The sequence below is a fragment of the Nocardia miyunensis NBRC 108239 genome (assembly GCF_001613065.1).
Classification (GTDB): domain Bacteria; phylum Actinomycetota; class Actinomycetes; order Mycobacteriales; family Mycobacteriaceae; genus Nocardia; species Nocardia miyunensis.
The window spans coordinates 1-45,827 of record NZ_BDBQ01000112.1; the positions used below are offsets into that span (position 1 = coordinate 1).

Annotated in this window: 34 protein-coding genes and 2 pseudogenes; 14 read left to right on the forward strand and 22 right to left on the reverse strand. The window is 69.1% G+C overall.

The window, feature by feature from the left end; all coding sequences use genetic code 11:
- Positions 1 to 191: pseudogene (locus NM2_RS50490) on the forward strand (PPA1309 family protein); the annotation flags it as partial.
- Positions 192 to 530: 339 nt separating this feature from the next.
- Here the strand turns inward: NM2_RS50490 and NM2_RS40890 are convergent.
- Positions 531 to 1,556 (reverse strand): YlbL family protein, encoded by a 1,026-nt coding sequence (locus NM2_RS40890; RefSeq protein ID WP_218026092.1) that lies wholly within the window; start codon positions 1,554 to 1,556, stop codon positions 531 to 533.
- A 50-nt stretch (positions 1,557 to 1,606) separates the two neighbouring features.
- On the opposite strand from NM2_RS40890, the gene NM2_RS40895 reads away from it, so the two are divergent.
- Positions 1,607 to 3,016 carry a zinc-dependent metalloprotease gene (locus tag NM2_RS40895; protein WP_067681441.1) on the forward strand — a complete coding sequence of 470 codons (1,410 nt, stop codon included), beginning with the start codon at positions 1,607 to 1,609 and terminating at the stop codon, positions 3,014 to 3,016.
- A gap of 203 nt (positions 3,017 to 3,219) precedes the next feature.
- Here NM2_RS40895 and NM2_RS40900 read toward each other — a convergent pair whose 3' ends face one another.
- The gene (locus NM2_RS40900; RefSeq protein WP_067681517.1) at positions 3,220 to 4,665 is read right to left on the reverse strand and encodes a carboxylesterase/lipase family protein; all 1,446 of its coding nucleotides are present in this window, start codon (positions 4,663 to 4,665) and stop codon (positions 3,220 to 3,222) included.
- 802 nt (positions 4,666 to 5,467) lie between these two features.
- On the opposite strand from NM2_RS40900, the gene NM2_RS40905 reads away from it, so the two are divergent.
- Positions 5,468 to 6,634 (forward strand): hypothetical protein, encoded by a 1,167-nt coding sequence (locus tag NM2_RS40905; RefSeq protein ID WP_245718477.1) that lies wholly within the window; start codon positions 5,468 to 5,470, stop codon positions 6,632 to 6,634.
- A gap of 11 nt (positions 6,635 to 6,645) precedes the next feature.
- Here the strand turns inward: NM2_RS40905 and NM2_RS40910 are convergent, their stop codons facing one another.
- The gene (locus tag NM2_RS40910; protein ID WP_067681453.1) at positions 6,646 to 7,218 is read right to left on the reverse strand and encodes a TetR/AcrR family transcriptional regulator; all 573 of its coding nucleotides are present in this window, start codon (positions 7,216 to 7,218) and stop codon (positions 6,646 to 6,648) included.
- 73 nt (positions 7,219 to 7,291) lie between these two features.
- On the opposite strand from NM2_RS40910, the gene NM2_RS40915 reads away from it, so the two are divergent.
- Both NM2_RS40915 and NM2_RS40920 read left to right on the forward strand, forming a co-directional pair.
- Positions 7,292 to 7,978 carry an SDR family oxidoreductase gene (locus tag NM2_RS40915; RefSeq protein ID WP_067681456.1) on the forward strand — a complete coding sequence of 229 codons (687 nt, stop codon included), beginning with the start codon at positions 7,292 to 7,294 and terminating at the stop codon, positions 7,976 to 7,978.
- A gap of 177 nt (positions 7,979 to 8,155) precedes the next feature.
- Positions 8,156 to 9,499, forward strand: a complete 1,344-nt coding sequence (locus NM2_RS40920; protein WP_067681459.1) for an ABC1 kinase family protein — start codon at positions 8,156 to 8,158, stop codon at positions 9,497 to 9,499.
- 87 nt (positions 9,500 to 9,586) lie between these two features.
- Here NM2_RS40920 and NM2_RS40925 read toward each other — a convergent pair whose 3' ends face one another.
- The 3 genes from NM2_RS40925 to NM2_RS40935 all read right to left on the reverse strand — a co-directional run bounded on the left by NM2_RS40925 (position 9,587) and on the right by NM2_RS40935 (position 12,680).
- Positions 9,587 to 9,871 (reverse strand): WhiB family transcriptional regulator, encoded by a 285-nt coding sequence (locus NM2_RS40925; RefSeq protein ID WP_084532065.1) that lies wholly within the window; start codon positions 9,869 to 9,871, stop codon positions 9,587 to 9,589.
- A gap of 176 nt (positions 9,872 to 10,047) precedes the next feature.
- Positions 10,048 to 10,368 carry a hypothetical protein gene (locus tag NM2_RS40930; RefSeq protein ID WP_067681464.1) on the reverse strand — a complete coding sequence of 107 codons (321 nt, stop codon included), beginning with the start codon at positions 10,366 to 10,368 and terminating at the stop codon, positions 10,048 to 10,050.
- A 173-nt stretch (positions 10,369 to 10,541) separates the two neighbouring features.
- The gene (locus tag NM2_RS40935) at positions 10,542 to 12,680 is read right to left on the reverse strand and encodes an ATP-dependent DNA helicase UvrD2 (protein WP_169816335.1); all 2,139 of its coding nucleotides are present in this window, start codon (positions 12,678 to 12,680) and stop codon (positions 10,542 to 10,544) included.
- A gap of 238 nt (positions 12,681 to 12,918) precedes the next feature.
- On the opposite strand from NM2_RS40935, the gene NM2_RS40940 reads away from it, so the two are divergent.
- Both NM2_RS40940 and NM2_RS40945 read left to right on the forward strand, forming a co-directional pair.
- On the forward strand, positions 12,919 to 13,941 hold the full coding sequence (locus NM2_RS40940) for a DUF4189 domain-containing protein (RefSeq protein ID WP_067681470.1): 1,023 nt from the start codon (positions 12,919 to 12,921) through the stop codon (positions 13,939 to 13,941).
- A 111-nt stretch (positions 13,942 to 14,052) separates the two neighbouring features.
- Positions 14,053 to 14,304, forward strand: coding sequence for a mycoredoxin (locus NM2_RS40945; RefSeq protein WP_067681473.1), 252 nt, complete (start codon positions 14,053 to 14,055; stop codon positions 14,302 to 14,304).
- A gap of 97 nt (positions 14,305 to 14,401) precedes the next feature.
- Here NM2_RS40945 and nudC read toward each other — a convergent pair whose 3' ends face one another.
- Positions 14,402 to 15,325 carry an NAD(+) diphosphatase gene (gene nudC / locus NM2_RS40950; protein WP_067681476.1) on the reverse strand — a complete coding sequence of 308 codons (924 nt, stop codon included), beginning with the start codon at positions 15,323 to 15,325 and terminating at the stop codon, positions 14,402 to 14,404.
- Positions 15,326 to 15,441: 116 nt separating this feature from the next.
- On the reverse strand, positions 15,442 to 16,503 hold the full coding sequence (locus NM2_RS40955; protein ID WP_067681479.1) for a potassium channel family protein: 1,062 nt from the start codon (positions 16,501 to 16,503) through the stop codon (positions 15,442 to 15,444).
- Between the two features lie 97 nt (positions 16,504 to 16,600).
- Between NM2_RS40955 and NM2_RS40960 the strand changes: the two genes are divergently transcribed.
- Entirely contained in the window at positions 16,601 to 16,990 is a 390-nt protein-coding gene (locus tag NM2_RS40960) for a DoxX family protein (RefSeq protein ID WP_067681482.1), read from the forward strand.
- Positions 16,991 to 17,152: 162 nt separating this feature from the next.
- On the opposite strand, the gene NM2_RS40965 is transcribed toward NM2_RS40960, so the two are convergent.
- Both NM2_RS40965 and NM2_RS48305 read right to left on the reverse strand, forming a co-directional pair.
- The gene (locus NM2_RS40965) at positions 17,153 to 20,947 is read right to left on the reverse strand and encodes an ATP-dependent helicase (protein WP_084532063.1); all 3,795 of its coding nucleotides are present in this window, start codon (positions 20,945 to 20,947) and stop codon (positions 17,153 to 17,155) included.
- On the reverse strand, positions 20,944 to 24,984 hold the full coding sequence (locus tag NM2_RS48305) for a PD-(D/E)XK nuclease family protein (RefSeq protein ID WP_245718481.1): 4,041 nt from the start codon (positions 24,982 to 24,984) through the stop codon (positions 20,944 to 20,946). Before NM2_RS48305 ends, NM2_RS40965 begins: the two co-directional genes overlap by 4 nt.
- 697 nt (positions 24,985 to 25,681) lie before the next feature.
- On the opposite strand from NM2_RS48305, the gene NM2_RS40975 reads away from it, so the two are divergent.
- From NM2_RS40975 to NM2_RS40995, 5 genes are all read left to right on the forward strand, one after another.
- Entirely contained in the window at positions 25,682 to 25,981 is a 300-nt protein-coding gene (locus NM2_RS40975) for an MGMT family protein (RefSeq protein ID WP_067681485.1), read from the forward strand.
- 73 nt (positions 25,982 to 26,054) lie between these two features.
- Positions 26,055 to 26,783, forward strand: coding sequence for a VOC family protein (locus NM2_RS40980; RefSeq protein ID WP_067681488.1), 729 nt, complete (start codon positions 26,055 to 26,057; stop codon positions 26,781 to 26,783).
- Positions 26,784 to 27,281: 498 nt separating this feature from the next.
- Complete coding sequence (locus tag NM2_RS40985; protein ID WP_169816334.1) at positions 27,282 to 29,015, forward strand: NTP transferase domain-containing protein; 1,734 nt, start codon at positions 27,282 to 27,284, stop codon at positions 29,013 to 29,015.
- A gap of 66 nt (positions 29,016 to 29,081) precedes the next feature.
- Positions 29,082 to 29,453, forward strand: a complete 372-nt coding sequence (locus NM2_RS40990; protein ID WP_067681491.1) for a limonene-1,2-epoxide hydrolase family protein — start codon at positions 29,082 to 29,084, stop codon at positions 29,451 to 29,453.
- A 116-nt stretch (positions 29,454 to 29,569) separates the two neighbouring features.
- Positions 29,570 to 30,451 (forward strand): TIGR03854 family LLM class F420-dependent oxidoreductase, encoded by an 882-nt coding sequence (locus NM2_RS40995; protein WP_067681523.1) that lies wholly within the window; start codon positions 29,570 to 29,572, stop codon positions 30,449 to 30,451.
- Between the two features lie 11 nt (positions 30,452 to 30,462).
- Here the strand turns inward: NM2_RS40995 and casG are convergent, their stop codons facing one another.
- From casG to NM2_RS41035, 8 genes are all read right to left on the reverse strand, one after another.
- Positions 30,463 to 32,112 (reverse strand): steroid-24-oyl-CoA synthetase, encoded by a 1,650-nt coding sequence (gene casG, locus NM2_RS41000; RefSeq protein ID WP_067681494.1) that lies wholly within the window; start codon positions 32,110 to 32,112, stop codon positions 30,463 to 30,465.
- 34 nt (positions 32,113 to 32,146) lie between these two features.
- Positions 32,147 to 33,190: an NAD(P)-dependent alcohol dehydrogenase gene (locus tag NM2_RS41005; protein ID WP_067681526.1), complete on the reverse strand. Its 1,044-nt coding sequence runs from the start codon at positions 33,188 to 33,190 to the stop codon at positions 32,147 to 32,149.
- 198 nt (positions 33,191 to 33,388) lie between these two features.
- A complete protein-coding gene (locus NM2_RS41010) occupies positions 33,389 to 33,724 on the reverse strand; it encodes a TfoX/Sxy family protein (RefSeq protein WP_067681497.1) in 336 nt (111 codons plus the stop codon).
- A gap of 336 nt (positions 33,725 to 34,060) precedes the next feature.
- Positions 34,061 to 35,038 (reverse strand): alpha/beta hydrolase, encoded by a 978-nt coding sequence (locus tag NM2_RS41015; RefSeq protein ID WP_067681500.1) that lies wholly within the window; start codon positions 35,036 to 35,038, stop codon positions 34,061 to 34,063.
- A 40-nt stretch (positions 35,039 to 35,078) separates the two neighbouring features.
- Positions 35,079 to 35,831 (reverse strand): DUF6875 domain-containing protein, encoded by a 753-nt coding sequence (locus NM2_RS41020; protein WP_245718479.1) that lies wholly within the window; start codon positions 35,829 to 35,831, stop codon positions 35,079 to 35,081.
- Complete coding sequence (locus tag NM2_RS41025) at positions 35,828 to 39,718, reverse strand: non-ribosomal peptide synthetase (protein WP_245718480.1); 3,891 nt, start codon at positions 39,716 to 39,718, stop codon at positions 35,828 to 35,830. The genes NM2_RS41020 and NM2_RS41025 overlap by 4 nt, the downstream gene beginning before the upstream one ends.
- A 116-nt stretch (positions 39,719 to 39,834) precedes the next feature.
- A complete protein-coding gene (locus tag NM2_RS41030) occupies positions 39,835 to 40,281 on the reverse strand; it encodes a VOC family protein (protein WP_067681532.1) in 447 nt (148 codons plus the stop codon).
- A gap of 315 nt (positions 40,282 to 40,596) precedes the next feature.
- Positions 40,597 to 41,430 carry a helix-turn-helix transcriptional regulator gene (locus tag NM2_RS41035; RefSeq protein ID WP_218026093.1) on the reverse strand — a complete coding sequence of 278 codons (834 nt, stop codon included), beginning with the start codon at positions 41,428 to 41,430 and terminating at the stop codon, positions 40,597 to 40,599.
- A 119-nt stretch (positions 41,431 to 41,549) separates the two neighbouring features.
- On the opposite strand from NM2_RS41035, the gene NM2_RS41040 reads away from it, so the two are divergent.
- The gene (locus NM2_RS41040; RefSeq protein ID WP_067681508.1) at positions 41,550 to 42,614 is read left to right on the forward strand and encodes an aldo/keto reductase; all 1,065 of its coding nucleotides are present in this window, start codon (positions 41,550 to 41,552) and stop codon (positions 42,612 to 42,614) included.
- A 506-nt stretch (positions 42,615 to 43,120) separates the two neighbouring features.
- Here NM2_RS41040 and NM2_RS41045 read toward each other — a convergent pair.
- From NM2_RS41045 to NM2_RS41060, 4 genes and pseudogenes are all read right to left on the reverse strand, one after another.
- Positions 43,121 to 43,852, reverse strand: coding sequence for a sirohydrochlorin chelatase (locus NM2_RS41045; RefSeq protein WP_067681535.1), 732 nt, complete (start codon positions 43,850 to 43,852; stop codon positions 43,121 to 43,123).
- The gene (locus NM2_RS41050; protein ID WP_067681511.1) at positions 43,849 to 45,063 is read right to left on the reverse strand and encodes a uroporphyrinogen-III synthase; all 1,215 of its coding nucleotides are present in this window, start codon (positions 45,061 to 45,063) and stop codon (positions 43,849 to 43,851) included. The genes NM2_RS41045 and NM2_RS41050 overlap by 4 nt, the downstream gene beginning before the upstream one ends.
- Positions 45,060 to 45,443: a nitrite reductase small subunit NirD gene (gene nirD / locus NM2_RS41055; RefSeq protein ID WP_067681514.1), complete on the reverse strand. Its 384-nt coding sequence runs from the start codon at positions 45,441 to 45,443 to the stop codon at positions 45,060 to 45,062. The genes NM2_RS41050 and nirD overlap by 4 nt, the downstream gene beginning before the upstream one ends.
- Before the next feature lie 101 nt (positions 45,444 to 45,544).
- A pseudogene (locus NM2_RS41060) lies at positions 45,545 to 45,827 on the reverse strand (nitrite reductase (NAD(P)H)); the annotation flags it as partial.

Consider the following 45,827-nt stretch of genomic DNA (forward strand, 5'->3'; position numbering starts at 1 on the left):
GCCGCGACGCGCGCCTGTTCGCCGGTGTCCTGCGCGACGGCGTCTCGCTGTGCCTGCTGCAGGTCCGTCCCGACGAGGAGGACGAGGAAGACCCCTTCGGCAACGACATCAACCTGCGCACCGCCCCCAACCTCGCCCCCAACCTGATCGAAGCTCTCGCCCACACCCTCGAGAACGAGAGCGAGAACTAACTGTATTTTCGGCCTCCGTCTGTATTTTCGGCCTCCGTATTTCGGCCTCCGCTTCGCTCCGGCGGGTTTTTCGGCGCCCGAATGGCTCGTCGTTCAGCCCTCGAGACTCGGGCTCCGCCCATGCGCTTCGAGGGCTGAACGACGAGCCGCGCCGAAAAACATCGGAGTTGGCGTTGCCGGCCTGACAGTTCCAGCCGCACAGGGACGCTTCGCCGCTGGGCACGTCCGAAGTGGGTGCGTCGGGATTCGCGTCGCCCCGCTCGCCTGCGCCTGGAAGCGCCGATTTCGGGGTAGCGGCCCGGGGTGATTCCGGCTGACGGAGCGGGGCCGAAGATACAGCTAACCGCAGCTGGGGGTGGGCTTACCGGCGTTGAGGTCGTTCAAGGCGGTGACGGCCGTGGTGAGGGTGTCGACCTTGATCAGTTGCAGCCCCTTCGGGGTGCGCTGACGGGCCTCGTTGCAGTTGTCGGCGGGAACCAGGAAGGTCTGCGCGCCGGCGTCGTGGGCGGCGATCATCTTGTACTGGATGCCGCCGATCGCGCCGACCTTGCCGTCCGGATCGATGGTGCCGGTGCCCGCGATGAACTTGCCGCCGTTGAGTTTTCCGGTGCTGAGCTTGTCCACCAGGCCGAGACTGAACATCAGCCCGGCCGACGGGCCGCCGATATCGGCCAGATTGAAGTCGACCTGGATCGGGCCCTGGGCGACCTCGGTCGGTGTCACGCCGAGGTAGCCCTTGACCGAATCATCCGGGCGCGCGGCGAGTTTCACCTCGACGGTCTGCTCGACGCCGCCGCGGCGCAGCACGATCGGCACCACCGCGCCCGGCTTCGCAGCCTGAATCGCGCTGACCACATCCGCGGAGCCGGCGACGGGTTTGCCGCTGATGCTGACGATCTGATCGCCCTTGTTCAGCAGCCCCTTGGCCGGGCCGTTGTCCGCGATGCCGCCGACCTGCACATCGGTCGGATATTTCAGGAAGTGCAGCGCGGCCAGCTCCGCGTTGTCCTCGGAATTCTTGAAGTCCTGTTGATTGGACTTGTCGACTTGGTCACGCGGCACGCCCGGCGGGTAGACCTCCGCACGCGGCACCAGACCGTAGTTCCCGTCGGCCCACAGCCCGAACGCCTCGAAGATATTCAGCCCGTCGCGAACGGACACGGTGGTCATATTGAGATTTCCGGAGGTCGGATTCACCGTCGCGCCACGCACGTCGACGACCTGTTTGCCCTCCACCACCCCCAGCGTGTTGAAGGTGGGACCAGGGCCGAGTGCGACGAAGGGCACCGTCACGGCGCTGCCGACGATACCGAGCACCAGAACGGGTATCAGGGCGGCCAACAGGGTGAGGATCCGACGATTCACCCGGCCCACAGTAGCGGCTCCCGTTCTCGCACCCGCGTAGCCTTGGGGGCATGAGCGACGTGCCCTTCGGATTCTCGAACCGCGATGACGACGACGACCGCAAACGCGGCGACGAGCGCGGCGGCGCCGGGGCCAACAACCCGTTCGAATTCGCCATGGGCGGTTCGGGCGCGGCCTTCGATCCGTCGCAGCTCGGACAGATGCTGACCTCGCTTGGGCAGATGTTCTCCAATATGGGTCAGCCCGGTTCGGCTCAGGACGGCCCGGTGAACTACGACATCGCCAAACGCCTGGCGCGCCAGCAACTCGGCGCGAGTGTGCCGCCGGTGTCCGCGGGCTCGCAGAGCGCGGTGACCGATGCGGCGCATCTGGCCGAACTATGGCTCGACGCGGCCACCACGTTCCCGGCCGGCGCGACCCGGACCGTGGCCTGGACGGCCAACGACTGGATCGAGCAGACGCTGCCGACCTGGAAGCGGCTGTGCGACCCGGTGGCCGAACAGGTCTCGGGCATGTGGACCACGACGATGCCGCAGGAGGCACGGGAGTTCGCCGGTCCGATGCTCGGCATGCTCGGGCAGATGGGCGGGCTGGCGTTCGGCTCGCAGCTCGGTCAGGCCCTCGGCCAGCTCGCCGGAGAGGTGCTGACCTCCACCGATATCGGCCTGCCGCTGGGCCCGGACGGCACCGCGGCGCTGCTGCCCGCGGCGATCACCGAGTTCAGCAAGGGGCTCGAGCGCCCCGAGAGCGAGATCCTGGTCTACCTGGCCGCCCGCGAGGCCGCCCACCAGCGGTTGTTCGCCCATGTGCCGTGGCTGCGCCAGCAGGTGCTCGGCGCGGTCGAGGACTACGCGCGGGGTATCCGGATGGATTTCTCGGCCATCGAGGAGGCCGCGCAGGGCATCGACCCGATGATGCTGGCCGATCCGGCCAAACTCGAGGAGTTGCTCTCGCAGGGCACGTTCGAGCCGCAGACCACGCCGGAGCAGAAGGCCGCGCTCGAACGTCTGGAGACGATGCTCGCGCTGATCGAGGGCTGGGTTCAGGTCGTCGTCGGCGAAGCGGTCGGTGATCGGCTGCCCGGTGCGGGCGCCCTGGCCGAGACCCTGCGCCGTCGTCGCGCGACCGGTGGCCCGGCCGAGCAGACCTTCGCGACGCTGGTCGGTCTGGAGCTGCGCCCCCGCAAGCTGCGCGAGGCGGCCGAACTGTGGCGGCGGCTGACCAGCGACGCCGGGACGCAGGCCCGCGACGCGGTCTGGGCACATCCGGACCTGCTGCCCAGCTCGACGGACCTGGACAATCCGGCCGGTTTCATCGACGGCGTGATCGGCGGCGGCACAGGCGAATTCGATGATCCGCTCGCCCAGCTACTGGCCGAGACCGAGGCGCAGGAGCGTCAGGAGCGCGAAGGTAAGGCCGACAAGCCCGAGGGCGACGACGAGGACGGCACCGCACAGTAGCCGACCGCTCACGGCCCCGTAGTGGATCGCAGCGCCCGGCGGCTCTGCGGTCCACCAGTTCGTCGGATCACGCGGGCGACCTCGGTCGTACACCACGAATCGGGCGGGCCGCCGTAGGACGCTGAGTCATCAATGCCTCGCCCGCTCGGGCGATGGTCGAATCAAGTTGGCGCACGGCCGAATCGACGTGCTCGGAAGCTGTTTCAGCGCAACCAGAGCGGGCGTTGGGCGGCGAAGGGGTCGGTCGCGACGTAGGACGCGTCGTTCCAGGTCATCACCTGCCGTGTGGCCGGGGTGTAGCGCGGCCACTCCGGCCCCGGATCGCCGTCGCGCACGAATGACACCCAGGCCGAATGCATTTCGCTGGCCAGGGCTTGCGGCGGATTGTCGCCTTCGACCGCGGTGACGCCTTTCGCGTCCAGTAGGTCGAAGGCGAACGGGATGTCGAGGCAATGCGCGGCGACGCCGTGGTAGCCGCCGGAAGCCGTTGACGTACGGTCGAATTCGTACAGCCAGGTCGGCCGACCGCGCCGGGCGTGATCCTCGGCGAGCTTGTAGGACGGGCCCCGAATGATCAGATCGCTGACGATCTGGCCGACCAGCTGCGCGGCGGTGGCGCTGGGATATGCCGCGCGATAACCCTTCTCGGTGATCGCATCGATCCTCATCCGAGCCAGTGCGGCGGGGGCGGTCGCATCGGTCACCTTCGCCGAACCCATGGTGAACTCGTGTCGGGTGAATCCGAGGAGCAGCGGAATTTCGGCACTGTGTCCCGAAACCAGTGTCTGCGTTGCGGATTCGGGGATGAGTGCGCCGTCGGCGATCGGAGCCAGTTGCAGCACAGCGGGATCGGTACCGCCCGGGCCCGGCTTGGGCACCATGTTCTGCAGCTTGTGCAGACGTTCCCGGGACAGATCCCGCAGTGCCGCAACGGTTGTGGGCACGCCGGTCCGCTTCGTGAACGCCGCGGCGCCCGCAACGGCGCTCGCGTGATCGTTCGGCTGGGCGACCACGCCGGATTGGCATATTCCGGCGCGGAACAGCGAACGCGCGGACGGTGTCGCCATGAGCGCCCACACCGCGCCGCCGCCCGCGGACTGGCCGGCCACGGTCACCTTCGCCGGATCACCGCCGAACGCGGCGATATTGTCCCGGACCCAGGTCAGTCCAGCGATCCAGTCCAGGACCGCACGGTTGTCCGGCGCGCCGTCCACGTGCAGGAAGCCCTCGATGCCGAGCCGGTAGCCGAGCGATACCAGCACCACGCCGTCGCGGTTGAACGCCGAACCGTCGTACCAGGGGCTGGCCGGAGAGCCGCCGACGAAGCCGCCGCCGTGAATCCACACCAGCACAGGCAGTTTCGCGTCCGGTGACGGATCGGGGGTGAAGACGTTCAGGTTCAGGTAGTCCACGCCCGCGATACTCGGCTCGGGAATCGTGGTCACCGCAGCGACCGGGTGCAGCTGCGCGGTGGGCCCGTACGCGGTGCAGTCCCGGACCTCGGTCCACGGCGCGGGCGGTATCGGCGCGGCGAACCGCAGATCCCCGACCGGCGGCTGCGCGTACGGAATGCCCAGGAAGGCGAATCCGGTCGATCGGCGGACCCCGCGCACCGGCCCGAGCGCGGTACGGACGGTATCGTGCGGCATCGAATCAGAATGCCGGTTCGAACAGGCCGCCGCCAACACCAGGGCGCCCGCCCCGAATATCAGGGATCGGCGAGTGAGTCGGTCCGCGGGCACGGCGACCGAGCCTAGCGCGAACCTCGCACCGAGTGGCCGACCGGCACCGCCCCGGCGGCCGATCCCACCCGGCAACTCGCATGTGACGCGATTCACTTAGCGTCGAGGATGGGCTCACCACCATGCGGACCCTGGCCAGCGACAACCGGCCGGGCGATCGCGTCCGGAGGCGGCAGCACCACCATGGGCCAGATCCGATACCACCACCTGCGCGAACACACCGAAACACACGGCGCACGGCCACGGTGCACCAGGCTCTGCGCGAAACCATGAGATGTGACCACCGCGGACCGGGGACAACCGCCATGGGCGAGGTCCGACCTGGCCCCCTGCTCGAAGTACACCACGTGACATGCACGGGGTGCGGTTGTGCCGAACGGGGCGAATACGCCGCGGCGCGTGGCGCTTTCCGGACCGGTGCGTCCGTCGACGCTTGGGGGCGAATCGAATCGGTCGAAGCCGTCATTTCGGGATGTGCAAGGGGGTGGTGAAAAACTTTGGGTTCCTGGGGATATCGCGTGGGGCCGCGGCGATGCGGGACAGGGGTGAGCGGGGTGGGGACACGGGGTCGTCCTGGGTGAATGTCCTGTGGATCAGTGGTCGATTCTGTGGATAACCAGGGGTTTTCGTGGTCTCGACGCGAGCCTGCGTCGCGACACTGGTGCGCATGAACGTCTTTCGCCCACGTGGACCGATGTTGCATCCGCGAGTGACAGTGCTGCGGCGTCCGTCGGGAACGGTGCAGCTGGGCTGGGATCCCGAGCACGCCGTGGTGCTCGAGCCGCCGGGGGTCGCCGCCGATACCGTGGCGGAATTCCTGCGGATGCTGGACGGGCTGCGCAGTCATCCGCACATCGTCTGGCAGGCCGACGGTTTGGGAATCGCCGTCGACGAAACGTTGCGGATGCTGGCCGAACTCGATGCCGCCGGACTGCTCGTCCACCCGAGATCCCGGCCCGCGCAGGTGCACCGGATCCACGTGCACGGACGCGGGCCGCTGTCCGAGGCCGTCGCCACGGGCGTGCGGCGCCTCGGCCTGCGCCCGTCCCGTTCGCGCGAATATCCCATGACCACCGCGGCATCGAGCTGGTCCGCGGACGTCGTGGTCCTGGCCGACACCCTCGTCCCGGACCCGATCCTGGTGAACGACCTTGTGCTGTACCGGATTCCACACCTACAGGTGCGCATGCGCGACGGACGCGGCATAGTCGGCCCCCTGGTGCTGCCCGGCGGCACGAGCTGCCTGCGCTGCGCGGATCTGACCAGGGGCGATCTCGATCCGGAGTGGCCGCATCTGGCCGCGCAGCTGCTGGGCCGGATCGGGCACGGTTCCGCCGCCGCGATCACCGCGACCACCGCACTGGTCCTGCGCGATCTCGAGGCCGTGGTCGAGTGCGCGCCCGAACGCCCGCCCCGAACCCTCGACACCACACTGGAATTGGATCCCGACACCCACCGCATCGCCCGACGCCACTGGCCGATCCACCCCGCCTGCGGCTGCCGCCTACTCCACGCCCCGACCTCGCCGGACCGAACTACCAGGGACGATGCCCTTGACCGCACTCTCGGCTCCACTTCCACTCCCACTCCCACTCCCACTCCCACTCCCGCCCTCGGCACTGGCACTGGCACTGGCACTGGCACTGGCACTGGCACTGGCACTGGCACTGGCACTGGCACTGGCACTGGCACTGGCACTGGCACTGGCACTGGCACTGGCACTGGCACTGAGGACCGTGCCACCGCAGACGACCACACTGCCCCGGAACAGCCGCCCGCCGGTAGCCCCGCAGTCCGGCAGGGTCCCGCAGTCCACCCTCCGCGCATCGGCACCTGTTCGGCACGCACCCGCGACAGCCGAGTCGGAACGCCGTGAGCGCATCGGATTCAGCGCACGGCCCGCACCACGAGTTCGGCCAGGCGGCGTCCGGCCTCGTCGTCCAGCGGTGCGTGGTCCAGCAGCAACCGGTACCAGAGCACGCCGTAGACGACGTCGATCAGCAACTCCGGATCGATACCGGACGCGATCTCCCCGCGCGCCACCGCACGATCCAGGATCTGCCGCAGCGCCGCCCGGCGGCCGAACAGGAACCGATCCCGGAACGCCTGCGCGAACACCGGATCCAGCAGCGCCTGGGCCATCAGCCCGACCAGCACCGGTCGCTGTCCGCGCTGCCGGAACGTCGCGGACAGGAAGGCCAGCAGATCCTCGGGCAGCGACCCTTCATCGGGTATCGCGATGGCGTCGGATGCCTCCTCGAGCAATGCGTCGAGCACCACATCGGCCTTGGACGGCCACCAGCGATAGATCGTCTGCTTGCCGGCGCCCGCGCGGGCCGCGATGCCCTCGACCGTCAGCGCCGCGTACCCGTTCTCGCGCAGTTCGGCGGTGGCCGCCGCCAGGATCGCGCGACGCCGGTCCTCACTGCGTGGCCGCCCCAGCGGCTTGTCACTCACCATTCCCACACTTTACAAGACGCTGCGGTTCGAAATACTATCGAGACGCCACGTATTGGAAAGAAGGAGACGCGCAATGCGCATCGTGATCATGGGCGGGACCTCCGGTATCGGACTCGCCGCCGCGAACCGGCTCACCGCCGCCGGGCACGAGGTGACCGTGACCGGCCGCGACCCGGAAAAGTTGGCCCGAGTCAAGGAGCTGGTGCACGCCGCGGAATCGGTGGACGGCACCGACGAGGAGCAGGTCCGAGCATTCTTCGACCGGATCGGCGACATCGACCACCTGGTGCTGGCCTTCAGCCCGGGGGCCAGAGGTATCGGCCCGATCCGCGATATCGACCTCGCGGACCTGCGCGCCGGATTCGACGGCAAACTGTTCGCCTACCTGCACGCGATCCAGCGCGCCCGAGTGAGCGGATCGATCACCATGGTGTCGGCCTCCTCGGCCCGCGCGGCCCTGCCGGGGACGGTCACCTTCGCCGCGGTCAACGGCGCGATCGAGCGCGTCGTGTCCCCGCTCGCGGCCGAACTCGCTCCGATCCGGGTCAACGCGGTGTCCCCCGGCGTGGTGGATACACCGTGGTGGGCGTTCCTGCCGCCCGATCAGCGTGCGGCCCAGTTCACCTCGGCCGGACAGCAGATACCCGCCGGCCGCGTCGGCACCGGAGCCGATGTCGCCGCCGCCATCGCCTACCTCGTCGACGCCGACTACGTGACCGGCTCGATCCTGCCCGTCGACGGCGGATTCACCGTCGCGTGAGAAGCGTCACCCCGCCCGCGACGGCCGCCGCGCAGGATTTCGGCGGTGGGCGGGCGAGGACAGAGCAGTCGACCGGGCGAAAGACAGCGCCCCGAAGCGACTGTGACACAGGCCACGTGCAGGTCTTTTAGCCAATTCTCATGGCACTGCGCGCGGTTGGTCGGGAATGATGGGGATGTGTCTGAGATTGTGAGCCGCCGCTCCTCCCGCAATGCCAAGCTGGCCAAGATTCCGCTGGGTATCGCGGGTCGCGCGGCCGTGGGATTCGGTCGCAAGCTCGCCGGGGGCGACAGGCAGGAGATCAATGCGGAGCTGAATCAGAAGGCCGCCGAACAGCTGTTCTCCGTTCTGGGGGAACTCAAGGGCGGGGCAATGAAATTCGGACAGGCGCTGTCGGTGATGGAGGCCGCGGTGCCGGAGGAGTTCGGCGAGCACTACCGCGACGCGCTGACCCGGCTACAGGCCGCCGCGCCCCCGATGCCCGCGAATGCCGTGCACCGCATGCTCGATCAGCAGCTCGGCACCGCATGGCGGCAGCGCTTCAAGGAGTTCGACGACGTACCGGCCGCCTCGGCGAGTATCGGCCAGGTGCATCGGGCGGTGTGGTCCGACGGCCGGGTCGTCGCGGTGAAGGTGCAGTATCCCGGCGCGGACGAAGCGCTCCGAGCGGATCTGAAAACCCTCAACCGGATGGCCGGAATGATGGGTTCGGTCATTCCCGGCGCGGATGTGAAACCGATCCTCGCCGAGATCACCGAGCGCACCGAGGAAGAACTCGACTACCGGCGCGAGGCGGCGAATCAACGTCAGTTCGCCAAGGCCTTCGACGGCCATCCGCGATTCGCGGTGCCCAAGGTTGTGGCGAGCGCGCCGAAGGTGATCGTCACCGAATGGCTCGATGCCACACCGGTTTCCAAGATCATCAAGCGCGGGGCCGAGGACCCCGCGGGCACCGTCGAGCTGCGCAACACCGTGGGCGCGCTGATGGGCGAATTCCACTTCTCCTCCCCCGCGATCGTCGGTCTGCTGCACGCCGATCCGCATCCGGGCAATTTCATGATGCTGCCGGACGGCCGGTTGTCCGTGATCGACTACGGCGCCTGCGCACCGCTGCCGGACGGATTTTCGCCGCTGCTGGGGCAGATGGTCGCCATGGCGGTGGACGATCGATTCGACGAGCTGACCACCCTGATGTACGACAACGGCTGGGTCATCCCGGGCCGCACGGTCACTCATCAGGAGATCGCGGATTATCTGCGGCCGTTCACCGATCCGATCCGGACCGAGTCCTTCCATTTCACGCGCAAGTGGATGCAGCGCGTCGCGGGCAAGGCCACCGATATCAACCGGCCGGAGATGAAAACCGGTATGGCACTGCAACTTCCGGCCGAACATCTGATGGTGTTCCGGGTGCTGGCCGGATCCATCGGGATCTGCGCACAACTCGACGCCGAGATCCCGTTCATGAAGCTGATGCAGGACTGGGTGCCCGGTTACATCGAACACCGTTCCGCCAGTTGATAATTCACCCCGCATACAGATAAGGGCGAGCCCCGCATCTCCGGTCGAGATGCGGGGCTCGGTGCCGTCCCCCGTGAGTCGTCCGGCTCACGCCAGAGCGACCTTGCGCGGGCGGCCACGGGGCCGCTTGCGGGCGATCACAACTCCCTGGTCGAAGATCTCGCCGCCCCAGACGCCCCAGGGCTCAGCACGATCCAGGGCGGCACTCAGGCAGCCCTTGCGGATCGGGCAGGAAGCGCACAGTGCCTTCGCCTCCTCCAGTTGCGCCGGGCTCTCGGCGAACCACAGGTCGGGGTTGCCGACCCGGCAGGGCAGGGTCAGCGAGACTCCCCGGGTCCGGGAAGCCGGGGCCACGGGTGTACGGCATGTCACGCGAAATGCGGTCGCGGTGGACACGTCTTGCTCCTTCAGCTCGTGCAGCGGTCATATGTTGTGGAAGCAACTGCGTTGTCTTCCGCGAAACCGGGGCCGGTGGCTGAGAGCCGGTAAAACAATGGCCACGGTTTCGCTTCGCGCGATCCGTGGCCAGAGGCTGTGGGAAGTTTTCCCTACCTGAGTCGACTTCGGTGTCGACTCCTGATCACGGTCGCTGGGTGGGCCTGGCGGAGGTGGAATGCCTGCAGCAGATATGCCGCCATGGGTGCGGCATCGGCTGCGTCGGCTCCGGCATCGGTGAATGCCGGGCGCCAACCCCGCTCGAGCTTGTCCGTTTCGATTTCACGCTGCGGCGCTTGCAATTCGGCACCGAAAACGCTTGCAACGGAATGCCCGGTCCCCTGCATGGCGAGGACCCCCCGGGAGACGGACGCACCCGGAATCACCGACACGGCAATGCCGTTCGGGGCGATGTCGTTCGCGATTCCGTTCATTTCGTCTGCCTCCCTCCATAACTCGTTGTCCGTCGGATGTACTGTGCGCGCGGGGAGTATCCTCCCGTTGCTCGCAATCCACCCTACGGGCGTCTTACATAGCCGCACAACCCATTTTTCACCTGCAGTTTCAGGGGCTTGCCGCCGCGCGCGGGACGTGGTTTCGTTGGCGGTTACCGCGCTGCCATCCGGGAGCGCACGATCGCCAGCAACTCCGGGCCGAACTGATCCCGGCGCTGCTGTCCCATCCCGGGAACCGAGGCCAGCGCATCGTCCGTTGTCGGCCACTGTTCCGCGATCGCGGTCAGGATGTTGACGCTGAGCACCGCGAACGGTTTGATCTCCAACTCCAGCGCCTTGTCCCGCCGCCAGTCCTGCAGCGCGGCCAGCAGCACCGAATCCACCTCGCCGGGACATCCCGCACACCGCCCGAGCAGGGTGTCGCGGGAGGCGAGCAGGGAACGGCCGCACACGCGGCAGACCGGCAGCCGCTTGGTGCGCTCGGTGCGGCGGGCCACCAGGGAGGCCGGGGAATCCTCGGGGACCAGGCCGTTGAGGAAGCGGCTGCGGCGGCGCGAGCTGCGTCCGCCCTCATTGCGGGCAAGCGCCCAGGTCAGCCGCAGATGTTCGCGGGCGCGGGTGACGCCCACGTAGAGCAACCGGCGTTCCTCCTCGAGCGCCGCCTCGTCGGCGACCGCGCCGCCCTCACCCAGGACGTGCGAGATCGGCAGGGTGCCGTCGGCGAGGCCGACCAGGAAGACCGCATCCCATTCCAGCCCCTTGGCCGCGTGCAGCGAGGCCAGGGTGACGCCCTGCACCGTGGGTGGATGGCGGGCCTCGGCGCGGGCGGCGAGTTCACGCAGCAGACCCGGCAGGCCCAGTTCCGGATCGGCCTCGGTGAGTTCCTCGGTGAGGCGGACCAGCGCGTTCAACGAGGCCCAGCGTTCGCGGGCCTGCGCACCGCTGGGTTCGATAGCGGTCAGGCCCAGCCGGGACAGCGCCGCGCGCACCAGCGTGATCAGCTCCGGGCCGCGAGCGTCGGGGAGATCGTCGCGAGATGCGTTCTGGCGCAACGCCTGTACCGCCTGGCGGACCTCCGCGCGTTGGAAGAAACCCTCACCCCCGCGCACCTGATACGGAATGCCCGCCTCGGTCAGCGCCTGCTCGTATGCCTCGGACTGGGCGTTGATCCGGTACAGCACGGCGATCTCCGCGGCCGCGACGCCCTTGCCCAGCAGCCGGGCGATGGCCTTGGCGACGCCGACCGCCTCCGCGGGCTCGTGCTCGTATTCGCCGAAGGTCGGTTCCGGGCCGTCGGCTCGCTGGCCGATCAGTTGCAGGCGGGTGCCCGCGATCCGGCCGTGGGCCGCACCGATCACCCGGTTCGCCAGCGCCACCACCTGCGGGGTCGATCGGTAGTCGCGTTCGAGGCGGACCACCGTCGCGTCCGGGAAGCGGCGGGAGAAATCCAGCAGATAGCTCGGGCTCGCGCCGGTGAAGGAATAGATGGTCTGATTCGCGTCGCCGACGACGGTCAGATCGTCGCGGCCACCCAGCCAGGCGTCCAGCACGCGCTGCTGCAACGGCGTGACGTCCTGATATTCGTCGACGACGAAACACCGGTAGCGACCGCGGAACTCCTCGGCGACAGCCGCGTAGTCCTCGAGTGCGGCCGCGGTGTGCAGCAGCAGATCGTCGAAGTCCAGCAGCATGCCCTCGGGCGTGGTCTTGAGCGATTCGTAGCCGGTGTAGACCTCCGCGACCCGCTGCGGATCGTACGGCGTCTCCCGGCGATGCCGGGCCGCGGCCGCGGCGTAATCCTCGGGAGCGATCAAAGATGCTTTGGCCCACTCGATTTCGCCGAGCAGATCGCGCACGCTCTCGGTCGCGGTGGACAGTCCGACCCGGTTCGCGGCCTGCGCGACGATCGGGAATTTGCCGTCCACCAGACGCCACGGCACCTCGCCGACCACCTGCGGCCAGAAGTACCGCAGCTGACGCAGGGCCGCGGCGTGAAAAGTGCGGGCCTGCACCGTATTCGCCGCGCCGCCCAGGCCCAGCGCGCGCAACCGCCCGCGCAGTTCACCGGCCGCACGCGCGGTGAACGTGACGGCCAGCACCTGATCGGCCCGCACGTGACCGGCCGAGACGAGATGCGCGATGCGATGGGTGATCGTGCGGGTCTTACCGGTGCCCGCGCCCGCCAGCACACACACCGGGCCGCGCGGCGCCCGGACGGCCGCCGCCTGCTCGGGGTCGAGTCCGTCGAGCGGGCGGCCGGGCGAAGTGGGCGGAGCGGACACGCGCTCCATCATGACAGCGCGGTCCGACAGATTCCGCCGGGCACCGCTCGTGCGGGGGCCGAAAATGTTCTGGCATGCCGATTTCGCTGGTGGCACACTACATTCATCGCGCACGCGACCGTCAGCCGGGCGTGCGCTACAGTGACGAGCCGATGTGGGCTCGAGAGTACAGAGGGGGGTGTCCTGCGGTGGTATCGACGACGGTGCGTCACCTTCCCCTCGCGAACAGCACCAAGGCGGTCGACCGGTGAGTTATCCCCCGCAGCCACCTCAGCCGGGCCAACCGGACGACGAGGCGGCCAAGCCCACGATCCACTACTCGGGTCCGCCGAATCAGGCGCCGGGCCAGCCCGCACCGGGTGCCGCGTACCCGCCTCCCGGACAGTCCTCGCCGCACAACCCGACCCAGCCGATCTACCCGCCCGCCGGAGGGTCCGCGGCGGACAACCCGACCCAGCAACTCGGCCAATCCTCACCGGGTATTCCGTATCCGCCCGGTCAGGCCACTCCGATGTACTCGGGCCAGCAGCAGCCGTACACCGCACCGCCGCAGCCCTACACCCCCGCACAGCCGTACACCGGACCGGCTCAGCCCTATGCGGGTGATCAGGGTTATCCACAGGGTCAGTACCCCTCCGGCCCGGCGTATCCGCAGCAGTACTCCGCCGAACAGCAGTACCCGCCGACCCAGGGCTATCCGCCCGGTCAGGTCCCTCCCGGGCAGATTCCGCCCTACGGAACCGGCGGGGCGAGCGGTTCCGGCGGCGGGGGCACCAATATTCCGCTGGTCATCGCCGCGATCGTGGTGGCCCTGATCATCGTCGGCGTCGGCGGATACTTCCTGCTGCGCCCGCATCACAGCGACGACAACGTCGCGACCGGGACCTCCACCACGACGTCGGAGTCGTCGGAGACCGAGACCACCACGACCGAACCCGAGACGACCACCACCACCGAGGCCGCGCCCGCCGACGAGTGGATCGCCGCAACCTACAACTCCGACACCCATCAGGTCTCGTGGGCCAAGAGTTCGACCGGCTCCGACGATGCCAGCTCCCGCGCACAATCCCAGTGCGGCAACAACTGTCAGCCCGCCACCTGGGCGAAGAACGGCTGCGTCGCGATCGCCGTCGGCGAGCGCGACGGCTGGGCCGGATCCTGGGGCTCCACCGCGTCGGAGGCCGAATCCAAGGCCATCTCCTCGGCGCAGACGAACTTCAAGGTGACCGGACCGTTCCACACCTGGTCCAAGTGCGCCACCGACAGCTGACCGGGCGGCTACCGATCGCGTAGCCGCCGCGGGCCCCGGGCGAATTCGGCGGCCCACCTCGGTCACAACCCCGCCGGGAACACGGCCGACCCGCACGATGTTGAATGAGCCGTGACTGCAACTGACCTGACCATGTACTCCACGACCTGGTGTGGCTACTGCCGCCGCCTCGAGAAGCAACTCGACGAGGCAGGTATCACCTACACCAAGGTCGATATCGAACAGGATCCCGCGGCGGCCGAATTCGTCGGCAGCGTCAACGGCGGCAACCACGTCGTGCCGACCATCAAGTACAGCGACGGATCCACCGCCACCAACCCCAGCCTGGTCCAGGTCAAGCAGGCCCTGGCTGCCATCGCCTGATCAGTTCGCGAGACCGGCCGATCCGATCGGCCGGTCCGGATTCACCAAACGTCGACGCCAGGCCTCGGTTCGCGGCCGGAGCGAAGCGGAGGCAAATTTACGCTGCCCAGGATTCGACGATGCTGCGAGCGATGGAGATCGAACCGGGCAGCAGCAGGCGATGCTCGTCCGCACCGGCGGTCGTCGTCCCGGTCACCGAACCCCACGCGCCCGCGGCCAGTGCGGTGCGCACCTCGTCGCGGGTGAACCAGTGCGCCTCGGTGATCTCGCCGTCGGAGAAGACCAACGGCTGGTCGGGATCGGCCAGTGCGGCGAAACCCAGCATCAGCGAACGCGGCAGCGGCCACGGCTGACTGCCCAGATAGCGGATGTCGCGGACGTCGAGGCCGACCTCCTCGCGGATCTCCCGCTGCACACACCGTTCCAGTGACTCCCCCGCCTCCACGAAACCCGCCAGGATCGAGAACATCCGCTCCGGCCAGGTGTGCTGACGGGCCAGCAGAACTCGGTCGCCGCCGTCGTGGACGAGGCAGATCACAGCCGGATCGATGCGCGGGAACTCCTCGTGCCCGGCCTCGTCGAGACGCGACCAGCCACCCTTGACCGGTGTGGTCGCGGTGCCGTCGACGGCGCTGAACCGGGCTCGATCGTGCCAATTCAACAGTGCCAGTGCACTTGTCAGCACACCGAGGGTGGCGTCGTCCAGTTCCACCGGGCCCATGCCGACCGCGCGCAGATCCATCAGCTGCCCGTCGATGGTGTTGTCGCGCACCGCCCAGATGTGGCCGCCGTCGTCACCGAGGAACACCGCCTCCGGAACCGGCTCGGCCGCCAGCGAAGTCGCCGATTCCAGCAGCACCGTCGCCCCGTCGATACGAACCTGACCGCGCCGGTTCATCCGCAACAGCCGCGCGGTGGCCCAGCCCTGTTTCAACGCCTGTTCGTCCGAACGCAACTCCTCGGCGCGATCGAGTCCGGAACGGGACAGCAGAGGAACTTCATTCAATTCGAAACCAGCCACCCGTCGAGCCTATCCGCCGCACACGACGAGCCTCGAGAGGGCAGCGAACACCTCGGCATACATCCCGCGTACACCGCGCGCGAACGAGCCGGGCGCGGCCGCGGAGACCGGGCCGCCTACTTGTGCGCGCGGTGGATGTACAGGATTTTGTCGCCGGCCTCCAGCGCGTCCACCTCGGGCTCGTCGGCGCGAATGAGGCGGTCCTCGCGCACCACGCCGAGTACGGTGTCGCGCAGGTGGCGCGGTGAACCGCCGATCTCGTCGGTCTCGACCTCGCGTTCGGCGACCGCGAAACCGATCTCCGGGGTGAGCAGATCCTCGATCATGTCGACCACGCTCGGGGTCATGGTGGCGACGCCGAGGAGGCGGCCGGCCGTCTCCGAGGAGACCACGACCGAATCCGCGCCGGACTGACGCAGCAGATGCGCGTTCTCCGACTCGCGGATCGACGCGACGATCTTGGCCGTCTTGTTCAGCTCGCGCGCGGTGAGCGTGACCAGAACCGCGGTGTCGTCGCGATTGGCGGCGACCACCACCGAGTCCGCGTGCTGAACTCCGGCCAGCCGCAACACATCCGAGCGGGTGGCCGAGCCGGTCACCGTCACCAGGCCCGCGTTCGAGGCGGCCTCGAGCGCCGCCGGATCGACGTCGACGACCACGATCTGCGCGGCGGGTACGCCGTCGCCGAGAATCGCGTCCACCGCGGTGCGGCCCTTGGTCCCGTATCCGACGACCACGGTGTGATTGCGCACCCTGTGCCTCCATCGCTGAATCTTGAACGCCTGCCGGGATCGATCGGTCAGAACCTGCAGGGTGGTGCCGACCAGCACGATCAGGAAGAGGATGCGCAGCGGCGTGATGACTATCGTATTGATCAACCGCGCGTGCGCGGTATAGGGCGTGATGTCGCCGTAGCCCGTGGTCGACAGCGAGACCGTCGAGTAGTACGCCGCGTCCAGCAGGGACAGCTCGGTGCCGCGGTTGTCGTGATAACCGTCGCGGTCGATGTACACCACCGCGGTCGCGAGCACCAGCAGCCCGAGTGCCAGCAGTACCCGGCGCACCAGCGCGGACCAGGGACTGGACTGCAGTTCCGGGATGCGCAGGATGCCGACGAGTTTGTAGTCGGGTCTGTCGTTGAGCCGCGGTACCCCGGGCGAGGGCTGCTCACCGAACATCGAACTCACCGTTCCCTCGCGTGCGCCACACGCACCGCAGCGTACCGTCCGAAGACCCACTCGACGGGATCGGCGCACGGATGAAAGGCTGGTCGGCATGAGTGAGCACTCCTCGACGCGGCCCACCCGCCTGTACCTGCTGACAGCGCTGCTGTTCGGCGCCGGCACACTGCATTTCGTCGTGCCGAAACCGTTCGACTCGATCGTGCCCGGAGCCCTGCCCGGCAAGGCCCGCACGTACACCTACCTGTCCGGCGTCGCCGAGATCCTGGTGGGCCTGGCGCTGGCCCTGCCGCGCACCCGCCGCTTCGGCGGGCTGCTCGCCGCGGCCCTGTTCATCGCGGTCTTCCCGGCCAACGTGAAATTCACCGTCGACTCCCTGGGCAACCCGAAGGCCGCCCTGCCGGTCAAGGTCGTCTCGGTACTCCGCCTGCCCGTGCAGATCCCGCTGATCACCACCGCCCTGAAGATCCGCCGCGCGGCCTGAGCCCGCGAGCCGAACCGCCGGGGGGCATGCCGGGACGGCCTGGCACACCTCGACCGGACGCGAGATCGACCGATTCGCGCAGCACATCGATGTGACCGCATCGTCGAATCGCGTTCACTGATCGAGGAATTCGCGTGGGCGTAGCCGGACCAGGTCGGGTAATCACTCGATGAGATCCGTCTCGTCGGCAGCCCCGGCCAGTGGAGTCGCGGTGATGAGGGTGGCCAGTTCGGCGGGGCCCGGCAGGTCCGGCGGGGCGATGGTTCGGCCTGTGCGGACGTAATGGAATGCGGCGCTGATTCTTTCGAGCATCTCGGCTTCGGGCGCGCCGGTACGGGCGGCCATCAGTCGAGCCCAGGCCAGGCGATAGACCGCCAGCTGCATCGCCACCGACTCCTCCTGCACGCGAGTCGGTTCCGCCCCGGTCTTCCAGTCCACCACCAGCCAGCGGCCGCCCGGTTCGGCGAAGACCGCGTCCATCCGGCCCCGAATGAGCGTTCCCGCAACAGAAGTCTCGAAGGCCACCTCCACCTCGACCGGATTGCGATTCGCCCAAGACGAGGACAGGAACGCCTCCTGTAGCCGGGTGAGTTCGGCGTCGGCCTCGTCCGGATCCTCCGCACCGGGCAATACGTCCAGGTCCAGTAGCTGATCGGCCCCGAACCAACGCTGCAACCAGGCGTGGAAGGCGGTGCCGCGGCGCGCGAACGGGCTGGGCGGATACGGCAGCGGACGACGTAGCCGCGCAGCGAGTTTCGCCGGATCGGCCCGCAGCTCCACCAGCGATGTGGCGGGCAGTTGTTCGGGCAGTTCCACCTCGCTGATCGTCTCCGCCGCGGCGAAATGCTCGGCGAGCAAGGCGTCCACGTCGGCGGACCAGCCTTCGGGATCGTCGTCGAGGTCGTCCGGGTCAGCGAAATCCGCTTCACCGGTGCGGAATTCGGTGGAGCCCGGTTCATCCGGCAGGTCGTCGAGATCGGCGAAGAGAGCCAGTTGCCCGGCAGGACCGTCGAATTCGGAATGGCGGCCATTGCCGGACGCACCATGCGACTCGGCAGCAGCACCACTGCCGACCTCGGACAGCTCGGAGTCGGTCTTCGCGGCGCCGCCCGCACTGCGGCGTGTACCCGTCTCATCACTCTTGCCGCTGCCGCGTGTGCCGCCGGGGTCATCGGCATCCGACGTTCGGCCGACACCGGTCCCGCGCGAGTTCTCGACGAATCGTGCGCTGGTCTTCGCCGCGAACTCACTTTCGGGCGGCAGGTCGTCGAGTGCGTCCCGGACGAGCGTCGCGCCCGATTCCAGCGCGGCACGGCGTTTGCCGAGGGGGTCGCGGGGCCAGGTCGCGCTGGCCGGGTTGTCGGTGAACGGGTTGACCGCCTCGGGGGGCGGGGCCTGGTCCCAGCGGTCGATGCGCACGGCGGTGGCCAGGTCGGCGCCGGGAACCTCGGTGGCGTGTTTCAGTTCGAGCAGGAAGTCCGAGGGGCCCTTGGGGCTCGAGCCGGTCTCCGCCCAGTGATGTCCCGAAACGAACAGGGCGCGTTCGGTTCTGGTGAGCGCGACGTAGAACAGGCGGCGTTCCTCATCGGTGCGGCGGCGGGCGAGCGCATCCTTGTGCTCCTTGATGGCGCGTTCCAGGTCAGCACGGTCGTAGAGACCGGATAGATCCAGTACCGGCACACCGTCGCGGGCGTCCTCGCGCTGCCGGTCACCGCGCAGCGAGGTCGGCAGTTCGGCGAGTGCGCCGAGCCAGGTCCCGGCCGCCGCGCCCGAGGGGAAGACAGTGCGGACGATGTGCGGGACGGCCACCACCTCCCATTCCAGGCCCTTCGCGGCATGCACGGTCAGCACCTGCACACGATCGCGGGCGACCTCGACTTCGCCCGGCTCCAAACCGTTCTCGACCTCCTCGGCCGCGGCGAGAAAGGTCAGCAGGCCGGTCAGGCTCGCCCGGTGATCGGTGGCATAACCGGCGACGACCTCGGCGAAGGCATCCAGATGTTCGCGCCCCGCACCCCCACCGGCCGCCGCGCGACGCGCCTGGGTCTCCACACCGACCCCGATGGTGCGTTCCACGTCGGCGACCAGTTCGGGCAGCGATTGCCCGCCGCGTTCGCGCAAGGCGGCCAGTTCCTGTCCCAATGCCTCGATGCGCCGATATCCGGACTCCGAATACTGTTCCGGCGCACCGGGATCGGCGATGGCATCGGCCAGACCGGCACGTTCTGCGGGTTCGGGTGCGACGGTCCGCAATGCCTCGGCCAGGGCGACCGAATCGGTGATCGCGGCGGCCTGTTCCGGCGGTCGGGTGATGGACAGATCCCGCGCGCGACGTGCCAGCGCGGCCAGATCGGTGACCCCGATGCGCCAGCGGGCCCCCGTCAGGATGCGCATGGCCGCACTCCCGGCCGCGGGATCGGCGATCAGGCGCAATGTCGCGACCACATCGGCGACCTCGGGTGTGGCCAGCAACCCGCCCAGACCGACGATCTCCACCGGCAATCCCCGATCGCGCAACGCTTCCGCCAGCCCGGGCGCGTCGGCGTTGCGACGCGTCAGCACGGCCGAGGTCGGCGGCGCGACGCCGGCGTCGGCGTGCGCCTCCCATTCCGCGGCGATCCGCTCGGCGATCCATTCCCGTTCGTCCGCAACGGTTTCGGTGAGCGCGAGGGCCACCGCTCCCGGGACCGCACCGGGCCTGGGCCGCAGCGCGTCCACGCTCACCCCGCCCTCGGTGTGCCGCAACGGTTCGGCGACCAGGTTCGCCAGATCCAGCGCCTCGGGCGGATTGCGCCAGCTGGTCAGCAGCGGCAGGATCGGCGCGGGAACGCCTGGTGCACTGGGGAAGTCGGTCGCGAACCGGGGAAGATTCGCCGCCGACGCGCCGCGCCAGCCGTAGATGGACTGCATCGGATCACCCACCGCGGTCACCGCCAGCCGCCGCGGGGCATCGGACTCGCTCGAATCATGTTCCACACCAACGGCATTCGAGTCGCGTGCGGCAGGTGCACCGGCGGCGTCCGGGTCCCCGAACAGCGCCGCGAGCAGAATGCGCTGCGCATGGCCGGTGTCCTGGTACTCGTCGAGCAGGACGACGCCGAGCCGTCCGCGTTCGGCCGCGCCGACCTCCGGATGTTCCGCGGCCAGGCGAGCGGCCAGCGACATCTGAGAGCCGAAATCCAGTGCGCCCCTGCGACGTAGCTCCTCGGCCAGCCGCCGCACCAGGGGCAGCAACGCCACGCGTTCGGTCTGCACGGCGACGATGTCCTGCAGTGCCTGGCTCGGCCCGCCGCGCTGACGCGGGCCCTTCGGCAGGGTGTAGACCAGCTTCTCCAGCTCGGTATGCGCCTGCACGAGCTGTTCGGGCTCCACCAGATGTTCGGCCAGCTGGCCAGCGAGCGCCAGCACGGCCTCGGTGACCGAGACGGGGGTGCGCTGGGTCTCCAGATCACCGTCCCAGGCGGTCACCACTCGATGAGCCAGCTGCCACAGCTGCGTTTCGGTCAGCAATGTCGCGGACGGTTCGACCGGCAACAGCAACCCGTACTCACCGAGCAGGCGGCCCGCGTACGAGTGGTACGTGCTGATCTCCGGCTCCGACCCGGTCAGCAGGCCGCGCAGCCGTCCAGTCGGATCGATCTCGCGCAGCAGCGGCGATCCGGCCAGCCGCGCGAGCCGCGTGCGGATACGCGTGGTCAACTGCTGCGCGGCCTTGCGGGTGAAGGTCAGGCCGAGAACGGCATCGGGGACCACCAGGCCGTTGGCGACCATCCACACGACGCGGGCGGCCATCGTCTCGGTCTTGCCCGCGCCCGCCCCGGCGACCACCAGCGTCGGGCCGGGCGGGGCGGCGATCACCGCGGCCTGTTCGTCGGTGGGCGGGGGCAGCCCGAGCGCGTCGGCCAGCTGCCACGGCGTGATGCCGCGACGACCGGTCCGCTCGCCGGACCCGCTCACTCCTCGGTCACCTGGCGTCCCGAATCCTGAACCGGGCAGCTGCCCGCGACCGTGCAGTGGCGGCAGCCGTCATTGCGGACGGCCAGATAACTGGGGCCGCGAGTGGCCGCGGCGGCATCGTGAATGGTGTTGCGCCACTGCTGAATCGATTCGTCGTCCAGTGCGGTCTGCAATCGCTGGGCGGCTCCCTCCTTGGTGCTGGGTTTGGCGACGTACACCAGGCGCGCGCCACCGGGCTGCGGATCCGCGCCGGTATCGTCCAGCGCGCCCGCGGCGGCCGCCACCTGATAGGTCGCCAGCTGGGCGTGGTCCTGAGCGGCCTGTTTGGAGATGGGCGTCTTACCGGTCTTGACGTCGACGATCACGAAGCGCCCCAACGCATCCCGCTCCACGCGGTCCACCCGCCCGCGAATGCGCACCGGATATTCGTCCGCCGTGCGGGCGGGCAGCACACAGTCGACGGGCACCTCCACCCCGAGTTGGGTCAGTTCCGCCCGGGTGTTGCGCAGCCACGCGACGAAGGTGTCCAGCATGCTCTCCGTGCGATGCAGATCCAGGCGGGAATGCCAGCTGTGCGGGCCGTCCTCGTCCGAACTCGGATCCACCGCCTTCCACGCGCGCACCAGCGCCGCCTTGACCTCCGCCTCGGTGACCTGCCCGGCCAGTGCCTGCACCAGGGTGTGCACCAGATTTCCCTTCACCGCGTAGGGATTCTCCCCGTCGTTGCCGCCGTGCCGTTCCAGCGCCCAGCGCAGCGGGCAGGTCTTCAGCAGTTCCACCGTGGACGGGGACAGTGCGACCGGCCCCTCGTCCTGACCCCACAGCGGCAGCTGCGAGCTGAGTTCGGCGGTGCCGTACCAATCGTCGGGGTGCGCGCCGCGAACCCGAGCGCGGGCCAGTCGGGCGAGCTGGCGCGCGGCGCGGTGGCGTCGTCGCGGAGTGTCCTCGGGATCGCATGCCACCGTGCGTAATTCGGCGACCAACGCCTGCATGACCAGGGCCCGCCCGGGATCCACCGGCGGCGGGATGCGGCCGAGTTCACCGGACTCGGCGGTGGCATCGAGTTCGGCCAGGAAGCGCGAGGGCACCAGATCACGGTCGCCCGAGACGGATTCGACGGCCGTCACCAGCAGCGAACGCCGCGCCCGGCTGCACGCGAGCAGCAGCAGCCGGCGCTCCTCGGCCAGAATGGGCGCGGAACGGCTGAGCTGCTCACCCGGAAAGCCCACTCCGGCAATGAGATCCACCAGGTCCTCGACGCCGAGCAGAGTGCCGCGCGGACGCAGATTCGGCCAGATCCCCTCCTGCACACCGGCGACGGCCACCACATCCCACTCCCGGCCCGCCGCGGCATGCGCGCTGACGATGGCGACCGCACCGCCCGGATCGGTGAGCGGGGCCGAATCCTGCGGAATCTCCTGCTGCTCCAAGTAATCGACGAACCCCTCGACGGTCGCCCGGGGCAGCCGATCCACATAGGCCGCGGCCGCGTCGAACAAGCCCACCGCGGCATCCAGATCACGATCGGCCTGTAGCGCACCCGCACCGCCGCGCTCGGACTGCCCGACCCAGCGCCGCTCCAGACGCGAGGCCGTCCACAGCGCCCACAGCACGTCCTCGAGCCCGGCCCCACGCCGCAATGCCTTGTCCGCCCGCCGCACCGCGACCAGCACCCGCCGCAGCGGCACGGACTCCACCTCGGTCAGCCGTTCCAGCATCGAGGCGTCCCCGATCCCGACGATCAGATCCCGCAGCACTTGCGCCGAGGACCGATCCAGCTCCGCGAAACGATCGGAATCCAGTGTGCCGTCAGAGAATTCGAGTTCATCACCGGTATCACCGACGGGCTTTCCACGACGAATCGGCAGACCGGGGCCCGGGGTGGAGGATCCGCCCGCGCTCTGGAAATCGCCCCCACCCGAGTGCGTCCCGGATACATCTGCAACCCCCGTCGAGCTGGCGACGACGCCTGTCTCCCGTGCGTGTATCGACTGCCCGGGCATGCCTGCCGCAGTGAGGGATCCGACCTCGGACGCGCTCGGACTTCCAAAGTTTCCGGCATCGGTGGAGTCGCCCGCTGCCGAACGTTCCGATGCGCCTTCGACGCTTCCGAAACCTTCCGCGGAAGTGCCGTCAATCCCTTGTCCCGCAATATAATTCGATCTGTCAGGCCCGTCAGGCCCGTCAGGCCCGTCAGGCCCGTCAGGCCCGTCAGGCCCGTCAGGCCCGTCAGGCCCGTCAGGCCCGTCAGGCCCGTCAGGCCCGTCAGGCCCGTCAGGCTCGGACAGCTCGGACAGCTCGGACAGCTCGGACGGCTCGGAGGACGGTTGCGGACCGGCGGCGGCCCACGGGTCGGACGGATCCTCGCGACGGGTGCGTTCCAGGATGGTTCGGCGGATGCCGCGGCGCAGGCGGCGCAGGCTGATCTGGTCCGCTCCACCCAGGGGGCCGGTGAGCAGATCGAGGGCATCGTCCTCGGTGAACAGGTCGGGGCGATCCCGCGTCGCGGCGAGCAGGGCACGCAGGGTCAGCAGCATCCACCCGGCGCCGCGGCGGCGGGCCAGTGGCACATCCGGTTTCGGTTGCAGCACGGGGACTCCGGCGGACAGCAGCGCGCGCCGCAGCGGAGCCAGCGACAGCGGGACCGACCGCACGACGACCGCCATCCGCGACCACGGCACCCCACCGGTCAGATGCGCGCGACGCAGATGGTCGGCGATCAGCGCCGCCTCCTTCGCCGGAGTCGTCAGCACCTGCACCGCGAAACTCGCCTCGGGCTCGGCGTCGGTGAGATCGAGCTGTGAATTCCGAAGTCCCGCAGCGTCATCTCCCGAGCCGCCGATTCCGGGTATGCCCGGCCCCAAGGCCCCGGAACCCGGGAGGAGAATTCGCCCGGCATCGGAATCCGACGCACCGGAACCAGCCGCATCGCCGGACTCCGCAGTATCGAATCGCAACGGTGAATTTGCCTCGGAGACAGTTGTTTCCGCGGATGCCCCGGGACGGTGGGCAGCTCGGCCCGGCATCCGGCCGCGGATGCGGGCGACCGCATCGTCGACAACCGGTGCGGCTCTGTGATTGTCCCGCAACAGGATTCGACGCTCGGGCCGAGTCTCGAGATCGGTGAGGAACTGCGGATCCGCGCCGCGGAAGGTGTAGACGGCCTGGTCGGGATCGCCCGCGATCACGGTCGTGGCGCCACCTCCACCCACGACGCGAATCAATTGCGCCGCAAGCGGATCCAGATGCTGGGCGTCGTCGACGAGCAGGCACCCGAGACGGGCGCGCTCGGCATCGAGCAGGCGGGGCTCGACCGCGAGCGCGTCCAGGGCGGCGCCGACGAGTTCCGCCGCGTCCAGGGCGGGCGCACTCGCCTCCGGCGCCTCGATGCCGACCGACCAGCGCAGCAGCATGGCCTGCTCATATCGCTCGGCGAAACGTCCGGCGGCCTCCCATTCGGGACGGTCGTGCATGCGGCCCAGGTCGACCAGGTCCTCGGGACCCAGGCCGCGTTCGGTGGCGCGCAGCATCAGATCGCGCAGCTGCTCGGCGAATCCGAGGGTGCCCAGCGCCGGATGCAGGCGCTGCGGCCACAGATCCATCGCGCCGCCGTACGGGCCGCCGGGCCCGGCCTGGATGTCCTCCAGTTCACCGCGCAGCATCTCGCGCAGCACTACGTCCTGTTCCGCGCCGGTCAGCAGCCGGGGCGGCGGATTGCCGTTCGCCTCGGCCTGCATGCGCACGATCGCGAAGGCGTACGAGTGCACGGTGCGCACCAGCGGCTCGCGCGTCGCACCAGGCACACCGCCGACGATCTCGTCGGCAGTGGCCGAGACCTGCCGCGTGATGGCGTTGCGCACGCGCAGCGCGGCCTGTTTCGAATGAGTCAGCAGCAGGATCGATTCCGGATCCGCACCCGCGGTGATCCGGTCGGCGGCGATGTCGATCAGCAGCGAGGTCTTGCCCGTGCCCGGCCCGCCCAGCACCTGCCAGGGCCGCCAGCCCGGATCCGCGCCCGCACCGCCCGCGAACAGCATCCGGACGTCGGCGCCCCATTCCCGCGGGCGGGGAGCCGTCTCGCCACGGCGCACCAATCGCACCGGGCTATCCGATCGCATCACGGACGCTATTTCAACAGACGACGCCGACAGAAATAATTTCGCCACAGCAAATCACCAGGTCCAAGGGGTGCGTATCCGTCCCGTGATCGGCCCCCCGAGTTCCGGCGAATCACCCCCGCCACGAATTCCCCCGACCGCCGCCGTCCGCCCCCGAGGCATGCGACAGCAGCAGGAATCCCGTTTCACAGCCAGCACACAGCACCCCGCATTCGCGTTTCCGAACCATGCGCCACCGACCGTCGTTCGCGTTGCCCTACGCCGCCGAACCGTGATTCGCACCCACTTCCTGAGCAATCTCCCGGCGCGCGGCCACTGTTACGCACTATCCCATCCGATGACCGCCGACCGGAGCGCTGGCAACGGCCGGCAGGCCCGCCGAGGCCCGACCTGGCCGAACCGCCGATCGCGGCAGCTCCCGATCATCGGCCAACGTGAGTCGCCGAGGCAGCACCCGGGTTCGTGTGCAATATGACCTGGGACTCTGTCGGTGCGGCCGGGCACAATGGTCAGGTGCTCGTGCCACAGGTTCATCGCGTCAGTACGGATTCGCCGGTGCCCGTCCGGGTCGGGTGGGCGCTCGCGACAGCCGGTTCTCCATGGCCGGGGTGTTGACGTGCCGACCACCGATGCGCAGATCGAGCGGGTGCGCGAGCTGGTCGCGGAGATTCCGGCGGGCCGGGTGAGTACGTACGGCGACATCGCCGCCGCGGCCGGATTGTCCACGCCGCGCACGGTGGGGTGGATCATGCGCACCGACGCCGCCGACCTGCCCTGGCATCGGGTGCTGCGCGCCGACGGGTCGCCGGCGCCCCATCTGATGCACCGGCAGCTGTCCCGGCTCGCCCTGGAGGGCTGCCCGATCCGCGGGGACCGGGTGGACATGGCCGCCGCGCGACACCGATTCCAGGATTGACGGACGCTCGGCGAATATTCGCGAACCGGGCGAATCCACCCGCGATCCGGGGTGCGGAGGTTACCGTGGATTCATGTCCACCCGTCTGGCGTGCGTGGTGTTCGACGCGGCGCGGCCGCGTCAGGTGGCCCGGTTCTGGGCCGAGCTACTGGGCTGGGAGGTGACCCTCGACCGGCCCGGTGAGGTGGACGTGGCCGGACCCGATCCGGACGCTCTCGACGTCGCGCTGAGTTTCCTGCCCACCCGGACGCCCAAAACCGGCAAGAACCGAATCCACCTCGATCTGGCCAGCCGATCGCTGGATCATCAAGGCGTGCAAGTGGATCGGGCATTGTCGCTGGGCGCGCGGCGGGTCGACATCGGGCAGGGCGCGGTACCTTGGACGGTCCTGGCCGATCCCGAGGGCAACGAATTCTGCGTGCTGGAGCCGCGCGAGGAGTACGTCGACACCGGCGCGGTCGCCGCCATCGTCGTCGATACCGCGGACCCGGCGCGACTGGCCAAGTTCTGGTCGGCTGCCTCCGGGTGGCCGATCACTCACGAGCACAACCGCTACTCGGGTATCCGCTCGGCCACCGAACACGGCCCGTGGCTGGAATTCTTACGGGCACAACACGACCCGAGAAATCCCGGCCACCTGCACCTGGACCTGATCCCCTTCCCGGCCGACGACCCGGCCCGCGAGATCGAGCGTCTGTGCGCCGCCGGTGCGCGCAGGCCACGCCCCACCGCCACCCCACCGATCACCCTGGCCGACCCGGAAACCTACGAGTTCCGCCTCCTGCGGCCCCATCAGGACTGAGCCCGCGCACACAGCCGCGCACGAATCGTCCTGCCCGAAAGCACACTGTCCCGGTGGCACACCACCCGCCGGATACACATTCCGCCTCCTGCGCTGCCACAGGACAGACTCCCGCGCACAGAGCCGGGCGCGAATCGTCCTTTCCGAAAGCACACTGACCCGGTGGAACAACATCGTCCGGGTGCAAGTTCGCCTCTCACGTCCCACCAGGACAGACGCCACGCGCCGGACCGCGCACGAATCGACCTACTCGAAAGCACACTGACCCGCTGAAACAGCCCAGCCCTTCGAGTACACGTTCCACCTCCTGCGTCCCACCAGGACAGACGCCCGGGCACGGGTCCTCCTTCCCGGAGACACACCGCCCCGCTGGAATGGCAGCCCCAGAACGCCCACAGCGAGGGCGCTCGATATCCGTGCGAGCGGACGGCTGTGACGTAGTCGCACCAACCGGACGAACTACGATCGGCGGATGGACTACCGCGCGGGTGAACGACCGTGACCACTGTGGACGCGATCGTGCTGGCCGGGGGGCGGGCCAGCCGGATGGGCGGGGTGGACAAACCGGCGATCGTCGTCGGCGGGCAGTCGATGCTGGAGGCCGCCATCGGCGCGGTGGCCGCCTGTGTGCGCACGGTGGTGGTGGGGCCGCATCGGCCGGATCTGGGTCCCGAAATTCGGCAGGTGCAGGAGGTTCCGGCCGGATCCGGTCCGGTGGCCGCGATCTCGACCGCGCTGAAAGCGTTGGCGGACTGTGATTTTCCCGCCGATCTGGTGGTGGTGCTGGCCGCGGACATGCCGTTCCTGACCGCCGCGGCCATCGATGCGCTGGTTGCCCGCGCCGTCGAATCCGGGGCCGATGCGGTATTCGCCGCCGACGAGTCCGGGCGTCCGCAATACCTGGTCGGAGCGTGGCGGCGCACCGTGCTGCAAACCGGAATCGAGCGGCTCGACGCGCCGGTCAACCAGCCGATGAAGGCCCTGATTCCCGAGCACGCCCTGCTGATGCCGCTGGCGGACGTCGTCGATTGCGACACCCCGGACGATATCGCCCGCGCCCGCGCGCAGGCCCCGCCACTCACCCTCGACCAGGCTCGAAATGTGGTGCGTCACAAGCTGTCCCGGCTGCCGTCCCGGCGCGTGACGCTGCGCCGCGCCTCCGGTGCGGTCCTGGCCGAGCCGTTGACCGCCGCCGAGGCGCTGCCGCGATTCGACGTCTCGGCCATGGACGGCTACGCGGTGTCCGGACCCGAGCCGTGGCGGGTGCGGCGCGATATCGGATTCGCCGGCGGGGAGCGTCCGGCCGGATTGCGCGCCGGAGAGGCGGTTCGCATCGCCACCGGCGCGCACATCCCCGAGGGCACCGAGGCGGTGGTGCGCGACGAATTCGTCCGGGCCGACGGCGACGGGCTACATCGCTTGCCGGACACACCGATTCGCGGTGACATCCGCCGTCGCGGCGAGGATTGGCTACCCGGTGACGTGCTAGCCCCCGCGGGCACCCCGGTATCTGCCGCACTGCTGTCGGTCGCCGCCGCGGCCGAGGTGTCCGAGGGACTGGTGCGCGGACCCGTACACGCGCGAATCGTCATGACGGGCGACGAGATTCGCAGCGAGGGCCCGCTGCACGCCGGGCAGACCCGTGACTCGATCGGACCCGTCCTGCCGGATCTGTTGTCCTGGTGCGGAATTCAACCCCTTGACCGAGTTCACCTGCGCGACACCGCGAACGGTTTCGACGAGGTCCTGGCTCAGGCCGTCGACTGCGAACTGCTGGTGATCGTCGGCGCGACCGGCGGCGGCGCGGCCGACCAGCTGCGCGCATCCCTGGACCGCACCGGAGCCCACCTGCCGGTGCACCGCTTGCGGCTACGTCCCGGCGGATCCACCGCGGTAGCCGAAACACGCAGCGGGACAGCTGTTCTGGGACTGCCCGGAAATCCGTTCGCGGCGGTCGCGACACTGCTCGCGCTGGCTCCCGCGATCGTCGAGGGTCTCACCGGACGTCCCGCGCGCCGCGCGATCACCGGGCCCCTGCACAACGCCGCCGACATCTCCGGCCCCGCCCCGCGCATCACGCCCGCCCGCGCCGTCCCCGAGGGCGGCTGGACCGGTGACCCGAACATCCGCACCGCCCACCTGGCGGGCCTGCTCGACCGCGATGGCCTGGTGATCGTCCCGGCCCACGCCGAGAACGGCGCTCCGGTCGAATTCCTGCCCCTCCCCGGCTGAACCGGGGTTGCGTGCGCCGACCCCGATGGGCATCCTGAAACACGTTCTAGAAATCAGGAGGACCGTATGACCACACCCGGCGAACTCGTCACCGCATTCTGCGCCGAATGGCGCACCGGCACACCCGAATCCATCGTCGAGTACTTCACCGACGACGCGGTCTACCACAACATCCCGATGCAACCGCTGACCGGCAAACCGGCCATCCTGGAATTCCTGCGCGGATTCATCGGAGGCTTCGGCAACATCGACTTCGACATCCACCACCAGGCCGAAACCGGCACAACGGTGCTCAACGAACGCACCGACCGTTTCACCATCGGTGAGAACAAGATCGAGCTCCCGGTGATGGGCAGCTTCGAGATCCGCGACGGCAAGATCGCCGCCTGGCGGGATTATTTCGACATGGCTCCGCTGAACGCCCTGGGCGGCAACTGACGGAGACCGACCGATCGGCGCAACGAGCCCTTGCAGAGGCGCGCCGAACTCTCGCGGGAATGGACAACGACCGGTTTCGGGTTGGCATCGAATGTGTTCCGGCGAAGGAGTCGCGTATGAAGGTTCGGTTCGGGGTGGCAGCGGGGGTGGGCAGCGACCCGGCGCGGTTCGCGGGGTTCGTGGACCGGCTGGAAGAGGCCGGGGTGGACTCGCTGTGGCTGCCGGAACTCGTGTACTCGAAGGCCGTCGACCCGACGGTGGGTATGGCGTTCGCGCTCTCCCGGACGACCCGGCTGAAGGTCGGGACCTCGGTGGCGATTCTGCCGGGGCGGCATCCGGTCCTGGTCGCAAAGCAACTGGCTACGCTGGCGGCACTCGCACCCAAACGAGTGCTGCCCGTCTTCGGTCTGCGACCGGCCCAGCCCGCCGAACACGCGCTGTTTCCCGTACCTGAGGGCAGGCGGGCGGCGGTGTTCGACGAATCGCTGCGACTGCTGCGCGAGGTGCTGGGCAAGGAGCGAGTGGACTTCGCGGGCGAGTTCTTCACGCTCGACGGCGAGGGCCTCGAGCAGCGCCCGGCCCGGCCGCTGGACATCTGGCTCGGCGGATCGGCCCCCGCGGGGTTGCGGCGGGTGGGCCGCCTGGCCGACGGGTGGCTCGGCAGCTTCCTGACCCCGGCCGAGGCCGGACGCGCGCGGGAGACCATCCGGTCCGCCGCCGCACAGGCCGGTCGGGAGATCGAGGACGACCACTACGGCATCACCCTGTTCCTCGCCGAGGACGGCATCGCGCCCGAACGCGCCGCACTGATCCGCAGCCGTCGCCCGGACATCGATCCCGGCGAGCTCATCGCGAACGGCTGGTCCGGCCTGCATCGCCTGATCGACGGATATCTGGCGGCGGGACTGACCAAATTCGTCATCAGCACCACCGGCGATCGCCCCTACGAGGAGTTCGTCGATCGGTTCGCGGCCGAGCTGCTGCCCCGGCAGAACTGACCGCGCCCGGCCTAGAGGTGTATCTCGCGGCGAACGACCTTACCGGTCGCGTTGCGCGGCAACGGTTCCGCGGTGATCACCCAGCGTGAGGGCACCTTGAAGTAGGCCAGCCGCTCGGCGACGAAGGCACGCAACTGCTCGGGACTCACCGAATCGGCGTCGGCGACGACCACCACCGCGGCCACCTCCTGTCCGAGATCCTCGTGCGGGACGCCGAGCACCGCCGACTCCACCACCGCGGGATGTTCGTCCAGGGCGTTCTCGATCTCGATGGGGTACACATTCTCCCCGCCGCGCAGGATGAGATCACTGCGGCGGCCGGACAGATGCAGGCGGCCGTCCGCGAGAGTTCCGAAATCGCCTGTGCGCAACCAGCGTTCGCCGTCGATCGCCGTGGCGGTGGCGGCCTCGTAGTGCCAGTAGCCGAGCATCACGTACGGACTGCGCACACAGATCTCGCCCTCCGCGCCGTCGGGGACGGCCTTGCCCTCGGGATCGCGGATCTCGACCTCGACTCCGAGGATCGGGCGACCCACCGTCTCCGGGTACGCGGCCAGCTCGGCGGGCGTGGCAACCGTTGCGGCCGTACCGCTTTCGGTGAGTCCGTAACTGGTCGTCAACGCCACCTCCGCGACCGGGAGACGCTCGCGCAGCCGCTGATGGAAGGCCGGGGAGGAGGGAGCGGCATTGAGCGAGAGCGCCGCGAGCGAGGACAGGTCGTAATCGCTCAGATCGTGTTCGAGGATGCGGGCGGCCATGGTCGGCACCGCGCCCCAGTTGCTGACCCGTTCGCGCTCGACCAGCCGCAGCACCCGGTCCACCTCGAACGAGCCCTGGTGCATCACCACGGCCGCACCGGTCCGCAGGCGCGGGATGATGAGATTGTGCAGGCTGGCGATGTGGAACAGCGGCGAGGTGAGCAGGAAACGCTTATCGCTGGGCTCGGTGAACTCCCGCCCTCGCATCGCGGCCGACATGGCATCGGTGAAACGGTGATAGTCGCTGACCGCCACCAGATTTCGGTGTGAATGCACCACGCCCTTGGGCCGTCCGCTGGTGCCGCTGGTGTAGAGAACGACCGCCGGATCGTCCTCGGCGACCGGTATGCGGGGATTCTCGCCGGAATGCGCGGCGATCAGGTCGGGCACCTCGCGCTCCATCGTGAGCACCGGCCCGTCGTACCCCGAATCGCATAGCAGCGCAGCCCTTTTCGCATCCACGACGACGACTTTCGGTGTGGTGTGCTCGAGTCCGTAGACGATCTCGCGCGGCGCCCACCAGGCGTTGTAGCCGACCGCGATCGCGCCCAGACACTGTGCCGCCCAGAACGTCACCACCCATTCGGGTGTATTGGCGGCCAGAATCGCGACCCGATCGCCCTTGCCCACCCCGTACCGCTGCGCCAGCGCACCGGCCAGAGCGCCTGCGGCGGAGACATGTTCGGCGAAGGACAGCCGCCGGTCCGCGGTCACCAGATAGTCCCGATCACCCCAGGCCGTCGAGGCGTCGAGCAGTTCGGACAGCGAGCCCCGACGGTTTCGCAGCACGGTCAGCGGTGCGCCGAGCACCTCTTCCACGGTCGTCTCGAACGGACCGCCCGGCCCGGTGAGGGTGGCGGTGATCTGCGCGGCGGCGGCGCGCGGGTCGGCAGATGCGGTCATGGGCTCCCTGTCTGTCACGGAATCGGCACGCCTGTCACGGAATCAGTACGGCGCGACCGCGGATCTCACCGCGGTCGAGACGTTCGAACGCGGTGCGGCCCTCCTCCAGCGCGAAGCGCTCCACCTCGACCCGCACCCTGCCCTGCTGCGCCAGCGCGACCGATGCGTACAGGTCACTTCTGGTGCCCGCGTAGGACTTTCGCACCGTCGCACCCCAGGGCAGCCCCGGTCCCCCGGCGGGCCCGGCATCGATACCGGGCACTCCGCCGCCCAGGCCCACCATCCGGTACGCGCCGTCGGGGGCCACCACCCGCACGGCCAGCGCCGCGGTCGCGTCGGTGCCGACGAAGTCGAACACCGCCTCCGCGCCGCGCCCGCCGGTGAGTTCGAGAATCCGCGCGGCGGTCTCCTCGGTGGCCGGGATGCCCAGTGCGGCACCGCAATCCGCGGCGAGGTCCAGTTTGTCCTGCGCGATGTCGACCGCGATGACGCGGGCCTCGCTGACCGCCGTGAGAATCTGCACGGCCACATGCCCGAGCCCGCCGATGCCGATGGCCACGGCGGTGGACCCGGGTTGCAGTTGATCCATCGCGCCGCGAATGGCGTGGTACGGGGTCAGCGCGGCGTCGGCCAGCGGTGCAGCCTCGGCGAAATCCAGCTCCTCACCGATGGGGACGAACGAATTCGCCGGTATCGCAACGTATTCCGCCATTCCCCCGGCGGGCCCCAACCCCGGGCAGGGCGGCATCGCGGTGCGGCCCGCGGCCAGGCAGACGTTCTCCCGACCCCGCGCGCACTCCCGGCACACCCCGCACGACCAGCACAGATAGACGATCCCGCGCTCGCCGACGGCTCTCCCGTCGACCTCGGAACCGACCGCCTCGATGGTTCCCGCGATCTCGTGCCCCATCGTCAGCGGATCCTCGCGCATCTTGAACGGCAGACTCAGCACATACGAATCCGAATGGCAGATACCGGCCGCGCCGACGCGCAGCAGCACCTCGCCCGGACCGATCTCGGGGATCGGAATCTCCCGCAGTTCCAAGGTGCCCGGCCCGGTCAGTTGCAATGCACGCATCATCTCGCTCCGTTCACCGCGCGGGGCGGTACATCCGTGTCCACTCGTCCCCCGCTCGCCACGCGCGAGGTGAAGCACACGCTAACATCCGCCGGAGCCGACGACGCCCGGCCCGGGAGCACGTTCCCGCTGAGCGGGACAGCTCGGCGAGCGGATCGATGGTGTGGTTTCGCTGGTCGGCGGCGTCGTTGCCGGGCGCTACTTCGGCGGCAGCGTGCGGGCGTATTCGACGCCGCGATCGACCCACTGCTGTAGCGCGGCGTCGTCGTCGACGATATTCGTGTCCACACGCAGCCAGTTCTTCATCTCCCGGCCGCCCATGACCATCGGAGCCACCCCCGCACCACCGATGAGCGACGCCGCCTGCGCGGGATCGACCCGCACCATCATCCCGCCCTGCCCGCTGGCCGCGACCGCCATATTGCCGCCGATCAGAAAGGCCAGACCGCCGAACATCCGCTTCTCGGCCGCTTCGGGCAACGCGGGACCCAGCAGATCCCGAATCCGGTCGGCCAGCTCCTCGTCGTATGCCATACCGCATTGTGGCACCCGCCACCGACAGATCCCCGGGATCAGTGCGGGCCGCAACGACGGGAGACCACCCGCAACCATTCCGACAGCGACGGACGGACACCGGTCATCGCTATCGCGGCCGGACCTCTGTCCGACACCGGGTCACAGGCGAAATCCACGAATCGCGCGTCGGCGTCACCGCGGACCTTTCGCTCCATGGATGACGACTACCTCACCGAAAGACGCACACCGATCGTGGCTCGGCCGAGCTCCGCATCGTGTCGCACGACCGGATCGGTGCGTACGATCGTGCGTCCGCCACGCTCGCGCTCGAACCACAGGCTCGCTGAGGCGGACTCACACCCCGAGCGCTCGGGCGATCACCGGCCACGAGTTGTGCAGATCGTCCTGCCAGTACGGCCAGGCGTGAGTCCCGGCGTGGAATACCTCGGTAGCCGGAATGCCCAGTGCCGCAAGTCGATTGGTGAGGGTGTGCGTGCAGCCGTTCACGACGTTCTCCATCGCGCCGCCGACCGAGAGTTGGTTGGCGAGGGTGAGCGGATTGCCGGCGATGGACGGATCGGCCAGGTTGTCGTGCGCGCCCGCACCGCCGTTGCCGGAGGAGATGTACAGCGCCAGGCCCCGCAGCCGGGCGGCATTCACCACCGGATCGTGCGCCGGCCAGGCGGCATCCAACGACCCGCCCCACATGTTCGCGGCATTCGCACCGAACGTCGCCAGCTGCGAGAACACCAGCGCCCGCGAGGCCGGATCGCTCGTGCTCGGGCAGCCGCTGTAGACAGCGGCGGCCTGGTACATCCCGGGCGCCTCGATCGCCAGGTCCAGCGCCGAGGTCCCCGACATCGACACTCCCGCAACAGCATTGCGGCCGCTGGTATGGAAACGCGCGTTCAACAGCGGCGGCAGCTCGCGGTTCAGGAAGGTGGCCCATTCGTTGCGGCCGAGCACGGGATCGTTTGCGGCCCAATCGGTGTAGTAGCTGGCCCGGCCGCCGATCGGCACGATCACGTTGACCGGCTTGTCGGCGAAGAACCGCGCGGCATCGGTGCGCACGTTCCACGGACCGCCGTCCTCACCTCCGTCGACGGCGTTGAGCAGGTACAACGTCGGCGCGGGCCGATCCGGATGCGACACCCACAGGGGCACCGGCCGTTTCATGGCCGCGGAGTACACGACCACCTGATACTGCGTGCCCCCCAGTGGCCGAACGCCGAGAATGGCTGGCCCCCTTCCGGTATCGGCCGCCGCGACGGCCGGGACGAAGGTGGCTGTCACGGCGAAGAGAGCGAGAAGGCAACGTAGAAGCCGGCGCATTATTGGAGTATGCCTCGAGCGGGCGGTCCGCCGCGCCGCATCACTGAGCTTGTTCATCATGGGCATGCGCCCGCAGCGCGGTGATGTCCGCTACCGCCGCGCCTTCCACCAGCATGCGGTCGGCTATCGCCCAGCGCAGTCGCCGCGGCAGATCCGGTGCGAGATGGGTGAAATAGGCGTACAGCCAGTCGGCGCGCCCGGCCAGGAACGGGAAATCCGTGCTCATCATCGGGCGCAGCACCAGCATCGGCACCGGGGAGTCCAGCGGGCGGAACTCGCGATTCCACAGCCCCGGAACAGCACACCCGGGATAGAACTGGCCCAGCATGAAACCGCGCCGGACGGCATCGGATTTGCGGGCCGAATGCGCCGCGTCGATGCGCTCGTAGCGGGTCAGGCCCGGAAAGAGGGTGACCAGCGCGAGTTGCCGTGCCTGGTCGGGATTTTCGACGCACAGATCGTGATATTCCTCGAGCGCGTCGTCCACGATCCGCCGCAGATCCGCCGTGTCCAGCCCGTCGCCGCCCGTGGCCAGCCCCGCCCAGACCAGTTCGTGCACGACGCCGGTGCGCACGAACGGGCAGACCGGACCGTCGCGGCCGAGGTCGGGATGCGGGCGCATCAGATGTCCGTCAACCCATCGGGTGAAGACGGCCGCGGCGGGGTCAAGCCGTTCCCACCGCGCCTGGTCCCGATACACCCGTCGCCATCGCACACCGGTACGGCTGCCGGTCACCATCGCGGTACGGTCCCAGGGACCTTGTTGTGCCGCAGGATCTTCGGGTGCGTTCATGCGGGAGCTCCGGATAGCTGTGCGGCCAGCAGCGGGCCGATGACCGCCACCACATCGGAATTGGTGAGCTGGGCGTGCGCGGCCGCGACGGGATGTTCGATCGACGCGCCGGTCACATACGGACGCCACAGGTCCGCACCGAGCGATGCGGTCACCCCGCGCGTGGCCGAGAAGTACAGCAGGTCACCGTCGTACACGCCCGGGCGGTAGCCGTGCGACAGACGCACGCATTCGACGTAGCCGCGATGCAGCCGGATGAGTTGCGCCGCGGTCAGTCCCGCACCGAAACTCGGTCCGGCGGCGGCCAACTCGGCCGCGGCCTCGGCTGCGGTGAGTTCGGCGAGCGCGTCGCCGTCCTCGGGTTCGTCACCGAGCAGGTGGGTGAGCAGATCCCGCATTCGCGGTGCCGGTGGAGACGGCGTGCCCGGAGGGAATACGATACTGTCCAGCATCGCCAGAATCGCTACGGCACAACCGATTTCACGCAGACGCACAGCGACGGCATGGGCGATCTGACCGCCCAGCGACCAGCCGAGCAGATGGTACGGGCCCTGCGGTTGGATCCGGAGTATATGTGTCACATAGCGATCGGCGAGTTCATCGATCGTGACGACCGAATCCGGTTCCCCCTCCGGCGTGAGGCCCTGCAAGCCGAAGACCGGACGATCGGTGACGTATCGCGCAAGACCCGCATAACACCAGGCCAGCGGCACCGCGGAATGGATGCAGAACAGCGGCGGCGCCGAACCGCCGCGACGCAGCGCCAGAACCGCGCCCAGCCCGTCCTCGGTCTCCGGCCCGCCCCGATGACCGGCTATCCGCTCGGCCAGCTCGGCGACGGTCGGACCGCTGTAGAGCCATCGCACGGTCACCGGCGCACCCGTCACGTCGGCGAGGTCGGCCGAAAGCGCCACTCCCAGTAGCGAATTACCGCCCAGTTCGAAGAAGTCGTCGTCGATCCCGACACGTGAGCGCCCCAGGGACGCGGCGAAGCGCTCGGCAACCCGTTGTTGCAGAACGGATTCCGGTGCGCTATACGGCCGACTCGCCGGGGCCGGTGCCGGTAGCGCGGCACGATCGACCTTGCCGTGCGCGGTGACCGGAAGCCGGTGCAGACTCACCAGCTGTGCGGGAACCATGGCCGCGGGCAACATCTCGCGCAGGCTCGCGACGAGCGCCGCGGGATCGGCCTCGGCCCCCTGTGCCGCAACGACATAGCCGATCAGCCGAGGTCCCGAGGGCCCGTCGGCTACGGTGACCGCCGCCTGCGCCACCTGCGGCAAAGCCGTCAGCGCGGCCTCGACCTCGGCGGGTTCGATCCGTCGCCCGCGCACGCTGAGCTGCTCGTCGGCGCGGCCGATGAACTCCAGGGTCCGATCCACCTCGGCGCGTACGAGATCCCCGGTGCGATACAGGCGTTCACCCGAGTGGAACGGATCGGCGACGAAGCGCTCGGCCGTCGCGCCCGGCCTGCCCAGATATCCGTGCGCGACCCCCGGACCGCCGAGATACAGCTCGCCGCGGGTTCCCGGCGGCACCGGCCGCAGGGCGGGATCGAGCACCAGCGCCCGCACACCCGGCAGCGCCCGACCGATCGTCACCGGGGCGCTCGCGCGCAGCGGATCGGATTGTGTTGCCATGACCGTGGTTTCGGTCGGCCCGTATCCGTTGAACAGGCGCAGCGGGGTCGCCCAGCGGCGCACGAGTTCGGGCGGACACGCCTCACCGCCCACCACCGCCACACACAGGCCGGGCACCTGGTGCGGCTCGAGCGTCGCCAATACCGCCGGGGTGGTGAGGAAATGGGTGATCACCGCACTGTTCAGCAGATCCGCCAGCTCGCGTCCGGCGATCACCTCGGGCGGTTCGATCACCAGCCGGGCGCCGGACGCGAAGGCGGCGAGCAGTTCGAGCAGATGCGCGTCGAAAGACGGCGCGTGTGCATGCAGAACGCGCGAATCCCGGTTCAGCCCATAGCGTTCGACGAGGTGGTCGGTCAATGCCCCCAGACCGGCATGACCGACGACGACGCCCTTCGGGGTGCCGCTCGTACCCGAGGTGTAGATCAGATAGGCCGGATGCCGCACGTCCAGCCGACGACGCCGATCGGTGTCGGCGACCGGATGAGCGTCACGCTGCTCGACACGCGCCACGGTCGCCGGATCGTCCAGCACCAGCCAATCCACCTCGCCGGGCAGTTCCGCACGCACCGACTGCACGGTAAGCCCCAGTCGCGCACCGGAATCCGTCAGGATCGCGCCGATTCTGCGTGCCGGATCGGCCGGATCGACCGAGACGAAAGCCGCACCCGCCCGTGCCACCGCGCAGACCGCGAGCACCGATTCCACCGACCGGGGCGCGGCCACCATCACGAAAACCCCCGGCCCCGCGCCGAATTCGATCAACTCGCGCGCCCAACGGTCGCACAGCCGCTCCCATTCGCGGTGAGTCCACGTGCGCGCACCCGCCTGCACCGCGATCCGGTCGAGCGGCCCTCGGGAGCGCAGCAACTCCGCCAGCACGCGATCCGTGCGAACCCGCGGAACCTCCGGCGGCACACGCGGCGGATCCAACGTCCGGACCACGCGATCCGATCCGGCGGACAGGAATCGGTCCAGGTACTCCAGGAATCGGCGATGATGCCAGGCCAACGCCGCCTCGGAGTACAGCGCCGGATTGGCCTGCACGCCGATGGTGGCGCTGCGTTCGTCGGGCCCGAGTTGATAAGCGTTGACGAGCAGATCCTCCACCGGCCCGAGCGAAAGCAGCCGCGCCTGGCCGGTGACCCCGCTCATTCGCAGCGGTTCGACGAATCCGAGGACATTGAGCACCGGCCCGAATCCGCCTCGGGTCACTTGCGATTCACCGCGATCGCGCTGCATGTCCTCGTACCGATAACGCTGATGCCGCAGTGCGCCGATCACCCGCGACCGGACCTGCGCGAGCATTTCGTGCACCGTCAGATCACCGATCCCGGTGAGCCGCAACGGAACCACGTTGGACACCGATCCCGCCGACCGGCGCAGCGCCGCGGTCGGCCGGGCCGCGACAGGCAGCGACACCATCACCTCGTCGGTACCCAGAGCCGAGGCCAGATAGCAGGAGAACGCGGTGACGACCAGTTCGGCGAAGCTCGCGCCCGCCCGTTCCCGCACGGCGGCAAGGTGTTCCGCGGTCGCTGCCGAGAGCATCGCCTCGATGCGATGCGGCCGCGGCGCGGGCACGGCCGAGCGTCCCGCCAAGCCCGCCGAACGCAGCGGGCCGGACAGTTGCGCACGCCAGTACTCGCGGTCGGCGCCCGCCCGCACCGAATTCTGGTATGCGCGTTCGTCTTCGAGCAGTTCCGGTATCGTCAGGGGCCGACGCCGGTCCGAGACCTGTGGTACGACGGCACTTTCCTCATCGGCGTACAGCTCGGCCGTGCGACGCAGGATGGCCGCCGCTCCGACGCCGTCGAGCACCATGTGATGACTGCGCAGATACAGCAGATGCCGCGACTCGCCCACCCGGTAGACATTCGCCACGGTGATCGGGCCCGCGAGCAAATCGACCGGTGCGCCGTGGTCTTCGTCCATCGCCGCGCGGGCCTCGCCGACCGGATCGGCACGATCGGCGAGGTCGTGACACGGGGACATACCGAATGCGTCGGGGTCCAGGATCTGCCGCGGCCCGTCCGGTCCCGGAACGAATCGCACATGCGGGGACTGCAATTCCCATGCCGCGCGAGCGATGGCGTCGCGCAGCATCTCGAGGTCGAGCGGCCCGGCCAGATCCAGGTACATGGCAACGGTATTGGGCACATCCGGATACAGCTGCTGTGCCACCCACCATCGCAATTGGGCGGCCGACAGCGGGAATTCACCGGCGCCGATCCCGGCTGACCGCACTCGTCCTCCTCGGATCCGGATGCACTGGGCGATTTTGGGCAAACCTACGGCATTCGGTCCGATGTGCGCGGGTAATCCGGACGGGTTGTTCGTTTCGACCGGGAAATACCGCGGGCTCAGCCGAGCTCGTGCGCCTCCCGCAGACCTTGCAGATCGATCTTGGACATGCCGTTCAGCGCCGCGCCCACCGCGTCGGCGTGCTCACCACCCAGCAGCAGCGGCAGTTCGGACGGGACCACCTGCCAGGACAGCCCGTACCGATCGGTCAGCCACCCGCAGGGGCCGGGCTTGCCGTCCGCGGTCAGGGCCGCCCACAGCTCATCGACCTCGTCCTGGCCGTCCACCACGACCTGGATGGACGCGGCGTCGGTGTGCGGATGCCCGGGACCGCCGTTGAGCAGCGTGACCGCGTGACCGGCCAGCTCGAGCGTCACGACGAAGACCGAGCCGTCCCCGCCGCGGGTGATGCCGGTGATGCGCGAATCCGGAACCACCGCGGTGTAGAACTCCGCGGCCTGCTCGGCTTCGCTGTCGAACCAGATGAAGGTGCTGACGCTGGTCATGATGTGCTCCTCTGCGTGAAGTGAACCTGCTGTCATCCTTCGGTCGGAGCCGCTCGGCCCGATTCGACATATCCTCGCCGATTTCCCGAAAAACTTTTCCCGAACGCCGCCCACCTCGCCCGTCCGAGACAGCAACCGGACCGCATCGACACCCGATATCAATGCGGCGACGCCACACTCACTCCTCGAGCACGTCGGTTCGGCAGGTTGTCCGTCCGATCCCGGGCACTGCCTGGCTCACCGAGTCGGGGCAGCAACCGCCCGCGTCGAGACTCGAAACGCGGGTGTCGACACGTCAGCTCGTGGGCCCGGCGCTCACTCCGCGCACAACCGGTCCAGCGCCGACTGACTGTCCTGGTCCGCGGCGCGATAGATCACCAGCCGCTGATCCGGATCCTGCATCGGCATCAGCACCTCGAACTGCACGGCCATCCGGCCGACCTCCGGATGCCGCAGCACCTTGGTGCCGCGGCCGTTGACCCGCACGTCGCGCTGATCCCACAGGGTCGCGAATTCCGTATCGGCCGCGATGAATTCGGCGATCAGCTCGGCCAGCACCTGATCCTCGGGATGGGCGGCCCAGGCCGCGCGCAGATCCGCGATCCCTTCGCGCAGAATGGTTTCGCGGTCGACGTAGAACCCGTCCCGCATCCGCGGATGCAGCAGGCACATCCACATCGAATTGCGCTGGCGCGGCGGCAATTTCTCGAAATCCACCAGTACGCGGGACATTTCGTGATTCCACGCCAGAATGTCGTAGCGGTGGTTGACCAGCATCGCCGGAAGCGGCGCGAGATCGGCCACGAGGCGGCCCAGCGCCGGATTCGCCGTGCTCGCGGGCTTGCCGGTCACGGGCGCGCGCTGCTGGGCCAGATCGAACAGATAGGCGCGCTCGTCCGGGGCCAGGCGCAACGCGCGGGCCAGCGCCTCGAGCACCTCGGCCGAGGGACGCAGGCCGCGGCCCTGTTCCAGACGCACCACATAATCGGTGCTGACCCCCGCCAATTCGGCGACCTCCTCGCGGCGCAGGCCCGGGGTTCGCCGGGACTGGCGACGCTGCGGCAGGCCGAAATCGCGCGGGTCCAGGCGCTCGCGCCGGGCTCGCAGAAAGGCGGCCAGTTCCTGGGTGGTGTCCACGGTGTGCGTCATCACCATCGATCCTACGGCCGGGTAGGACCGGCGTTCCTAGGCAAAACCTTCCCTTACCCACTCCCGTCCCGGGCAACAGACTGGTTCTCGACATCGGATCACGAGTACAGGAGAACAAGATGTCCCTCACCCTGGACACCTATCGGCTGCTGGGACGTTCCGGACTGCGGGTCTCGCCGCTGGCACTGGGGACGATGACCTTCGGCGCGGACTGGGGCTGGGGCGCCGATACCGACGACGCCCGCAAGCTGTTCGACCGCTACGTCGAGCTGGGCGGAAACTTCATCGACACCGCCAGCGTCTACACCAACGGCAGTTCCGAACGTCTGCTGGGCGAATTCACCCGCGACAACCGGGACAGCCTGGTGCTGGCGACGAAGTACACGATGCTGCGCAATCCGACCGATCCCAATTCCGGGGGCAACCACCGCAAGAGCATGGTCACCTCGGTGGAATCCAGTCTGCGACGGCTGAATACGGATTACATCGACCTGCTGTACCTGCACGCCTGGGATTTCACGACCCCGGTCGAGGAGATCCTGCGCGCGATGGACGATCTGGTGCGTCAGGGCAAGGTGCTCTACGTGGCGATCTCCGACGCTCCGGCCTGGCAGGTCTCGCGCATGCAGGCCATCGCCGATCTACGCGGCTGGTCACCGCTGGTCGGACTGCAGATCGAATACAGCCTGGTGGAACGCACCTCCGAGCGCGATCTCATCCCGATGGCCGCGGAGCTGGGGCTGGGCGTCATCCCGTGGTCGCCGCTGGCCAACGGCGTGCTCACCGGTAAATACAGCGCCGCCGACCTGGAGGGCGAGACGATCACCTCACCCGAGGGCTCCCGCAAGAGCGTCGCACTGGCGCAGGGTTCGCTGACCGAGCGCAGTCTACGCATCGCACAGGTCGTCCAGGAGGTAGCCGCCGATCTGGGCCGCACGCCCGCCCAGGTGGCCCTCGCCTGGACGCTGCAGAACCCGGCCGTCACCGCGCCGATCATCGGCGCGCGCACCCCCGACCAGCTCGAGGACAACTTCGGCGCGCTCGACGTCGAATTCGACGCCACCCATCTGGACCGCCTCGCCCAGGTCAGCGCCATCGACCTCGGCTTCCCGCACAATATGCTCGCCCGCGACATGACCCGCTCGGTCGTCCACGGCGATCTGAAGGTCCAGACCCGCGCCTGACCGGCACCCCTCGATCAGCGCCCGACGCAGGCTCCGCTACGGCCGAGTCCGCGTCGGGCGCTGCCCCATTCACCGAACTTCCGCTGAGCCCGCCCGGATGTGCCGGTTCTGTGCGGGCTGCTGACCACTGTGCCTGGTACTACACGCCCGGGCCATCGAGCAGGAGACCCCGGTGCGAAACCTCGGCCACACGGATCACACTGCACCACAGCACCATCCACGCACCCCGCGTCGGCGACCGATGGAGTTCGGCGCGACCGGCCCTGCAGCAGACACCGACTCCCGGTATCCGCACCCGCGACATCGCCGTGTGCCCGGCACTTCTCGGTCACCCGCAAGCGCCGACACGGGAGTACCGATGGCGCTGGACGCGACCGAACCGGCGGCAGACACCGACCCCCAGCAGCCACACCCGCGACATCACCCGCACCCGATACCTCTCGGTCACCCGCAAGCGCCGACACGGGAGTTCCCGAGCCCGCTCGGGAACTCCCGACGACAGGCGTTCAGGCAGCGGTGTGGAGCAGATCCCGGACGGCTGTGTGGTAGCGGTTCGCGAGCAGACGGACGACCGCAGGGTGGACGCCGATGGGTTCGGCGACGCCGTCCGCGCCTGCCTCGTGCAAGCGCTGGTGGAACAGGCCGTGGGCAAGCAGGTAGGAAGCGATGAACACTCGTCGTGAGCCTGATTCACGTAGTGCGGCAACGACTTCCGGAACTCGTGGCGATCCGGTGGCGACGTGGGCGACCTCGGCGGGGGTGTCCAATTGCTCGGACAGCAGGGCCGCGGCTCGCCGGACGTCGCGACGGGCTCGGGGGTCGGAGGATCCGGCGGCGGCGAAGACCACCGCATCGCCGGGACGCCAACCGGCCGTACGCAATCGCATGCGCATCACCCGTGCGAGGGCGACGTCGGGCCCCATGGCCGGGGTGACCGACACCGACGGATGGCCGCTCTCGGCGACCTCGCGCGGAACATCCTGGTACACATGGTATCCGGACGCCAGGAACGCCGGAACCACCACGGCCGGAACGGATCCCAGATCTCGTAGCACCTCCGAGGGCGCGGGGCCGAGGACGTCGACGAAGGCCGTGCGCACCCGGGGCAATGAGATGTCTTCGGGCGCAGCGGTTCCCCGTAGCTCGCGCGAAACCGCCTCGGCCAGATCCCCGATCATGCGCACACCGCGAGCACTTCTGGTGCCGTGCGCGACCAGCACCAGAGCGGGGACGCTCACCACACTCCCGCCAGCGGGGCCGGATGCGCCGGACGTCGCGGTACGGCGGATCCGGCGACGGGCTGACGCGGATTGTTGTCCACGCATTCGGCCGGATCCATGGCGAGCCGATAACCCCGTTTCACCACGGTCTGAATCACTTTCGGCGCACCGAGTCCGGCGCGCAACCGGGCGATCCCGGTCTCCACGGCATGGGTGTCCTCACCGCCGCCGGGCAGTGCGGCCAGCAGATCGCCCCGGGACACCACCCGGCCGGGCTGACGGGCCAACGCCCGCATCAGAGCCATCGGCGCGGGCGCGAGCTGACGTACCCCGCCGTCGACCACGACGCATCCACCGCGCACGCTGAGTTCGTGCCCGGCGGCGTGAATCCGGTTGGCGCGCCGGGGAAGTTCCTCCGCGACGTGCCGAGCCAGCGCACCCAACCGGGCCCGGCCCGGCATCGTGGTGCTCACGCCGAGTTCCTCGAGCGGTGCGGCGGTGATCGATCCCACGCAGGCGGCCAGCACCCTGGTCCGCATCGCGTGCAGCACCGCCTCGAGCAGCCCGGTTTCCTTGGCCCGCATGAGCATCGAGGCCACCGCGGGCGCACTGGTGAAGGTGACGCAATCCAGTCCGGCGGTGACGATCGACTCGATCATCCGGTCCATCGGGATCTGATCATCAGGCGGGATCCAGCGATACACCGGCACCGGCACGACATCGGCTCCCGCACAACGCAATACCTCGCAGAAGTCGGGCACCGGCTCCCATTCGGTGGTCGCGCCGTGCAGCTGCACCGCTACGCGCACACCCTCCACGCCCTCGGCGAGCAGGTGGTCGAGCACTTCGGCCGAGGACTCCGACGCCGGTGACCACTCCTCACGCAGTTCGGCGGCGCGGATGGCGCCCTTGGCCTTCGGGCCGCGGGCCAGCAGCCGGGTCGAGGCCAGCGTGGAACGCAGTTCCTCGGCCAGCCCCCAGCCCTCCGCGGCCTCCATCCAGCCGCGGAAGCCGATTCCGGTGGTGGCGACGGTGACTTGCGGTGGGTCGGCGACCAATTGCCTGGTGACTCGCTCCAATTCGGTGTCATCGGCCAGCGGAATGATCCGAATGGCCGGTGCGGCAACGATTGTCGCACCGCGACGGGTCAGGATCGTGGAGAGTTCGTCGGCGCGCCGGGCGGCGGTGACGCCGACGGTGAAGCCCTCCAGCGGGAGCTGTTCGTTCACGGGCAGTCCACGGGTTCATTGGATACCGACACCAGTCCATCGTCCACGCGGACCGCGTGCACCGGCAAGGCCGCGGTGGCGTCGTCCAGGCAGTGGCCGTCGACCAGTGAGAAAGCTTGCTTGAGCAGCGGCGAGGCCACCACCGGCACACCGGCGCGATCACCCACGATGCCGCGCGACATCACCGCGGCGCGACCGAACGGGTCGACGTTCCCGACGGCGTAGACGGTGCCGTCGGGCAGTAGAAACAGTGCGGCCTGTCGTCCGCCCCTGAGCAGCACGGCCACGCCTCGGCCGGGAATCAGCTGGTCGAGCCGGCAGGCCCGGGTCCAGCCGGCTGCCACGACAGAGGGATGTGCGGGTGTATCGATAACGGTCATCGGTAACTCTCCTCCGAACGCCTTACCTATTGGTACCGGCGGACTGTTTCCACGCGATTACGCGCCTATTTCCCATGCGTGGCGGCACTGCTGGTCCCGCCTCAGTGTGTGACCGGGATCTCCGGAATGCCCAGCAGCACCGGAACTTTGCGTTCCCCGGTGTCGTCGAACGAGATCGTCGGGTCGGCTTCGTCAGGGGCGTTGACGAAGGAGACGAACCGCGAGAGCTTGTCCGGATCCTCCAGAACCGCGGCCCATTCGTCCTTGTAACCGGCGACGTGGCGGGCCATGGCGGCTTCGAGGTCGGCGGCGATGCCGAGGCTGTCCTGGCACACGACCCGGCGCACGTGCTCGATACCGCCGTCCAGGGATTCCTGCCACGGG

What these genes read in the sequence shown, in the direction of transcription:
- NM2_RS40895 (WP_067681441.1), top strand. Translation starts at nt 1,607, where the DNA reads ATGAGCGACGTGCCCTTCGGATTCTCGAACCGCGATGACGACGACGAC.
- NM2_RS40900 (WP_067681517.1), bottom strand. Translation starts at nt 4,665, where the DNA reads ATGCCGCACGATACCGTCCGTACCGCGCTCGGGCCGGTGCGCGGGGTC.
- NM2_RS40910 (WP_067681453.1), bottom strand. Translation starts at nt 7,218, where the DNA reads ATGGTGAGTGACAAGCCGCTGGGGCGGCCACGCAGTGAGGACCGGCGT.
- NM2_RS40915 (WP_067681456.1), top strand. Translation starts at nt 7,292, where the DNA reads ATGCGCATCGTGATCATGGGCGGGACCTCCGGTATCGGACTCGCCGCC.
- NM2_RS40930 (WP_067681464.1), bottom strand. Translation starts at nt 10,368, where the DNA reads ATGAACGGAATCGCGAACGACATCGCCCCGAACGGCATTGCCGTGTCG.
- NM2_RS40935 (WP_169816335.1), bottom strand. Translation starts at nt 12,680, where the DNA reads ATGGAGCGCGTGTCCGCTCCGCCCACTTCGCCCGGCCGCCCGCTCGAC.
- NM2_RS40955 (WP_067681479.1), bottom strand. Translation starts at nt 16,503, where the DNA reads ATGTTCGGTGAGCAGCCCTCGCCCGGGGTACCGCGGCTCAACGACAGA.
- NM2_RS40960 (WP_067681482.1), top strand. Translation starts at nt 16,601, where the DNA reads ATGAGTGAGCACTCCTCGACGCGGCCCACCCGCCTGTACCTGCTGACA.
- NM2_RS48305 (WP_245718481.1), bottom strand. Translation starts at nt 24,984, where the DNA reads ATGCTGTTCGCGGGCGGTGCGGGCGCGGATCCGGGCTGGCGGCCCTGG.
- NM2_RS40980 (WP_067681488.1), top strand. Translation starts at nt 26,055, where the DNA reads ATGTCCACCCGTCTGGCGTGCGTGGTGTTCGACGCGGCGCGGCCGCGT.
- NM2_RS40990 (WP_067681491.1), top strand. Translation starts at nt 29,082, where the DNA reads ATGACCACACCCGGCGAACTCGTCACCGCATTCTGCGCCGAATGGCGC.
- NM2_RS40995 (WP_067681523.1), top strand. Translation starts at nt 29,570, where the DNA reads ATGAAGGTTCGGTTCGGGGTGGCAGCGGGGGTGGGCAGCGACCCGGCG.
- casG (WP_067681494.1), bottom strand. Translation starts at nt 32,112, where the DNA reads ATGACCGCATCTGCCGACCCGCGCGCCGCCGCCGCGCAGATCACCGCC.
- NM2_RS41005 (WP_067681526.1), bottom strand. Translation starts at nt 33,190, where the DNA reads ATGCGTGCATTGCAACTGACCGGGCCGGGCACCTTGGAACTGCGGGAG.
- NM2_RS41010 (WP_067681497.1), bottom strand. Translation starts at nt 33,724, where the DNA reads ATGGCATACGACGAGGAGCTGGCCGACCGGATTCGGGATCTGCTGGGT.
- NM2_RS41015 (WP_067681500.1), bottom strand. Translation starts at nt 35,038, where the DNA reads ATGCGCCGGCTTCTACGTTGCCTTCTCGCTCTCTTCGCCGTGACAGCC.
- NM2_RS41020 (WP_245718479.1), bottom strand. Translation starts at nt 35,831, where the DNA reads ATGAACGCACCCGAAGATCCTGCGGCACAACAAGGTCCCTGGGACCGT.
- NM2_RS41030 (WP_067681532.1), bottom strand. Translation starts at nt 40,281, where the DNA reads ATGACCAGCGTCAGCACCTTCATCTGGTTCGACAGCGAAGCCGAGCAG.
- NM2_RS41035 (WP_218026093.1), bottom strand. Translation starts at nt 41,430, where the DNA reads ATGACGCACACCGTGGACACCACCCAGGAACTGGCCGCCTTTCTGCGA.
- NM2_RS41040 (WP_067681508.1), top strand. Translation starts at nt 41,550, where the DNA reads ATGTCCCTCACCCTGGACACCTATCGGCTGCTGGGACGTTCCGGACTG.
- nirD (WP_067681514.1), bottom strand. Translation starts at nt 45,443, where the DNA reads ATGACCGTTATCGATACACCCGCACATCCCTCTGTCGTGGCAGCCGGC.